49 protein-coding genes are annotated in these 45,815 nt (G+C 65.8%); 21 read left to right on the forward strand and 28 right to left on the reverse strand.

Annotation, left to right across the window (positions count from 1 at the left end):
• Positions 1–160: 160 nt before the first annotated feature.
• The 4 genes from ASD86_RS01730 to ASD86_RS01745 form a co-directional block, all read right to left on the reverse strand.
• A complete protein-coding gene (locus ASD86_RS01730) occupies positions 161–1,066 on the reverse strand; it encodes an aldo/keto reductase (protein ID WP_056106182.1) in 906 nt (301 codons plus the stop codon).
• 157 nt (positions 1,067–1,223) lie between these two features.
• Positions 1,224–1,778 carry an HD domain-containing protein gene (locus ASD86_RS01735; protein ID WP_056106184.1) on the reverse strand — a complete coding sequence of 185 codons (555 nt, stop codon included), beginning with the start codon at positions 1,776–1,778 and terminating at the stop codon, positions 1,224–1,226.
• Between the two features lie 199 nt (positions 1,779–1,977).
• Positions 1,978–2,403: a RidA family protein gene (locus tag ASD86_RS01740; protein WP_056106186.1), complete on the reverse strand. Its 426-nt coding sequence runs from the start codon at positions 2,401–2,403 to the stop codon at positions 1,978–1,980.
• 183 nt (positions 2,404–2,586) lie between these two features.
• Complete coding sequence (locus tag ASD86_RS01745; protein ID WP_056107042.1) at positions 2,587–3,000, reverse strand: rhodanese-like domain-containing protein; 414 nt, start codon at positions 2,998–3,000, stop codon at positions 2,587–2,589.
• Between the two features lie 89 nt (positions 3,001–3,089).
• Between ASD86_RS01745 and ftrA the strand changes: the two genes are divergently transcribed.
• On the forward strand, positions 3,090–4,091 hold the full coding sequence (ftrA, locus tag ASD86_RS01750; RefSeq protein WP_056107045.1) for a transcriptional regulator FtrA: 1,002 nt from the start codon (positions 3,090–3,092) through the stop codon (positions 4,089–4,091).
• 20 nt (positions 4,092–4,111) lie between these two features.
• Here ftrA and ASD86_RS01755 read toward each other — a convergent pair whose 3' ends face one another.
• The gene (locus ASD86_RS01755; protein ID WP_056106188.1) at positions 4,112–4,723 is read right to left on the reverse strand and encodes an HAD-IA family hydrolase; all 612 of its coding nucleotides are present in this window, start codon (positions 4,721–4,723) and stop codon (positions 4,112–4,114) included.
• Between the two features lie 102 nt (positions 4,724–4,825).
• A complete protein-coding gene (locus tag ASD86_RS01760) occupies positions 4,826–5,401 on the reverse strand; it encodes a GNAT family N-acetyltransferase (protein ID WP_056106190.1) in 576 nt (191 codons plus the stop codon).
• A 311-nt stretch (positions 5,402–5,712) separates the two neighbouring features.
• On the opposite strand from ASD86_RS01760, the gene ASD86_RS01765 reads away from it, so the two are divergent.
• The 3 genes from ASD86_RS01765 to ASD86_RS01775 all read left to right on the forward strand — a co-directional run bounded on the left by ASD86_RS01765 (position 5,713) and on the right by ASD86_RS01775 (position 8,210).
• On the forward strand, positions 5,713–6,537 hold the full coding sequence (locus ASD86_RS01765; protein WP_056106191.1) for an alpha/beta hydrolase: 825 nt from the start codon (positions 5,713–5,715) through the stop codon (positions 6,535–6,537).
• A gap of 80 nt (positions 6,538–6,617) precedes the next feature.
• Positions 6,618–7,151: a hypothetical protein gene (locus ASD86_RS01770; RefSeq protein ID WP_056106193.1), complete on the forward strand. Its 534-nt coding sequence runs from the start codon at positions 6,618–6,620 to the stop codon at positions 7,149–7,151.
• Positions 7,152–7,277: 126 nt separating this feature from the next.
• Positions 7,278–8,210, forward strand: coding sequence for a hypothetical protein (locus tag ASD86_RS01775; protein WP_056106195.1), 933 nt, complete (start codon positions 7,278–7,280; stop codon positions 8,208–8,210).
• Between the two features lie 7 nt (positions 8,211–8,217).
• Here the strand turns inward: ASD86_RS01775 and ASD86_RS01780 are convergent, their stop codons facing one another.
• Complete coding sequence (locus ASD86_RS01780; RefSeq protein ID WP_056106197.1) at positions 8,218–9,726, reverse strand: amidohydrolase family protein; 1,509 nt, start codon at positions 9,724–9,726, stop codon at positions 8,218–8,220.
• Between the two features lie 145 nt (positions 9,727–9,871).
• Between ASD86_RS01780 and ASD86_RS01785 the strand changes: the two genes are divergently transcribed.
• The 6 genes from ASD86_RS01785 (at position 9,872) to ASD86_RS01810 (ending at position 16,995) form a co-directional block, all read left to right on the forward strand.
• Complete coding sequence (locus ASD86_RS01785) at positions 9,872–10,312, forward strand: hypothetical protein (RefSeq protein WP_056106199.1); 441 nt, start codon at positions 9,872–9,874, stop codon at positions 10,310–10,312.
• Positions 10,309–10,995 carry a Sir2 family NAD-dependent protein deacetylase gene (locus tag ASD86_RS01790; RefSeq protein ID WP_056106202.1) on the forward strand — a complete coding sequence of 229 codons (687 nt, stop codon included), beginning with the start codon at positions 10,309–10,311 and terminating at the stop codon, positions 10,993–10,995. Before ASD86_RS01785 ends, ASD86_RS01790 begins: the two co-directional genes overlap by 4 nt.
• 463 nt (positions 10,996–11,458) lie before the next feature.
• A complete protein-coding gene (locus ASD86_RS28240; protein ID WP_157476000.1) occupies positions 11,459–14,149 on the forward strand; it encodes a CshA/CshB family fibrillar adhesin-related protein in 2,691 nt (896 codons plus the stop codon).
• Between the two features lie 157 nt (positions 14,150–14,306).
• Complete coding sequence (locus ASD86_RS01800) at positions 14,307–14,762, forward strand: hypothetical protein (RefSeq protein ID WP_056106209.1); 456 nt, start codon at positions 14,307–14,309, stop codon at positions 14,760–14,762.
• An 827-nt stretch (positions 14,763–15,589) separates the two neighbouring features.
• Positions 15,590–16,099, forward strand: coding sequence for an SRPBCC family protein (locus ASD86_RS01805; RefSeq protein ID WP_056106215.1), 510 nt, complete (start codon positions 15,590–15,592; stop codon positions 16,097–16,099).
• Complete coding sequence (locus ASD86_RS01810) at positions 16,099–16,995, forward strand: sterol desaturase family protein (protein ID WP_082577971.1); 897 nt, start codon at positions 16,099–16,101, stop codon at positions 16,993–16,995. The genes ASD86_RS01805 and ASD86_RS01810 overlap by 1 nt, the downstream gene beginning before the upstream one ends.
• Positions 16,996–17,043: 48 nt before the next feature.
• Here the strand turns inward: ASD86_RS01810 and ASD86_RS01815 are convergent, their stop codons facing one another.
• Both ASD86_RS01815 and ASD86_RS01820 read right to left on the reverse strand, forming a co-directional pair.
• On the reverse strand, positions 17,044–17,661 hold the full coding sequence (locus tag ASD86_RS01815; RefSeq protein WP_056106219.1) for a glutathione S-transferase: 618 nt from the start codon (positions 17,659–17,661) through the stop codon (positions 17,044–17,046).
• A 43-nt stretch (positions 17,662–17,704) separates the two neighbouring features.
• Complete coding sequence (locus ASD86_RS01820) at positions 17,705–19,126, reverse strand: M20/M25/M40 family metallo-hydrolase (protein ID WP_056106223.1); 1,422 nt, start codon at positions 19,124–19,126, stop codon at positions 17,705–17,707.
• A 112-nt stretch (positions 19,127–19,238) separates the two neighbouring features.
• Between ASD86_RS01820 and ASD86_RS01825 the strand changes: the two genes are divergently transcribed.
• A complete protein-coding gene (locus ASD86_RS01825) occupies positions 19,239–19,715 on the forward strand; it encodes an Lrp/AsnC family transcriptional regulator (protein WP_056106227.1) in 477 nt (158 codons plus the stop codon).
• Positions 19,716–19,841: 126 nt separating this feature from the next.
• Positions 19,842–20,891 (forward strand): pyridoxal-phosphate dependent enzyme, encoded by a 1,050-nt coding sequence (locus tag ASD86_RS01830; protein ID WP_056106230.1) that lies wholly within the window; start codon positions 19,842–19,844, stop codon positions 20,889–20,891.
• 36 nt (positions 20,892–20,927) lie between these two features.
• Here ASD86_RS01830 and ASD86_RS01835 read toward each other — a convergent pair whose 3' ends face one another.
• Entirely contained in the window at positions 20,928–21,857 is a 930-nt protein-coding gene (locus tag ASD86_RS01835; RefSeq protein ID WP_200957155.1) for a LysR substrate-binding domain-containing protein, read from the reverse strand.
• A 126-nt stretch (positions 21,858–21,983) separates the two neighbouring features.
• Between ASD86_RS01835 and ASD86_RS01840 the strand changes: the two genes are divergently transcribed.
• Positions 21,984–22,688 (forward strand): glutathione S-transferase family protein, encoded by a 705-nt coding sequence (locus ASD86_RS01840; RefSeq protein ID WP_056106235.1) that lies wholly within the window; start codon positions 21,984–21,986, stop codon positions 22,686–22,688.
• Positions 22,689–22,955: 267 nt separating this feature from the next.
• Here the strand turns inward: ASD86_RS01840 and ASD86_RS01845 are convergent, their stop codons facing one another.
• Complete coding sequence (locus ASD86_RS01845) at positions 22,956–24,101, reverse strand: acyl-CoA desaturase (protein WP_056106237.1); 1,146 nt, start codon at positions 24,099–24,101, stop codon at positions 22,956–22,958.
• Between the two features lie 7 nt (positions 24,102–24,108).
• Positions 24,109–25,230: a ferredoxin reductase gene (locus ASD86_RS01850; RefSeq protein ID WP_056106240.1), complete on the reverse strand. Its 1,122-nt coding sequence runs from the start codon at positions 25,228–25,230 to the stop codon at positions 24,109–24,111.
• 112 nt (positions 25,231–25,342) lie between these two features.
• On the opposite strand from ASD86_RS01850, the gene fabR reads away from it, so the two are divergent.
• The gene (gene fabR / locus ASD86_RS01855) at positions 25,343–25,981 is read left to right on the forward strand and encodes an HTH-type transcriptional repressor FabR (protein WP_056107048.1); all 639 of its coding nucleotides are present in this window, start codon (positions 25,343–25,345) and stop codon (positions 25,979–25,981) included.
• Between the two features lie 11 nt (positions 25,982–25,992).
• Here the strand turns inward: fabR and ASD86_RS01860 are convergent, their stop codons facing one another.
• From ASD86_RS01860 to ASD86_RS01870, 3 genes are all read right to left on the reverse strand, one after another.
• On the reverse strand, positions 25,993–26,499 hold the full coding sequence (locus ASD86_RS01860) for a hypothetical protein (protein WP_056106242.1): 507 nt from the start codon (positions 26,497–26,499) through the stop codon (positions 25,993–25,995).
• 119 nt (positions 26,500–26,618) lie between these two features.
• Complete coding sequence (locus tag ASD86_RS01865; protein ID WP_056106245.1) at positions 26,619–27,062, reverse strand: hypothetical protein; 444 nt, start codon at positions 27,060–27,062, stop codon at positions 26,619–26,621.
• Entirely contained in the window at positions 27,059–27,883 is an 825-nt protein-coding gene (locus tag ASD86_RS01870) for an ATP-grasp domain-containing protein (RefSeq protein ID WP_082577972.1), read from the reverse strand. The genes ASD86_RS01865 and ASD86_RS01870 overlap by 4 nt, the downstream gene beginning before the upstream one ends.
• Positions 27,884–28,078: 195 nt before the next feature.
• On the opposite strand from ASD86_RS01870, the gene ASD86_RS01875 reads away from it, so the two are divergent.
• The 3 genes from ASD86_RS01875 to ASD86_RS01885 are packed head-to-tail and all read left to right on the forward strand — an operon-like array spanning position 28,079 to position 29,624.
• Entirely contained in the window at positions 28,079–28,765 is a 687-nt protein-coding gene (locus ASD86_RS01875; protein ID WP_056106251.1) for a glutathione S-transferase family protein, read from the forward strand.
• Positions 28,762–29,139 carry a metalloregulator ArsR/SmtB family transcription factor gene (locus ASD86_RS01880; protein ID WP_056106253.1) on the forward strand — a complete coding sequence of 126 codons (378 nt, stop codon included), beginning with the start codon at positions 28,762–28,764 and terminating at the stop codon, positions 29,137–29,139. The genes ASD86_RS01875 and ASD86_RS01880 overlap by 4 nt, the downstream gene beginning before the upstream one ends.
• A complete protein-coding gene (locus ASD86_RS01885; RefSeq protein WP_056106256.1) occupies positions 29,136–29,624 on the forward strand; it encodes an SRPBCC family protein in 489 nt (162 codons plus the stop codon). The genes ASD86_RS01880 and ASD86_RS01885 overlap by 4 nt, the downstream gene beginning before the upstream one ends.
• Before the next feature lie 505 nt (positions 29,625–30,129).
• Here the strand turns inward: ASD86_RS01885 and ASD86_RS27635 are convergent.
• A complete protein-coding gene (locus ASD86_RS27635; protein WP_056106259.1) occupies positions 30,130–31,449 on the reverse strand; it encodes a peptidoglycan-binding protein in 1,320 nt (439 codons plus the stop codon).
• 122 nt (positions 31,450–31,571) lie between these two features.
• The gene (locus tag ASD86_RS01895; RefSeq protein WP_157476002.1) at positions 31,572–32,156 is read right to left on the reverse strand and encodes a hypothetical protein; all 585 of its coding nucleotides are present in this window, start codon (positions 32,154–32,156) and stop codon (positions 31,572–31,574) included.
• Positions 32,157–32,460: 304 nt separating this feature from the next.
• Between ASD86_RS01895 and ASD86_RS01900 the strand changes: the two genes are divergently transcribed.
• Positions 32,461–34,125 carry an alkaline phosphatase gene (locus tag ASD86_RS01900; RefSeq protein WP_082577974.1) on the forward strand — a complete coding sequence of 555 codons (1,665 nt, stop codon included), beginning with the start codon at positions 32,461–32,463 and terminating at the stop codon, positions 34,123–34,125.
• 227 nt (positions 34,126–34,352) lie between these two features.
• On the forward strand, positions 34,353–34,886 hold the full coding sequence (locus tag ASD86_RS01905; protein ID WP_235567634.1) for a hypothetical protein: 534 nt from the start codon (positions 34,353–34,355) through the stop codon (positions 34,884–34,886).
• Between the two features lie 397 nt (positions 34,887–35,283).
• Here the strand turns inward: ASD86_RS01905 and ASD86_RS01910 are convergent, their stop codons facing one another.
• From ASD86_RS01910 to ASD86_RS01930, 6 genes are all read right to left on the reverse strand, one after another.
• Positions 35,284–35,826 (reverse strand): hypothetical protein, encoded by a 543-nt coding sequence (locus ASD86_RS01910; RefSeq protein WP_056106267.1) that lies wholly within the window; start codon positions 35,824–35,826, stop codon positions 35,284–35,286.
• A 129-nt stretch (positions 35,827–35,955) separates the two neighbouring features.
• Positions 35,956–37,203 (reverse strand): YcaO-like family protein, encoded by a 1,248-nt coding sequence (locus ASD86_RS01915; protein WP_056106271.1) that lies wholly within the window; start codon positions 37,201–37,203, stop codon positions 35,956–35,958.
• Positions 37,204–37,283: 80 nt separating this feature from the next.
• Positions 37,284–37,421, reverse strand: coding sequence for a hypothetical protein (locus tag ASD86_RS26330; RefSeq protein ID WP_157476005.1), 138 nt, complete (start codon positions 37,419–37,421; stop codon positions 37,284–37,286).
• A 196-nt stretch (positions 37,422–37,617) separates the two neighbouring features.
• Positions 37,618–38,088 carry a hypothetical protein gene (locus ASD86_RS01920; protein ID WP_157476007.1) on the reverse strand — a complete coding sequence of 157 codons (471 nt, stop codon included), beginning with the start codon at positions 38,086–38,088 and terminating at the stop codon, positions 37,618–37,620.
• A 26-nt stretch (positions 38,089–38,114) separates the two neighbouring features.
• Positions 38,115–38,546, reverse strand: coding sequence for a hypothetical protein (locus ASD86_RS01925; protein WP_056106276.1), 432 nt, complete (start codon positions 38,544–38,546; stop codon positions 38,115–38,117).
• 27 nt (positions 38,547–38,573) lie between these two features.
• A complete protein-coding gene (locus tag ASD86_RS01930) occupies positions 38,574–39,248 on the reverse strand; it encodes an energy transducer TonB (protein WP_056106280.1) in 675 nt (224 codons plus the stop codon).
• Positions 39,249–39,344: 96 nt separating this feature from the next.
• Between ASD86_RS01930 and ASD86_RS01935 the strand changes: the two genes are divergently transcribed.
• Complete coding sequence (locus ASD86_RS01935) at positions 39,345–40,016, forward strand: hypothetical protein (RefSeq protein ID WP_056106283.1); 672 nt, start codon at positions 39,345–39,347, stop codon at positions 40,014–40,016.
• 37 nt (positions 40,017–40,053) lie between these two features.
• Here the strand turns inward: ASD86_RS01935 and ASD86_RS01940 are convergent, their stop codons facing one another.
• The 4 genes from ASD86_RS01940 to ASD86_RS26335 form a co-directional block, all read right to left on the reverse strand.
• Positions 40,054–40,740, reverse strand: coding sequence for a hypothetical protein (locus ASD86_RS01940; protein WP_157476009.1), 687 nt, complete (start codon positions 40,738–40,740; stop codon positions 40,054–40,056).
• A gap of 736 nt (positions 40,741–41,476) precedes the next feature.
• Positions 41,477–41,767, reverse strand: coding sequence for a hypothetical protein (locus ASD86_RS01950; protein ID WP_157476011.1), 291 nt, complete (start codon positions 41,765–41,767; stop codon positions 41,477–41,479).
• Positions 41,768–41,932: 165 nt separating this feature from the next.
• Complete coding sequence (locus tag ASD86_RS01955) at positions 41,933–42,175, reverse strand: helix-turn-helix transcriptional regulator (protein WP_056106295.1); 243 nt, start codon at positions 42,173–42,175, stop codon at positions 41,933–41,935.
• Between the two features lie 190 nt (positions 42,176–42,365).
• Positions 42,366–43,091 carry a hypothetical protein gene (locus tag ASD86_RS26335; protein WP_157476013.1) on the reverse strand — a complete coding sequence of 242 codons (726 nt, stop codon included), beginning with the start codon at positions 43,089–43,091 and terminating at the stop codon, positions 42,366–42,368.
• Positions 43,092–43,186: 95 nt separating this feature from the next.
• Here ASD86_RS26335 and ASD86_RS01960 point away from each other — a divergent pair, with 95 nt between their 5' ends.
• Complete coding sequence (locus ASD86_RS01960) at positions 43,187–43,567, forward strand: VOC family protein (protein WP_056106296.1); 381 nt, start codon at positions 43,187–43,189, stop codon at positions 43,565–43,567.
• A 238-nt stretch (positions 43,568–43,805) separates the two neighbouring features.
• On the opposite strand, the gene ASD86_RS01965 is transcribed toward ASD86_RS01960, so the two are convergent.
• Entirely contained in the window at positions 43,806–45,503 is a 1,698-nt protein-coding gene (locus ASD86_RS01965; protein ID WP_082577975.1) for a M28 family metallopeptidase, read from the reverse strand.
• Positions 45,504–45,815 lie beyond the last annotated feature (312 nt).

Here is a 45,815-nt window from a genome sequence, read left to right on the forward strand (position 1 = left end):
GAAACCAAAGGCAGGATCAAAAATCTTATTCACGAGCATGGAAAAATCGTCCGCGATCTCTTCGAGCACGGTAAGAAAGATTTAAAGAATCCAGGCAGAAACAAGCACGCTCTGAACCACACACGCGTCGCTCCGCCCTACCAATCCCAAATCCCGCCCCTCAAGCCACCTCTCTCTGCGCCCCGGCCTGCCAAATCTCATACCACTCCTCAGCACTAAGCCGAACCGACAACGCCGCCACCGCCTCCCGCAACCCCTGCACACGCCCACTACCGGTAATCGGCCAAGGCCGCGACGGATGCCGCAACAACCAAGCGTAAGCCACCGTCGCCACCGACACCCCACCGTGCCGTTCACCGATCGCAGCCAGACAATCGCGCACCCGCGCAGCGTGAGCGTCATCGCCGGCGAACAAACGCCCGCCGCCGAGCGGCGACCAGATCATCGGCCGCATCCCGAGCAACTGACACTGATCGAGCGTACCGTCGTCGAGCGGCGGCAAATGCAGCGGCGACAATTCGATCTGATGCGTGGCCAGCCGATGCCGCGCATGCAACAACTGCAGCTGCGAAGGCGTGTGATTCGACACCCCCACATGCAGCACCTTGCCGGCCGCCTTGAGCTGCTCGAACGTCAGTGCTAGCGCGTCGGCGTCCATCAACAGATCGGGACGATGGATCAGCAACAGATCAAGCCGGTCGGTGCGCAGCGCGCGCAGCGAATTCTCCACCGAAGTCCGCACGTGCCCGGCGGAGGTGTCATACGACTTGATACGGTGATCGGGCCGCTGCGCCGAAGTCAGCTTGATCCCGCATTTGCTGACGAGACGAATGCGATCGCGCAGACCTGGCTCGGCCGCCAGGGCTTCGCCGAACAGCGCCTCGACCCGGTAATCGCCGTAGATATCGGCGTGATCGAAGCTGTCGATACCCAGCGCCAGCGCCTCGTTGATCCATTGCAGGCGTTGGCCAACATCGAAGCCCCATTCGGCCATGCGCCAGGCGCCGGCGACGATCGGAGACAATTGCAATGAAGACGGGTCGGCGGACGTAGAGGTGATGGACATGGCGGACGCGGGCGGTGGGGGACGCTCAGTCTAGCCGCGACCGCCCCCTGCGCAGCATCCAGGCGATTCGATTGCCGCTTGCCGCCGAACCACATCGGCATAATCATATCGGCATGGAACGCAGCGCCGGCAGATGCGCGCGCGATATCGCCGCCGCTCAAGCCGCTTCGTAATCGGCCAGTTCCACCGCGCGCGCATACACGGAGTCGAACAGCGCTTCCAACCGTGGGTGCACGCCGCGCACGCCGTCGATCACCCGCGCCGACCAGTCGAAGTAATCCTGCTTGCGCTGGCGCGACCAGTTCGGCGGCGGCGCGGCGAGCAGATCGCGCAGATTGCAGATCTTGTCGGCGAGTTTGACCAGCTGCGCCTCGCGCGAGGCATGCGCGGCATGTTCGATCTGCAGACGCTTGCGTTCGGCCTTGGGCAGGGACTTGTCGTCGCTGACCTCCAGCACCACCGCGGCGATGCGGGCACCGAACATCGCTTCCAGTTCGTCCGCGCTGGTGTCGGTGTCTTCGATCGTGTCGTGCAGCAAGGCCGCGCACAGCGCGACGGTATCGTCGACGCCGCCTTCGTTGGCGAGCACGTCGGCCAGGGCGATGGGATGGTTGATGTAGGGTGAGGCGGCCTGGTCGAGGCGGCGTTGGTGGCGGTGACGCTCGGCGGCGAAGGCCGCGGCGCGGATCAGCAGGCGGTGATCGGTGCTCATAGGGTTCTCCTGGTCATGCGGGCCCGCGCCCAGCCGTCGGCGCCACGCGGCTCGGGCCGCGCGGCGACAATCGGAAGGGGGAGCGTGGCGGGACCGGTCGCAGAATGCGAGTCTGGTGCGGCCACGAACGCATTGTAGCGCGTCCGAGGCCGTCATAAGCAGCCGACTTATCGCGCTGCAAGCGCTTCGAGCGGCCGACCTATGGCGCTACGGCCGCTATCGCCTCGATCTCGAACAACATGCCGTCCAGGGCCAGTCGCGGCACCGGGATCAGGGTGCAGGTCGGCCGATGATCGGCGCCGAAGGCCGCGGCCAATTCCTCGCCGAACACGTGCAGACGCTCGTGGCTGTGGTCGACGATCAGCACGGTCAGCTTGACCACATCGCGGCCGCGCGCGCCGCCGGCCGCCAAGGCGGTCAGCAGATTGCGCATGGCCTGGCGCACTTGCTGGCGGAAATCGGGGTCGAGCGCGCCGTCGGCGGTCTCGCCGCCCTGTCCGGCGACGATGATCCAACGCGCGCCGGGCTCGATCCGGGCCAGATGCGAATAGCCATTGGGCGCCGGATCGTACAGGCCGGCTGGATTGCTGAGTGCGAACACGGGTTTGGAGATTGCAGCGTTCATCGTCGATCCTTGCAGGTGAGGTAAACGAAGTGCGGACGACGGCGCGACGTTCAATGCGCGCGCATTCGTTGCACTGTCGTGTGGATGACGATCCGATGCCGGCAACCGTGACATGGCGATGCGCGAGACCGCCGCGGGTATCGCCTCGTCATGCAACACGCGCCAACTCAGCAAAGCTCGGACTCAAGCCACCACGCCCTGCGCCGAACGCTGCAACTCGAAGCCTTCGTCCAGCCAGCCGGTGATGCCGCCGGCCATCAGCTTCACCGGATAACCCAGTTCGGCCAGGCGCAAGGCGCCGCGTGCGGCGCCGTTGCAATGCGGGCCGGCGCAGTAGGTCACGAACAAGGTATGCGGTGGATACGCGCTCATGCGCGACGCGATGATCTTGCGATGCGGCAGGTTGATCGCGCCGGCGATATGGCCGCGCGCGAACAACTGCGGGCTTCGCGTATCGACCAGCACGAAGCCGGGCTCGCCCGACTGCAGCGCCTCGCAGGTGTCCCAGCAGTCGGTCTCGAACGCGAACAGGGCCTGAAAATGCGCCAGCGCCTGTGCGGGCGCGGCGGCGGGGATCGCGGTGACGGCATTGGCCATGGCGGACTCCGAATGCGGGAAGGTGCGGCCATTGTCGGCAGCCGCGCGGCGGTTCACCATTGGCGGCAATGCCATCCATCGATCAAATCATGCCTAAGTCGAAAATCGCATCCAACGGCATCGGGCCGATCAACCCTCGGGTCGCCGTGCTGGTGTACGACGGCCTGTGCGCGTTCGAATTCTCGTGCGTGGCCGAAGTGTTCGGTTTGCCGCGGCCGGAGCTCGGCCGCGACTGGTACCGCTTCGAAACCTGCGCCGCGCAGCGCCGGCCGTTGCGCGGCCAGTACGGGTTGAAGCTGTCGGCCGACGCCGGCCTGGACCGGCTGGTGCGCGCCGGCACCGTGATCGTTCCGGGCTGGACTTCGCTGGACACGCCGGTGCCACCACGCATCGTCGCGGCGCTGCGCGAGGCGCATGCACGCGGCGCGCGTTTGCTGTCGATCTGTTCGGGGGCGTTCGTGCTCGCCGCGACCGGCCTGCTCGACGGCCGCCGCGCCACCACCCACTGGCGTTATGCCGATGCCTTGCGCGAGCGCTATCCGCGCATCGAGGTCGATCCCAATGCGCTGTACATCGACGAAGGCCGCCTGCTTACCTCGGCCGGCAGCGCCGCCGGCCTGGACCTGTGCCTGCATCTGGTGCGTCGCGATCGCGGCGCGAAGATCGCCAACCATGTCGCCCGCCGCCTGGTGATTCCGCCGCACCGCGACGGCGGCCAGACGCAATACATCGATCGACCGGTCGATCGAAACGAACGCGGCGCGCTCGCGCCGCTGCTCGACGCGCTGCGCCGGCGCCTGGCCGAACCGCTGCCGGTGGCCGAGCTGGCGCGCATGGCCTTGATGAGCGAACGCAGCTTCATGCGCCGCTTCAAGGCCGCCACCGGCACGACCCCCGGCGACTGGCTGATCCAGGCGCGGGTCGAACGCGCGCGCGAGCTGCTCGAAACCACCGCCGCGTCGATCGATCGGATCGCCGCGCAGACCGGCTTCGGCAGCGCGATCACCATGCGCCATCATTTCCGCCGCAAACTCGGGCTGAGCCCGCGCGATTACCGCGAACGCTTCGCCCGCGGCGCCACGACCGACTAAGCCCTCCGTCCAGCGCGACGTCATCCGTCCAGCGCGCCGGCTTCCTCCAGCCATTGCCGCATCGACGCGACGCCGCGGTAATGATGCGCGTTGACCCCGAGCGCGGCCGCCGCGGCCACGTTGCGCGCGTCGTCGTCAACGAACAGCAGGCGCTGCGGCGCGGCGTCGGCGCGATCGAACGCGGCCTGGAACAGCGCCGTGCCGGGCTTGGCCGCGCCGACCTCGCTGGAGTTGACGATCGCGTCGAAATGCCGCGACAGCCCCAGCGCGTCCAGATCGCGCGGCAGGCGCGAGGTCGCGTTGCTGACCAGAATGCGGCGCAGCCCCGGCCGGCAGGCTTCGAGCAAGGTCAGCACCGGCGCATCGACTTCGCCGCACGACAGCGACCATTGCCGCACTGCATCGTCCACCTGCGCACGCGGATGCGCCGCGCGCAGACGCGCCGCGACCTGCTCGCGCCATTGCCCGTCGTCGATGCGCCCGGTCACCGCCTGCGCCAACAGCTCCGGCGCGAACGCGGTCGCGCGCAGGCTGCCGCGCGGCAGGTCGTGGGCGGCTTCGATCGCCGCGTCGCGCTCGGGCCAGCGGCGCAGCACACCATCGAGATCGATCAGCAACGCGTGGTAGTTCATGGCATCGCCCGCGGGTCGGTGGTTGCATCGATTATCGGCCCAGATGCGGGCCCAGATCGCGTGACGTACGTAGGCGATCGTGAATACGCCGGGCGCGAGATCTCAGCCGGCCGTATCGCGCCTGCGTTCGAAACGCAGACCCTCGGCCGCCTGCGCGTTCCCGCTGCGCACGAAGCCCAGCTTACTCAGCACCCGCACCGAAGCCGGATTGGCCCATTCGGTTTCGGCGATCACCCGCTCCACCCGCGGCTGCGCCAGTGCCCAGTCGACCAGCGCGCCGGTCATTTCCGATGCGTAGCCGCGGCCTTCGAACTGCGGCAGCACCGCATAGCCGACCGCAACTTCGCCGTCGAGCGGCGGACCGATGAAACCGCCGCTGGCGACTAGCACCGATGCCGCGCCATCCTCTTGCCGCGCCAGCGCATACCAACTGAACCAGCCGCCACAAGCCGGCGCGGCCTGCAGCCATAGCGCGAACAGCGGCAGTGCGTCGGCCACCGTCTGCGGCGGCCATGCATCGGGAATCCGCGCATCGAGCAAGGCGGCGAACGCGTCGCGGTCTTCGAGTTCGGCGCGGGCCAGCGCGAGCGTGGCCGGCACCAGCAGCAGGCGTTCGGTCGCGATCGGCGAGGCGCCCGGCGGGACGATCGGGAGTACGGCATCGCGGGTGAAGCTCATGCTTGCGATCGCCTGACGAAACCAGAACCTGGGACTGCACCTTACCCCGCATGGCTGCACGCAGGCGACCGCGGCCGCGCCGTGCCCTTCACGATCCGCGCCATCGCGCGCTAACAAACGCGACGCACATCACTCATCAAGCATCTCGCTGTCCTGCGCTGCCCGGGTTCTACGTGGGCTTCGTTCAGGGCGCCGATGTCCGCGGTGATGTCCGCGCGCCCATTCGCTTGCGCATTCCGCCAGGACGGCACCGCGCGACCAGCTGCCTTGCTGCGTCCGCTCCCCACGCTTGCCCCCACCACGGAGTCCTCATGAGCACCTTCACCACCCGCGCCGGCGTCGACCTGTACTACAAAGACTGGGGCAGCGGTCCGATCGTGGTGTTCTGCCACGGCTGGCCGCTGAGCGCCGACAGCTGGGAAGCGCAGATGTTCTTCCTCGCCGGCAACGGCTATCGCTGCATCGCCCACGACCGTCGCGGCCACGGCCGTTCCAGTCAGCCGTGGGACGGCAACGACATGGATCACTACGCCGACGATCTGGCCGAATTGCTCGAACATCTGGATGTCGCCGACGCGGCCTTGTTCGGCTTCTCCACTGGCGGCGGCGAAGTGGCGCGCTACATCGGCCGCCACGGCACCGCGCGGGTCCGCAAGGCCGGACTGATCTCGGCGGTGCCGCCGTTGATGCTGAAAACCCCGGCCAATCCCGGTGGGCTGCCGATCGAGGTATTCGACGGTTTGCGCGCTGGTTCGCTCGCAGACCGTTCGCAGTTGTACAAGGACCTCGCCGCCGGCCCGTTCTTCGGCTACAACCGGCCCGGCGCCACGCCGTCGCAAGGCGCGATCGACTGGTTCTGGCTGCAGGGCATGGCCGGCGGCCACAAGAACACCTACGACTCGATCGCCGCCTTCTCGGCCACCGACTTCACCGAAGAGCTGAAGAAATTCGACGTGCCCACGCTGATCGTGCATGGCGACGACGACCAGGTCGTACCGATCGACGCCGCCGGCCGCGCCTCGGCCAAACTGATCGCCGACAACAAACTCATCGTCTACCCCGGCGCGCCACACGGCCTGACCGATACCCACAAGGACCGGCTCAACGCCGACCTGCTGGCGTTCCTGCAATCGTGAAACCATCGCGCTGACATACACCGCCGCCTTCGCCCGCTCGCGTCGGCGGTTTTCTCCCAGGCATCCCCAGGAGCTCAGGCATGTTTGGTATCACTGCATTTGGCATGTTCCACACCGTGCTCGGCCTGATCGCGGTCGCCGCGGGTTTCGTCGCGATCGCGCGTCACTACGAAATCGCGATGGCCTCGCGCAGCGGAAGGCTTTACGTCTGGATGACCGTGGCCACCTGCATCAGCGGTTTCTTCATCTTCCATCACGGCGGCTTCGGCAAGCCGCATGTGCTGGGCATCGTCACCCTGCTGGTGCTAGCGGTCGCGTGGCTGGCAGAGCGACGCAAGCTGTTCGGTCGCATTTCCCATTACATCGCCGCCATCAGCTACACCCTCACCCTGTTCTTCCACATGATCCCGGGTTTCACCGAAACCCTGACCCGCGTGCCCGAAGGCCGCCCCTGGGCCAGCGGCCCGGACGACCCGCAACTGGCGCAGCTCATTGGCGGCGTGTTCGTGGCCTACCTGGGCTTGATGGTGTGGCAGGGGTTGCGGATACGGCGCGAGCGCGGGCGGGTGAAGGTTGTGCATGACGTCGCCCCGGTAGATCGCGCGGGCGGTTGACCCGCATCGGCGTTGCGCCGGTTGCTCATGTCGATGCTTCGTCAGCGCGGTGGGTCGAGTCCACCGCGAATCCGCACGAACCGCGCTACCATCCGCGCTCAGCATGGAACCCCGCGCAAGCCCGTCATGAAGACCCTGCAACTGTGGCCGATCCTTACCCTCGAACCAAGCGAGGGCAAGCTGGTCGCCTTCGATATCGGTCCCGATCGCGCGGTGTACCTGTTACATGCGCTCAAGCCGCTGGACTATCGGCGCGAAGAAAAAGGCGCGAGTTTCGCCAAGGCCCGACCCGCGGCGCCGCAGCGCTATCGCGCGCAGGCCTGGCTGGATGGCGCGCGGTTGCTGGACCTGACCATCGACAACGAGCTTTACAACATCCATGCCCTGCAGCCGCTTGGCGAGGACCTGCTGCTGGTGTGCGTACGTTCCAGCCAACGCGGTGGTGACAGCGATCTGAACGGCCGAATCTACTCACGCGGCGGCCGGCTGCTGCATGAAATCGGGTTGGGCGACGGCATCGAGCAAGTGCAGACCACATCGCGTGGCGAGATCTGGACCGGTTATTTCGACGAAGGCGTGTTCGGCGACCACCCTGTGTCGGCGCATGGCCTGGCCGCCTGGGACCGGCAAGGTACGCCGGTGTTTCGCTACCGGCCCGAAGCGCCACTGGACACCATCGCCGATTGCTATGCGCTCAACGTCGCCAGCCACAACGAAGCATGGACCTGCTACTACACCGACTTCCCGCTGGTGCAGGTGCGCGACCATCGCATCGTTCGCCACTGGAACGTACCGGTGTACGGCGCGCATGCGTTCGCCGTTTATCGCGATCATGCGCTGTTCGCCGGCGGTTACGACGCGCGCCATACCTTCACGCTGTTGCGACTGGACGACGGCCCGAGCGCGTCGATCGTGGCGACGTTCGACCTGATCGATGAGCACGGCGAACCGCTCCGGGCCGAACTCGTCCGCGGTCGCGGCGACACCCTGTACCTGCACCGGGACAATCGCGTCTACGCCTGCGATATCCACCAGGCATTGAGCGCGTTCGCGAACTGATCGATGCTCAATGCGCCGGGTGCACCGCGCTCTTGATCCGCTCGATCTGCTCGCCCAATCCGCGTTCGAATGCCTGACCTTCGTCCAGACGACGATCGATCTCGATCATCGGCAACCAGCGCCCCTGTGCGAACACACCGGCGATCTTCGACACGTTCTGGATATCGGCCAGCGGATCGGCATCGAGCAGCACCAGATTCGCGCGTTCGCCTTCACGCACCGCGCCGCTGCCGGCGTCCGGATCGAACAAGCGATGGGCATTGATCGAGGCCGCGCGCAGCACGTCGAGCGGGCGCAACCCGACCTCGCGCAGTTCGATCATTTCCTGCTGCACCGACACGCCGAACGCGAGCCCCGGCAAGGCCGCATCGGTGCCGACGGTCAACCTCACGCCGCGCTTGTACAGCTCGCGCGTGAGCACTCGGGCGAAGTCATAACCGGCCGAGAACGTGTCGGCGCCGTCCTGATCGCGAAACGCTTGGCTCAGGTAGCGATTGGCCGGCGGTGTCCAGTCCAGGCGGGTGACCGGGTCAACGAGTTTGATCCAGTCGCCCGGAACCGACGCCACTTCGCGCTGCACGTACATGCCGACGATGGTCTTCAGCGTGATCAGGGTCGGCGTCACTGAAACGCCGCTGGCGTCGACCGCCTGCGCCAACACCTCGATGTCCTTGGGCGACAGGTCGCTGCCGATGCGGGCGAACCGCGCCAGTTCCTCACTGTGGGCGATGTTGGTCATGGGATGAGCGAACGCGAACGCACGATCGGCGCAGCTCGCGCAACCCAGCTCGGGCAAATGGCCGGTGGTGATGAAGCCCTGGCGCCTGGATTCCTCGACCACCGCCTGATAGGTCTCGCGATTGAGGAACTGATACGGCTTGATGAAGTCGTAGCCGCGTTCGCGCGCGCGGCGCACCGCGGCGATGCCGTCGGCGGCGGTATACGGCGCTTCGGGCCTGGACGCCGGTACCGTCGATTCGGGCTTGATCGCGACCGCCGCGCGCGGCCCATTGATGCGCTTGCCCACGTACAGCCGCGGGCCGTCGATGCGGCCTTGGTCGATCTGCCCGCGCAACCACAGCAGATCCTCGTCGCTGCCCGCGCTGCCGCCGAGATTGGCCGCGCCGGTGACCCCGGCCTTGAGAAACGACAGCATCACCTGCCGGTCGTAGGCATGATCGCGCCCCAGGTCGAGCGCGGCCATCGCCGGATCCTTGCTGTCGCGGATCGCGCCTTCGGTGGCGATGTGGACATGCGCGTCGACGAACCCGGGAATCAAAAACTTTCCGCGCCCGTCGACCACCGTCGCGCCCTCGACCCGCGTCCGCGCGCCTTGAACCGAGATTCGCGCGATCTTGCCGTCGCGGATCAGCACCGTGCGATTGCGCAGCACCTCATCGGTATCGACCGGGATCACGGTGACGTCGGTGATCACATAGTTACCAGCCGGTGCCGCCGCCGCGGTGGCCGACAGCGACGCAAGCCCGAGGCCCAGCGCCAGCGCATGAACGATCATTCCACTCTCCCGATACTTGCGAGCCGATGATAAACACGCAGGCGCCGCCGGCATGGGCCAAACCTCATGCCGCCGATCGCAATCCGCCCTCAACAGATGCCGCCGATGGCGCTATGGTTGAAACCCGCAATCGTTCGACAGGCTTATGAACCACGACGATGACGATCGGTACACCGACTGGCGATGGCTGGCCTGCGACGCGATCGGCCAGATCGCCGCGTTCACCACGGCCGGATCCGGCCCGATTCCGCGCTCGGCACGGGCCACTGTGGACGGGGTCGATGCCGGCGTGCACGCCTTGCCGATCCGCGGCGCTTACCGGCTGATTCCGCACGACGGCACCGCCGAGGATTGGATAAGCTGTGCCCAGCGCGGTCTGTTCGCCTACGATTGGAGTGACATCGCCGCGGACGATGGCGGTTACGCCTACGAATTGCTCGCCGTGCCGCTCGCTCCGATCCGGTTGTCGGAGTTGCCGTCGCCGCTGCGCGAGCTCGCCGCCGCGACCACGATCGCCCATATCGTATTCGGCGAAAACGATCTGCTGTCGCGTAGTCTGCTTCCCGATACCGAGTTCCCCGCATGAAAGACAAAATCGTCGTATTCACCGGCGCAGGCGTCAGCGCCGAAAGCGGCCTGAAGACCTTCCGCGACATGGGCGGGCTGTGGCACGAGCATCGCCTCGAAGACGTGGCCTCGCCGCAGGGCTGGCAGCGCGATCCGGCCACGGTGCTGCGCTTCTACAACGAACGCCGCCGCGGCGTGCTGGCCGCGCGCCCCAACGCCGCGCACGAGGCCATCGCCCGTTTGGAAGAGCGCTATGAGGTCGTGGTGATCACCCAGAACATCGACGACCTGCACGAGCGCGCCGGGTCTTCGAACGTGCTGCATGTGCATGGCGAAATCCTCAAGTCGCGCAGCACCGGGCTGACTCCGCCGCGCGTCTACACGCTCAAGAGCGCGACCATCGAGATCGGCGATCTGTGCGAGCGCGGCAGCCAATTGCGCCCGGACGTGGTGTGGTTCGGCGAGGCCGTGCGTCATATGGACGAGGCCGAAGCGCATTTCGCGGCCGCCGCGAAGGTGCTCGCGATCGGCACCTCGTTGACCGTGTATCCGGCCGCGGGCCTGGTCGATTGCGCGCCGCTGGCTGCCGAGCGCGTATTCGTCTCGCCCGAGCTGCAACAGGTGCCGCGTCATTACCATTTTCTGCAAGACACCGCGGTGGAAACCGTGCCGCCGTTGGTGCAACGGTGGCTCTCGCATTGAAAGTGCATTACAGCACTTTTTTAGCGCTTATTTTGGGGAATGCAGTGCGCTGGCGAGAACGCTAGCATGAGCATGTTCAATCATCGCCCGGGGGGGACCGATGTTCACTCTGAGCAGCCCATGCACCAGGGCTGCGCAAATGTTTGAAAGCAGAGCCTTGCGCGCCACATCCCGGGCATGCGCGTCGCGTCGTGCCTGCCGTCCTGATGCGTGTCGGCTTTCCCGGCGTTAGCGCGATACGGCAGGCGCCGTCGCGGCCGGACTCGCGACAGCGAAGACGATTGAGCAAGCAACCGGATCGCGCATCAGTACGCGCATTGAATGCATCGATACCGCGCCCGTCGCCGCGACAGGTATACGCAATGGATGGCCGATATCGGCGCGGCCCAAATCAACGCTCCCGCAACCCGGGGCACTCACTTTTCTCGATCGCCGATGGCGAAGCCGCAGTCTTGGAGAGCAGATGACCAGCACCACCTCCGTAGCGTCCCATCGACCGCGACGAAGCACACTTCGTCCGCCGTTGCGTTTGGCCGGACTGCGGTCGTGGGCGCTGGTGCTGGCGTTGTTCTGGCTGGCGTTGCCGCCGCCCGCGCAGGCGCAGTTCGCGACCGGCGGCACGGGCGTCTACCGCAACAACATCATCTGGTTCCGCTGGGGAAACGGCACTTGCCCCACCAACGGGGACAGCTGCGCGGAAATCGGCAACGGCACCGCCAATCAGACCATCACCAGCCAGCAGACCTATACCGTGGCGGGGCAACCGCTGGTGGTGACGTGCACGCTATCCGGGGTGGACAACGACGAGTTCCGCACCTATCGCTCCGGGTTGTGGCAGGGCGACGGACTCGACGACCTGTACAACATCGGCGGCGTCGGCGCGGCCAATACCTTGTACAACGGCCTGCTGAATTTTGGCCAGAACGCGACGGCGACGGCCACGTTCGCCTGCGCGGCCACGCTGGGCGGCAATAATTTTCCGCTGGAAGGACTGGTGGTCGCCGATGGAGAGCAGTCCCTGACCGGCGGCACCGGCCAGAACGAATCGATTTCCGCCAACGCACCGACCGCGACCAGCTGGCGCATCATCGACCGCTTCCGCACCGCCGGCTGTACGACCAACGCCACCGCCAACATCACCGGAAATACGCTGACCCTCAATGGCAGCACGCCGCTGTGCACGGCCGGTCCGATGGCCGTCGCCTTCATGGAAGGCGCCACCGGCGCGACCTTGACCCTGCGCGGCGGCGGGCGCTCGGCCATGGCACTGGGCGTCATGGTGTTCGTCGCCGACCGCAGCGATGCGCCGCTGAGTTACGGCGAGCCACAGCACTTGCCGAACTTCACCTGGAACGGCGGCAACCTGCCGAACGGCAACACCACCTACACCACCATGACCCTGGCGACGCTGAATCAGCCGGCAGTACGTCTGGGCACGCGGGTCGACATCGAAAACGTCAGTCTGGCCAGCGCCGCGGCGAACGGCGACGACGGCAACTTCACCACTCCGACGCCCACCGACGACGAAGACGCCTTCGCCGCGCTGGCGGCCATCGCATTGTCGCCGGGCGCCAGCCATAACCTGTCGGTGCCGTGCGCCGGCAACGGCGCCTTCGTGCGCGGCTTCATCGATTTCAACCGCGATGGCGATTTCGCCGACGCCGGCGAAACATCCGCCTCGGCGACCTGCAACGGCACCGCCGCCGCCGTGAGCTGGACGATGCCGACGGTCGCCGGGCTGAACCCGGGCGCCAGCTTTGCGCGCTTCCGCATCGCTTCGGCCGCCGCCGACGTGGCCAATCCCGTCGGCCTGGCGAGCAGCGGCGAAGTCGAGGATTACCCGGTCACCCTGACCTCGCAGACCTTGACGCTACGCAAGCAATGGACGGGTGCGACGGTCGGCGACGACGCGGCCATCACCGCCTCGCGCGCCGGCACCGTGATCGACACGCTCAACAGCAACGCCGATGCCGCGGGCGAACTCGAAACCGATCCCACCCCGATCAACGTGTTCGCGGGCGAGACCATCGTCCTGGCCGAAACCCTCGCCGCCACCAACGCCGGCAACTACGCCCCGGCACTCGCCTGCACCGGCGCCGCCGACACCGATCCCAGCGACGGCATCGCCATCGCCGCGACCGATACCAACATCGTCTGCACTTACACCAATACCCGGCTGGCCACGCTGCAACTGGCCAAGGCCTGGGCCGCCAACAGCAAGACCGGCGATACGGTGACGATCGGCGCGACCACCGGCGGCAACAACAACACGGTGTCGTTCGACGCCACCGCGCCGACCGCGGCCAACAGCGGCGCGCCAGTGAGCGTGCGCCTGGGCGATGTCGTCACTCTGCCCGCGGAAACCGGAACCGGTCTGGGCAAATACACCACCACCCTGGCCTGCACCGGCGGCCATACGCTGTCGGGAACCAACGGACAGGCCGCCAACACACTGACCATCACCAGCGGCAACGCGGCGGTCTGCACCTACACCAACACCCGCATCGCGCAGCAGATCAACCTGGCCAAGGTCTGGAGCGCGAACAGTCCCGCCGGCCACACCGCCAGTGCGACCACGACCGGCGGCAGCGCCAATCCGACCTTCAGCGCGACCGCGCCGACCAACAGCACCGGCCCGGCCGTAACCGTGTTCGCGGGCGATGTGCTGACCCTGCCGGCGGAAACCTTCGGCGGCGGCGCGACGACCGCCAGTTACACCACCGCGCTCGCCTGCACCGGCGGCAGCCCCTTGGCCAGCGGCGCGACCGGGCGGACGCTGACGATCACCGCCAGCACCGCGGCGACCACCTGCACCTACACCAACAATCCGGTGGTGGTGGATCTGTCGATCACCAAGACCAACACCTTCGGCGCGGGACCGCGCGATCAGGCCAACGACACGGTGGCATCCGGCGCCGCGACTTCCTATACGTTGGTCGCGACCAATAACGGACCTGGCGAAGTCACCGGTTCGATCGTGCGCGATACGCCTGTCGCCGGGCTGACCTGCCCATCCGCCAATGTGGTAACGATCAGCGGCAATGGCGTGCCCGCGGGCAGCTTCACCGTCGCCGACCTGAGCGCGGGCATCGCGCTCGGCACCCTCGGCGCGGGGCAGAGCACTACGCTCAGGTTTGATTGCCTGGTGAATTGACGGGGGTGCCGGGCCAAGCCAGCGAGTTGCCGATCTGCGGCATTTCGCTGGCCGTGTACCACCGAGCCGCCGGTGGCCGCAGCCGCGCCGGATGCGCTACCGTTCGATCCAGTAACCGTATGCACCATTGTCCCGGATCACACAGGAGCAAAAGCCGATGTTCACCTCCAAGGCGATCACGTTCTCCGCATTGGCCTTGACTCTGGCGGTTTTCATCGGCGCTCCGGTTTTCGTCCTGCATGCCAGTCCTTACATGCAGCCGGGACAAAACTGGTCGATCGGCTTGTTGGCGGGCGGAAACCTCCGTTTGCTCGAGTCCGGTCGCTATGTCCATCAATCGTGGTGCGACATTTGTCCCAACGAGATGATCGTGGATGGTACGTGGCAACAATCGGGCGATTGGTTGCTGTTGAAGCCCTCGGCTAGCGAACGTCCCGAAAGAAGGCTGCGCGCGGCCACGATCAAAGGTTGCCCGATGCTGATTCCTCTGCAGGACGGCGAGTTGCCCAAATGGATCAGTCACAGCACGGTTTATTCGCGCGAAGGAGATCACTGCGTGGTTGAGCTGGATATGGCGGGCCATACCGGAAAACTGCTGCGCGACCTGCGGTGAAGTTGCTGCCTGTGGGCTTGTTCAGCGCAGCGGCGCGCTCGCGCAAGATGCCCGATCCACAGTGGACACCGGGTTGTCGCGGACTGGACAGGAATAGCGTCGATCGAAATTCAGCGAACCCACCTCGCAGTAGTCGTCGGGTGTATTGCCGGGACGCGAACCCCAAGCGGCTAGCTGCGATTCCCCGGATTTTCCAAGGTCGCGTTAGGGGCCGTCGGATACTCCGCGGATCAATAGATGTATGGGTGGCGCCATGGGAACTGCTCTTTGCAAGATTTCCTTTCGCCAACCTTGACCATGTCATTGCGGTAAGTTCGGAGCAGGCGTCGTTTTCGCAGTCCCGCGGTCGCGGCTCGCGCCGCTCCTACAGTTAGGCCATGCGGCTTTGGTCTCATTTCAGGCGCCGCTACCAGCGCTGCGAGGCCTGTAACTCGCGAGAACAAAAGCACACCCGAAGGGCGGCGCACATGGATGTGTGGCGCGTGCCCGCGTCAGCAACGCACGCGCGAGCCGTTGATTCACAACAAGGCATTTTTCTTTGGTTACCTTTTGACCGAAGGGAATCCAGGCGGACTTTTGTTGCTTTAGACAAAAGAAAGTAACCCGCCCGCTTGCGGGCGGAAGCTCTTGGCTTTCTATCTTGATCGGTGAATTGAAAGTCGCAGGATCGTCAATTCAAAAGGTCCGGGACGAACGGTCGTTTTACGCCACATGGCGGCATCGGGCACCCCCAACATCGCAGCCCAAATCGCCCATAACGACCAGGCCCCACGCAAAACATACGCCCGCGTGTGGACAGCCCCGCACCGCCCTCCTAGACTCCGCTCATGCACCTGACCTTCACCGCCGAACGCAGCATCGCCGCCGCGCCCGAGGCGGTGTTCGCGCTGGCGCTGGACCACGAACGCTTCCCGGCCCTGTTCGAAGGCTACGGCCCGATTCCCGGACTCAAGCGCATCACCCCGCTGTCGCCGCCCGCGCCCGGCAGCCTGCGCGCGCTGGAGAACCGCGACGGTTCCAAGCTGCGCGAACGCATCACCGCGCTGCAACCTCCGCACCACCACGCCTACGTGCTCGACGGCTTCCGCGCGCCGCTGTCGTGGCTGGCGCGCGAGGGTCAGGCCGATTGGCGCTTTCACGCCGAACCCGACGCCGACGATCCGCGCGCGGCGAACATCACCCGGGTGGTGTGGACCTACCGATTCGAACTTACCTCGTTCCTGGCCTGGCCATTGGCCGCGCCGCTGCTGCAAGGCTGCATGCGCGCGGCCATGCGGCGCTGCCTGGAACGCATGGCGCAAACCCTGGAAACCGCGTGGCGCGAGGAGCGGCGCTGATGGAAGAGTGGATCCTGATGGCGCTGGCGCCGGTGTTCCTTCTGCTGATCGCGCTGGAAGCCTGGTACTGGCGCAAGCGCCGACCCGATCAGTACAGCCTGCGCGACACCTTGTCGAACGCGGCGCTGGCGTTGATGCACCAGGCCAGCGACGCGGTCGCCTGGCTGATCGTGATCGGGCTGTACTACGCCGTCTACGCACATCGATTGTTCGAACTGCCGGCCTCGGCCTGGACCATCGCCGGCCTGTTCCTGGCCCAGGATTTCTTTTACTACTGGTTTCACCGCGCCAGCCATCGCATCCGCTGGATGTGGGCCTCGCACGTCACCCACCATTCCTCCGAGCGGCTCAACCTGTCGACCGCGTTCCGGCAGAGCCTGACCTATCCGATTTCCGGCATGTGGCTGTTCTGGCTGCCGCTGGCGTGGATCGGCTTCGAACCCAAGCACATCGTCGCGGTGGTCGCGATCAATCTGGCGTTCCAGTTCTTCGTGCACACCCAGGCGGTCGGCAAGCTCAGCTGGCTGGAGAAAGTGTTCAACACGCCGTCGCACCATCGCGTGCATCACGCGCGCAACGCGAAGTACATCGACCGCAATTACGCCGGTGTGCTGATCGTCTGGGACAAGTTGTTCGGCACCTATGTCGAGGAAGACGACGCGGTGCCGTGCGAGTACGGCATCATCGGCCAGATCCACAGCCACAATCCGATCAAGCTGACCTTCCACGAGTGGATCGCGATGTTCGGCGACGCCTGGCGCGCGCGCGGCCTGCGCGGCATGTTCGGGCAGTTATTCGGACCGCCCGAGCGCGCGTTGGCGCATACCACCCCAGTGGTTATTCCGACGGCGCCGACGTCGACGTCGACAACCCTTCTGGCCGACAGCCGCGATTGAAGCGGGCGTCGGCCGAGGTAGACGCGTTTTACTGATGAAGCGCGCGGCTCAATCGTGGGTCTCGCCCGACAACGGCGTGGCCCGCATCGAATCGCGCCGTTCGAACGCATCCAACCAACCGCTGAGTTTCGGCCGGCCCTCGCGAAAATCCGGCAATTCGCGAAATGCCAGCCAGCTCAGCGCGGTGGCGATGGAAATATGGCCGACGTGCAGCGGAGCGTAGGCATCGAGTTCGCGTTCCAGCCAGTCGTAGCTCTCGATCAGCTTGAGCGTGTAGGCCTCGCGCAACGCGTCGTAGCGCAAGGCCTCGGGCCGACGCACGGTTTCCCAACGCACCTTGATCCCGGCATCGGCCAGGCCCTGCGCGATCGCCTGCAGGCGCAAGGCCTGCCAACGCGCTTCGCCGTCGCGCGGAATCAGCGGCGCGCGCTCGTGCAAGGTGTCGAGGTAGGCGCAGATGATGTCGGAGTCGAACAGTGCCGACTGGCCGGGACGAATCAACACCGGCACCTTGCCGAGCGGGTTCTGCGCGTACACCGCGTCGTTGCGCAGAGTCGGGCTGGTTTCGTGATGCACCACCTCGATCCGATCGGCCAGCCCGGCCTCGTGCGCGAACACCAACGCCTTGCGCGCGTACGGCGAGTGGGTTTGATAGAGCAATTGCATGGGGCGGGTTCCTGAGAAGCAGATAGGGATCAAAGCACTAACGTCATCGCGGATCGACATCGCCGCGCGCATCATGCAGCAAGCACGCCAGCGCCGCGGTGATGCGGCGCGCGGTCGGCAGATGCAGGAACTCGTTCGGTCCGTGCGCGTTGGATTGCGGCCCGAGCACGCCGGTAACCACGAACTGCGCCTGTGGAAAACGTTCGCCGAGCATGGCCAGAAACGGAATGCCGCCACCGCCGCCGATCAAGGCGCCGTCGCGGCCGAACGCATCGTGCGATGCGCGTTGCAGGCTGTCCGCCAACCACGGCGCGACCGGCGGCGCGTGCCAGCCTTCGCTGACCGAATCGATGGTAAACCCGACCTGGCTACGATACGGCGGGTCGGCTTCGAGCAGTTCTTTCAACCGCTGCGATGCGACCTGCGGGTCGAGGGTCGGCGGCAAACGCAGGCTCAGCTTGAGCGCGGTATGCGGCTGCATCACCGCGGCGGCATCGGCCACCGCCGGCAGGCCGTCGATACCGGTGATCGCCAGTTGCGCGCGCCAGGCGCGGTTGAGCGCCAGTTCGCCGGGCGCCTCGTTGACCGGACGGGTGTCGGCATGAAACGGAAACCCGCGCACCAGTCCTTCGCCCAAGGCATTCGCCGCGAGCCAGGCCTGCTCGCGCCGCGCCGCGGGGATCTCGACCTGGAAGTCGGCGATCACGTCGCCGCTGATCGGATCTTCCAGCCGCGACAACAATTGACGGACGATGCGGAAACTCGACGGCACGATCCCCGACGCATCGCCCGAATGCACGCCTTCATCGAGCACCCGCACGCTCAGGGTTCCGGCGACCTGTCCGCGCAGCGAGGTCGTGGTCCACAACTGATCGTAATCGCCGCAGCCGGCGTCGAGCGCGATGATCAGGCGCGGCTCGCCGAGCCGCGGCGCCAGCAGTTCGATGTACGCCGGCAAATCGACGCTGCCCGATTCTTCGCTGGCCTCGATCACGATCAGACAACGCGGATGCGCCAGCCCCTGATCGCGCAAGGCGCGCAGCGCGGCGATCGCGGCGAAGATCGCGTAGCCGTCGTCGGCGCCGCCGCGTCCGTACAGACGCTCGCCTTCGAGCACCGGCGTCCAGGCCGCGCGGCCCGGTGCCCAGCCCGGCATCGGCGGCTGTTTGTCGAGGTGGCCGTAGATCAGGCTCGGCGGGCCCGCTTCGCCGGGCACATCGATGTATATCAGCGGCGTGCGCCCGGGCAAACGCAGTACCTCGACCGTGGCGCCGGCCAGATCTCGCAGTTGTTCGCGCGCCCATTGCGTCATCAATTCGATCGCGCGGTCCATGTGGCCGTTGCCGGCCCAGTCGGGATCGAACGCCGGCGATTGGCACGGGATGGCTATGTAATCGCACAGCGCCGGCAGGATCCGGTCCTGCCAGGCGTGGTCGATATGGAGCGAAAGCGCGGGGAAATCCATGCATTGACCTCTCGATGAGGCGAAAATGCTAACGGCGCGGCCCCGCGCTTTCGCCGCGAACCGATACCGGCCCGCGCGGTTTTCCGGCGCGTTCGCGCTCTAAGATGCGGCCATGAAACTCGATCGATTCGACCGTCAGCTGCTGAACCTGGTGCAGGAAGACGCCGGCCAGACCGCCGACCGTCTCGCCGAACAAGTCGCGCTGTCGCCCTCGGCGATCCAGCGCCGGCTGCGACGCATGCGCGAGGCCGGGGTGATCGTGCGCGAAACCGCGGTGGTCGATCCCAAGCAGGTCGGCAAACCGACCTTCTTCGTCGTCTCGCTGCAGGTCGAGCGCGAGCGCCCGGAACTGCTCGCGCAACTGCGCCGCTGGCTGGGCGCGCAGGATCAGGTGCAGCAGGTGTTCTACGTCACCGGCGAGGCCGATTTCGTATTAGTGGTGACCGCGCCGGACACCGAGGACTTCGACGCACTGATGATCCGCATGGTCGGCGAGAATCCGAACATCCGCCGTTTCACCACCAATGTCGCGCTGAGTCTGGTCAAGCGCGGGCTGACCATTCCGGTGGCGCTCGACGAGGACGACTGAGCCGCGCTCACAAGCGCGCGCGAGTACGCGGGCCCGCTGCAAGCGCAAGCGCGAACGCGCCGAAATCCCGCGCCACGCCGCCGATCTCGCCGCCAACCGGCGCGCGTCGCCGCCCACACTGGCGACATGAGCGAACATTGGCTGAGCGACCCGAACCGGCTGTGGCCGGATTACCGACCCACGCGGTTGATCGAACTGCCCGCGCTCGCGCGTCGCGCCGGCGTCGCGCGCGTGCTGGCCAAGGCCGAGAACGAACGGCCGCTGGGCAATTTCAAGGCGCTCGGCGGCATGGTCGCCGGCTTGCGCGGACTGGCGAGGATCACCGGTGCGCAGTCCCTCGATGAACTTCGCCATCGTTGCCGCGCATGGCCCTCGCCGCTGCGTCTGGTCTGCGCGAGCGACGGCAACCATGGCTTGGCCGTGGCCGCGGCGGCGCAGCACGCGGGTGTGGTCGCTACTGTGTTTCTGCCCGCAGCGGTCGGGGCGGTGCGCGCGGCGCGCATCCGAGCGCTCGGCGGCGAAGTGGTGATGGTGGACGGCAGTTACGACGACGCGGTCCTGGCCGCGCGCGCTGTGGAGACGCGCGGCGATGGCTTGTTGATCGCCGACACCAGCGACGATGCCACCGATCCGGCGGTGATCGACGTGATGGCGGGTTACGGTCTGATCGCGCGCGAACTCGCGTCGCAGTTGCGCGCGTACGCGGCGACCAGCGTCAGCCATCTGTTCGTGCAGGCCGGGGTCGGCGGACTGGCGGCCGCGCTCGCCGGTGGCCTGCATGCACAGGCGCTGGCGCCGCGGCGCTTGATCGTGGTCGAACCCGACGCCGCTGCGTGCGTGGCGCGCGCGCTGGCGCATGGCAAGCCGATACAGATCGAAGGCGACCTGGACACCTCGGCGCAGATGCTGTCGTGCGGACTCGCCTCGGCCTCCGCGCTGGCCTTGTTGCTGTGGCATCGCGCGCAGGCGCTGTGTGTCGACGAGCCGGCCTTGCGACGTGCGCCGCGCGAACTGTCGGAATGCGGCGGCCCGCGCAGCACGCCATCGGGCGCGGCCGGCGTGGCCGGTTTGTTGCATGCGGCCCACGGTCGCGCGCGGCGCGAGCTGCATGGGTTGGATTCGGCTAGCACGGTGCTGCTGATCGTTACCGAAGGCGCGATCGAGGACGCCGACTGAAACATTCGAAGCCGGTTGAAACGTGGGCGACGTAGCTCAGGAGAGCGCGAGACTGTCGAGCAGGAACTCCACCGTCGCGCGCACGCTCGGCAACTGGCCGCGCCGATGCGGCACCAGTAAGGTCGTGGTCACGCGGCCGGCGGTCCACTCGGGCAACACGCGCAGCAGTTGGCCGTTGCTCAGTTCGGCGCGGCACATGCGTTCGGGCAGCACGGTGATGCCCAGGCCGGCCACGGCGCCTGCGCGCAACACCCGGCCCTCGTTCGCGGTCATCCGCGCGCGCGGCTCGACCTGCGCCTGCGCGCCGTCGATCCGGGTCAGATGCCAGGCATCGCCGCCGGCCTGGCCGGTCAACAAGGCATCGTGTTCGCTCAGTTCCGGCGGCCCGCTCGGCAGACCGTGTTCGGCCAGATACATCGGCGCGGCCACCAGCACGATGTCCTCGACCAGGGCCTGACGCTGGATCAATCCCGAATCCGGCAACGGCGCGAAATGGCTGCGCACCGCGATGTCGTAGCCCTCCTGGACCAGATCGACGCGGCGATCGCTGACGTCGACCAGCACGTGCATGCGCGGATACCGACGAGCGAGCACCGGCAGATGTTCGGCCAGATAGTCCTGCGCGGTCGGCACGCCGCAGCTGATCCGGACCTTGCCGGTTGGCTCGGCGACGCGGCGGCGCACGCTGTCCTCGGCCGCTTCGGTTTCGATCAGCGCGGCGCGCGCGTGTTCGTAGAAATCGCGACCGGTGTCGGTCAAGGTGAAACTGCGCGAGGTGCGGTGGATCAGGCGCACGCCCAGATCGTCCTCAAGCGCGGCCACGCGTTTGCTCAGCGTGGACTTGGGCACGCCGAGCCGGCGCGAGGCCGCGGCGAAGCCGCCGTGCTCGACCGAGGCGGCGAACAGGACCAGATCGTTGAGATTGAGCATCGCCGCAAAGTACACACAGGCAGACTTTGCGTCCACTTTTCGCCGACTACCCGGAGCAAGTTCACATACCTACAGTGATCGGCACGCAGGCGGCGGACCTGCATGCGAGCTTGGTCTCGCCCGGCCCCGCCGCTGCCAACCCTCATCACTCAAGGAATTCCGATGTCCCCGATCCTCTACTACGGCGTCCCGTCCGGCTGCTCGTTCGGCTCCATCGTCGCGTTGGAATGGTCCGGCCTGCCCTACCGGCTGGTGCGGGTCGACATGCCCGAGAAGATCCATACCGCGGCCTACCGCGCGATCAATCCGGTCGGCGAAACCCCGGCGCTGCTGACCGCGCGCGGCGACGTGCTGGCCGAAAGCCTGGCGATCCTCAATCACATCGGCGCCGACGCCATCGCCAGCGGCATCGCCTTCGCTCAGGGCACGCGCGAGTTCGACGAGCTCAACCGCATGCTCGCCTTCCTCAACACCACTTTCTTCAATGCGTTCGCGCCGCTGTGGCATCTGCTCGAACACGAGAGCGACGAGCACGAGAAGGTCGCGTTGACCGCGTACGGCCGCGGCAAGGTCGAGCGCGCACACGCGCAACTCGAACGCATGCTGGGCGACCGGCCGTGGCTGCTCGGCGAGCATCGCACTTTGGCCGACGCCTACTTCATCGGCGTCGCGCGCTGGACGAAGTATCACGCCGTGGTCGATCGCCGCGACTATCCGAACCTGCAACGCCTGTACGACAAGCTGGAAGCCGATCCGGCGGTGATCTTCGCCCATGCGATCGAGCAGCAGACGGCCGCGATCAGCGCGGGTGGGTTCGCGGGTGAGATCGGGTTGGAAGAGGCGTTGGGGTTCAAGCGGGCGGCTTGATGCGTGGCGTTTTGGATTCGCCATGAGCGATGGCGGATCGGCGGAGCAAAAGCAAATCCCCCCTAGCCCCCCTTTTTCAAAGGGGGGAATCCAACGGGTGAATCGATACGCGTCGAAAAACGCGATCACTCAAGGGGAAGCAGCTTTTGCCGTTGCCCACTTTAGAAAAAGGGGGCGGCGTCCGCGCAGCGGACGCGGGGGATTTGAGCTGTTGCTGTTGCTGTTGCTGTTGAGGCTACTGCTTTCGCCGTCGTAGCCCCAACCCCATCAACCCTGCGCCTCAACCGCCTCAGCCCGCACCAACGGTCTCCGCGCACGCGGCCGGCTCGGCCACGCATGCCGCACGATCCGCCACATCACTTGGCCGAACTGCCGGGGCAGCGAGCCGGTGTCGTAATGCTGACCATAACGCCCGCAGATCTCGCGCACCTCCACCGCCAGCGCCGCATAACGACGCGCCGGCAGATCGGGGTAAAAGTGATGCTCGATCTGATGGCTCAGATTGCCGGTCATCAGGTCCATCCACTTGCCGCCGCTGAGGTTGGCCGAACCGCGCAGCTGACGCAGATACCAATGCCCGCGCGATTCGTTGCGCACCGATTCCTTCGGGAACACTTCCGCGTCGGCGGTGAAGTGGCCGCAGAAGATCACCGTGTAGGTCCACAGGTTGCGGATCACGTTGGCGACGACGTTGCCGAGCAGCACCGGCAGGAAGAACGGGCCGGCCAACGCGGGAAACAGCACGTAGTCCTTGAGCATCTGCTTGCCCATCTTGCGGCCGACCGGCACGAACTTGCGCCACATCGCGCGGTGCTTGGTCTTGCCGGTGAACCAGCGGCCCACGCGCAGTTCCTGGATCGCCACGCCCCACTCGAACAGCAGCGCGAACACCACCGCGATGAACGGCTGCAGCAGATAGAACGGACGCCAGCGCTGCTCCGGAAACAGACGCAGCAGGCCGTAGCCGATGTCGTCGTCCATGCCGCGCACGTTGGTCCAGGTGTGGTGCATGTAGTTGTGGGTTTTGCGCCAGTTGTCGCCGGTGGCGACGATGTCCCATTCGTAGGTCTTGCCGTCCAGATGCGGATCGCGCATCCAGTCGTACTGGCCGTGCATGACGTTGTGGCCGACTTCCATGTTCTCCAGGATCTTCGACAGCGCCAGCAACGCGGTGCCGAGGATCACGCCGGGCCAGAACAGCCACGACACGAACGCGCCGCCGATCGCGCCGACCATCAGCAGCAAGCGGCCGAGCAAACCGGTATAGCGCACCACCGCGACCACGCGGCGAATGTAGTCGGCGTCGACCCGGCCGATCTGGGCGACGGTGCGCGCGCGCAGCGCGTCGAGTTCGGCGCCGAAGCGGTCGAGTTCGGTCGGGGTCAGCGCGCGATTGCGTTTGGATGCGGTCATGAGCGGATCACAGGTCGAGGACGAGGTCGCTGGTCGCGCTGTTCACGCACAGACGCAGCGAGGACACCGGTTCGGCGTGCACGTCGCCGGTATGCAGATGACGGGTGGCGCCCGAGGATTTGCCGCAGGAGCAGGTGTTGCACAGACCCATGCGGCAACCGGAATTCAACTTCAGGCCCTGCGCTTCCAGCGCGGTCAGCAGCGATTCGCCGCGCGCCAGTTCCAGGGTGCGGCCGCTGCGCGCGAGGGTGACCGCGACCGTGCCGGTGTCTTCGACCGCGCGCGGCGGCGGCGTGAACGCCTCGGCCGCGAATGCCTGCGCGCGCGTTTCGATCAGGCCGCGCGCGCTGGCGACGAAACCGCCGGGGCCGCAGGCATAGACCTGACGCGCGGCGAGATCGTCGACGTGCGCATCCAGCAACGAGGCGTCGATACGGCCGGCGTCTTCGTCGGCGGCGCGCGGCTCTTGCCGCGTGAGCAGGAAGCGCACGCGGAAATTCGGATGCGCCGCGGCGAGCGCGCGCAATTCCTCGACGAAACACAGTTCTTCGCGGCGACGCGCCCAGTACAGCAGGGTCAGCGGCGCCGGCATGCCCTGCGCGGCGAGTTGGCGGGTCATCGCCATCAACGGGGTGATACCGCTGCCGGCGGCGACGAACAGCCAGCGGCCGTCGACACGCGCGGGCAAGGTCATCTCGCCGAACGCCAGACCGAGTTCGAGCACATCGCCGACGCGCGCATCGCGGTGCAGATGGCGACTGAGCTTGCCGCCCTCGATCGCCTTGACCGTGATCGCGATGCGGCCGTCGGCGCGTCCGGCTTCCGACAGGCTGTAGCTGCGCGACACCAGCGCGCCGTCGATGCGGGCGCCGATCATCAGGTGCTGGCCGGCGCGGGCCGGCTCGTGGCGGCGGCCGGCCCAGTTGCGGTTCGGCGCCAGCAACAGGGTCACCGCATCGGCCGAAGCCTCGCTGCGGCCGACGATGCGCGCGAGCGGACGCTCCCAGCTCCAGGTCGGATGCAGGCGCGAGGCCCAGAAATCAAAGACTTGCGGAACGATCAGCGGCGCGATCAGGCGTCGCAGGCGGCTGCGCGGACGGTGGCTGGCGGGATGAAGGGCAGCGTTCATGGGAGCACTATACACATATCCGCACAGATGTGTGCACAACCGTATATTAATACTGGGACGGGAGTATGATGTCGGCTGCCCGTCTTAGCGCCAGCCACTCGTGAGCCAACGCATCACCGACATCGACGTCGACATCCACCCGGGCCGCAAGGCGACGATCTCGCGTGAAGACCTGATCGCCGCCGCGCTCAAGCTGATCGGCCCGCACCGCAGCGTGTCGAGCCTGAGCCTGCGCGAGGTGGCGCGCGAAGCCGGCATCGCGCCCAACAGCTTCTACCGCCAGTTCCGCGACACCGACGAACTCGCCGTCGCGCTGATCGATCTGGCCGGGCAATCCCTGCGCAAGATCGTCGGCGAGGCGCGCCATCGCGCCGCGACCCGGCGCAGCATCGTGCGCAGCTCGCTCGAGGCTTTCATGGAACAGTTACGCGCCGACGACAAACTGCTGCACGTGTTGTTGCGCGAAGGCACGGTCGGCTCGGACGCGTTCAAGCGCGCGGTCGATCGCGAACTGTCGTTCTTCGAGGAAGAACTGCGCGTCGACCTGATCCGGCTGGCCGCGCAGGACCAGATGCCGTTGTACGAACCGGCCGTGGTCGCGCGCTCGATCACCCGCCTGGTGTTCGCGATGGGCGCCAGCGCGATGGACATGCCGCGCGCGCGCGATCCGGAACTGATCGAGGAAATGAGCACGATGATCCGGATCATCCTGGCCGGTTCGCGCGCCCTGGCTCAGACCGCCAACCGCTGACGCGGCGCCGCTCAGGCGAGCTGCATCTCGACGAACGACAACGGCCGCGCATCGGCATCGCTCAACAGCGCGCCCAGCGACTCGACGAAATCGCGAACGTCCGCGGCGCTGCCCGGGCCCCAGTTGTAACGACCCTCGGGCGCGAGTTCGGCGAGCACGGTCGTCGCCGAACCATCGGTCGCCGACAGCGAAGATTCCAGGCAGAAGAACCGCAGCTTCCCCGGTAGCAAGGCCGCGGCCAGGTAATAAGCTTCGTTGCGCTTGCGCGGCGCCGGCAAGGTCAGCACCAGCAGCTTCGGGCCCTCGGCGCCCAGGCGAACGCGATCGACCTGCAAACCTTCAGCCTCAACCCGATCCTCGACCGGCATGTCTTCGCCGAGCAAGCGCCAATACTTGCGCAAGGCTTCCTCGCCGCTGTCGGCGGCGAAGGTGTTGACGAACCACACCGGGTCTTGCAGCGCGCTGCTTGCCAGCATGTATTTGGCTTTCAGGTGATGCGGGCGGGCGGTGTCGGTCATGGCGAATGCGGTCGGGTTCGGGTCGGATGGGATGAGTTCAAGCGATCGCGGGTCGCATCGTTTGAACTCAGTTGGTTGGAAATCGGTTGTTTCAAACCGCGCGGGTCGGGATCGATTCGCTAGGGGCCGCCGTACAACCGCGACGCACCATTGCAGATATCCGGCATCCCCACCGGCGTCAGCGCCGGCAACGCCAGCCGCGACGACACCTGCGCGTACTGTGCGGCAGACAACGGCCCGATGACAATCGAAGCCGTATCGGCCATCGGTTGGTAGCGCCGCTTGGGCAGGATGACGAAACGCTCGACGGCGCCCACCACGCGCAGGCGCTGACGGACCGCGATGTAATCCGCGTTCTCGGCGACCGCGGACACGCAGGTATTCACGACCGGCGTGCTGGCGGTCGCCGTCAGGCGATAGGCCAGATGCGCATCGGCCGGTTCGTCGATCCACAGTACTTCGTACGGTCCGGACGCCCACTCCACCCGCGAGTCGAATACGCCGCAGCCGCTCAGCCAGACGGCGGCGATGCAACTCACTGCGATGCGCAGGCGACGGATCATGCCGCTCCCGTTTGCAGGGATTCGATAATCGTCGACCAGATCGCGCGCGGCGCGGCCGCCGCATAGCCGGATTCCTGCGCGTCGTTGCACTCGATCACGATCCAGCGCCCGTCGGCGGTCTTGGCGATATCGACCACCAGAAACGGCACCCGCAGCCTGCGCGCCGCTTCGGCGGCCAGCGCCAGACCGTCGTCGATATCGTCGCAGGCGTACTGGGCCGCCTGATACCAATAGCGGCCCCAGCCCACGCATGCGCCTTGCCACCAGAAACTGCGGAACTCCATCGATGCCGGCACCTTGCCGGCGATGCCGCCGGCCACCGCCTGCAGCGGCACGAACTCGCGCACCACCGGCCGCTGCCAATGCAGCACCGGATCGCGACGATAGCGTTCGCTGGCCCACGCGTAGTGGTCGCGATCGCCGATCACCGACAGCTTGGCGTTGTGCTTGCTGGTCTGGCGCGAGCCCTTGAGGAAGATCGGCCACTCGAATTCGCGCTCGATCTGCGTCGTCTCGGGCAGCGATTCGAATATCCGCGTGCGCGGGGTCATGTCGGTCAGCAGCGGATACCACACCGCCAGTTCGCTGGCGCGTTCGTGCTGTTCGGGCGTGTTGACCGGCCGCAGGCCCCACTCGCGCAATTCCTGGTAGCGCGCGCGATAGTCCTCGACCGCGCCGACCCGCAACACGCACGGCGTGGCTTCGTCGAAGAAGGTCGGATGGCGGCAACGGAAATACAGCTCGAAATCGAAGTCGTACACCGCCACGCCGATGCGGGTGCTGACCACGGCGAGCACGTCTTCCAGCAAAGCCACGTGCATCAACGAATCCTTTCCGAAAAGCGGCGATGCGCCAGATCGTGCGAGCGCGAACTTTAACCGGCCGCGGGCATGGCGCGCTTCGCTGAGCCGCCGGGCGGCCAGGACACTAAGCCATTCAGGAAACTTTTCTTGTCATCCCCAGGCGCCAGAGCAATACTTAGCCAACACGGAAACCTTAGCGCACGCGAGCCCTCCATGTCCCTGAGCCTATACTCCCACCCGCTGGCATCGTTCTGCCACAAGGTCTTGATCGCCCTGTACGAGCAGGGCACGCCGTTCCAGGCCCATCTGCTCGACCTGGGCAACCCCGACGCCAAGGCCGGTTTCCTCGACCTGTGGCCGGTCGGCAAGATGCCGGTGCTGCGCGACGACGCGCGCGACCGGACCGTGCCGGAAACCTCGGTCATCATCGAATACCTCGATCGCCACTACCCCGGCCCGCATCCGCTGCTGCCGGCCGATGACGACGCGCGTCTGGACGTCCGGCTGTGGGATCGCTTCTTCGATCTGTACGTGCATGCGCCGATGCAGAAGTTCGTCAGCGATCACCTGCACGCGGCCGGCGACAAGGACCCGCGCGGCCTCGCCGACGCTCAGGCCACGTTGGCGACCGCCTACGCGATGATCGAACGCCAGGCTGCGGGCCGCGTCTGGATCTGCGGCGACGATTTCAGTCTCGCCGATTGCGCGGCCGCGCCGGCGCTGTTCTACGCCGCCATCGTCGCACCGCTGCCATCGCAGCATCCAAACCTGCACGCCTACTACGAGCGCTTGATGGATCGTCCGTCGGTGCGCCGCACGATCGCCGAAGCGCGGCCGTATTTCCCGATGTATCCGTTCAATCATCTGATCCCCGCGCGCTTCCTGCGCGACGACGCATGAGCCCGCGCGCGAACACGCCGCGGCCGCCCGACCCCGCGCGCCTGGACCGCATGTTCCATGCGCTCGCCGACGCCAGCCGTCGCGGCATGGTCGACCGGCTCAGCGAAGGCCCGGCCTCGGTGTCCGAACTCGCGCGCCCACTGGCGATGGCGCTGCCTTCGGTGGTCAAGCACTTGGCGGTGCTCGAATCGGGCGGCATCGTGATCTCGGAAAAAACCGGGCGCGTGCGCACCTATCGCATCGCGCCGGATGCCTTGGGCGTGGTCGAGTCCTGGGTGGCCGAACGCAAGGCCAAGTGGAACCGTCAATTCGACGCACTCGAACGCTATCTGCTCGCACAGGCCGACGATCCGGCCGAAGGAAACGCACCGTGACCGCACCGCCCGCGCCATCCTCGTCGGTCGCGCACAGCAGCTTCGTGATCGAACGCGAATTCGCGGCGCCGCCGCATCGCGTGTTCCGCGCTTGGTCGGATGCGCAGGCCAAGCGGCGTTGGTTCGTATGCCACGACGACATGGTCAACACCGGCTACCGACTGGATTTCCGCATCGGCGGCAGCGAAACCAACCAAGTCGTCGGCCCGTCGGGACAAACCCATCGCTTCGACGCCCACTTCTACGACATCGTCGACGACGAGCGCATCGTCTACGCCTACGACATGCATGTCGGCGCGACTCGGCTGTCGGTGTCGCTGGTCACCGTGCAGTTCGTCGCCGCCGAACACGGCACGCGCATGATCTTCACCGAGCAAGTCGCGTTCCTCGACGGCCATCAACGGGCCGAGGAGCGCATCCACGGCACCGAGGAAGGTTTCGAGCGTCTGTTGCTGGAAGTACATGAGACGTCGACGGCGCAGTGATCGTCGCCGCGTAGCCGAGTGCGGCTGAGAGAAACCGCGCCGCGAACCGCCACCGCCCACAGGGAGGACAGCGACGGTCGCGGCGTGGCCTTGCCCGGATCGACGGCCCGGTGCGCGCTGCACTGGCTGGGATGCACGTCGTGCCGATTTACCTTAGCCATCGCGGCGCGGCCGATCCAGGAACAATCCGGGAACGAATCGGGACATGCGCGGTGGCTTCGCGGAGGACGCGGCTCGCGCGCCATCGGAAGTGCGACGACAATCGCGTGCGTTCGCACTGGCGCCGAGATTTTCTCTTCGATGCGTTGCATAGCGACCGGCCGCGAATTCAGATCGAAATCGGCAACAACGCAATACGAAACACAGCTCCGCGGATCACCGCGCGGCAATCGTCACGCAACGTGTCGGAAGTTTGCGCGGCGGTCGTCGTAAAGGACGCGCATGTGCACCGCGGATGCCTCAACGGCCCGCCCCATGCATGAGGCGGGCCGCGATCGCGATGGGCTCAGGCCATCATCGTCTTGGGCTGCTGACGTTCCTGCGCCGGTTCCTGCGTCTGGTTCTGCGTCGGCGCGTCCTGCTTGAGCTGCTGAGTCGACTGCTCGATGCTCTGGCTGCTGGCCTGCGCCTTGTCCACCACCACGCGCTGGCTGGCCGGATCGCGCAGTTCGCCCTGCACCGCGAACAGACCGGTGCCGCTGGCGTTGGGCACGACGTGGTCGATCTTGGTCATGCCGCTGACGCGCGCTTCGTAGGTCATCGTTCCGGCCGCGCGCTCGAGCGCGGCGTGGTCCTTGAACCCGGCCTGCGGTCCGAGCTTCTCCAGACCGGCGACGGCCTGCTTGTACATGGCGTTGTCCGGATGCGCCGGATTGGACAGTTGCACCTCACCGGGTTTCGTCGTCGCCGGCTGCTCGGCCTGCGGACCGGCCGGCTGCGCGTTCTTCAGCGCTTCCAGGGTCTTGGGCCCGGCCTTGCCGTCCACTTCCAGATTATTGGCGCGCTGGAACGCTTCGACCGCTTCCTTGGTGTGCTTGCCGTAGTGGCCGTCGGGCTTGAGCTCATTGCCCTGCGCATCGCGGAAACCGGCCTTATTCAATTGCTCCTGCAACGAAGTCACCGCCGGGCCGCGTTCGTCGGGCTTGAGCACACCGTCGGCCATCGCATCGCGCGGCGCGCGCTGCGACGAACCCGGGGTGGTGATTGACGCGGGCAGGGTGCGGTTAGGATCGTCACCGGTGGTCGCCTTCCACGCGTCATCCGGCTTCATGCCCTTGTCGATGTTGGCCTTGTACTCGGTGCGCATCTGGTTGAGCGCGTCGGCCGACTGCTGCAGGCTGATGCTGGCGTGGTTCGCGCCGCCGTAATGGCTGGCACCGTTCTTGTTCGGATCGCCGAAGCTCGCCCATTCCTTGGACAGGCCGTGCTGCGCCTCGGCCAGGGTCGCACCGGGCTTGCCGGTGATGTAAGCGGCCACTTCGGGACGCTTGTCGACGATCAGGTATTCGGAGAACACCTTGTCCTGCAGGGCCGGGGTGAACGGCTGATTGCGGTCCAGGCCCATCTCGGCCACCGCGCCGCGCATCGTCTGCGGAATGATCTGGTACTTGCCGACCGCGAACACGCGATCGTCGTTGCCGTTGGGCAACGCCTGCCGGTCCATGACCTGGCCTAGCGTCATCTGCGAAAAATCGATCGGACCATTGGGACCGCGGATGCGCTCCCTGCCCGCGTCGTCGGTGTAGGTGCCGCGGTTGTACGCGTTGTAGCCGGCCGCGCCGGATTCGCCGCGGTACATCAGTTCCAGCAATGGATTGTTGCTCATGAGAATCTCCCTTTCCTGTCGTATGAATCGGCGCATGCGCGGCGGCGTCCTCTTTGCCGCTCACGCGCACACACCCCGATGCTTCCTGTTTAACGCCGTTTGCGGCCGGCGGCGGCCCGCGATCAGTCGGCCTTGGCGGCCAATTCCCAACCGGTGACCTTGAAACCCGAATCCTTGCCGCTGTCCTTCCAGTACTGCGCTTCGCCGTAACCGGTGGCCTGCAGCACGCCGGTCACGCCGGCATGGGTGAACTGCACCAGGCAATGCGCGTCGCCGCTGCACGAATTGAGTTCGGGCAGGTCGTCGCAGACCTGGCACAGGCCGGGATCGGCCTTGCAGATTTTTTCGTACTTGCCGCCGACCACGTTGGCCTTGCACTGCGGATCGACCAGCGGCTGCCAGCCTTGCGCCAGCACGGCTTTGCGGAAGTCGCCGTAGGCCATGCCCTTGCTGAGCGCGGCTTCGGTGTTCTTGACGATCGTCGCCGAATCCGCAGGCGCAGGCGCCGCGCTCGGCGCGGCGGCCGGCATCGCAGCGGCTTGCGCATTCGCGTCGGGCGCGGGTGCAGGCGCGGCCTCGGCCGGCGCGGTGGCGGCGGGCGGCGGAGCGGACGTGGCCGCCGCGGCTTCGGACGCCGCATTACCGGAATTGCATGCGGCCATGACGGCGCACAACGCCAACGCACTCAGACTGTGAACAAGTTTCACGCAACCTCCCGATTCGAATCCATGGACTGCTGTGTCGTCCCGTCGTGCCGTCGGCGGCGCGGGGCTTCCAAGCCGTGTCTGGCAATGCGCCAGTGTTCCTGCCGGAACCTGCAGATAATAGCGACAGCGTACCCATTCCGGCGAAACCGCCGGTGACGTGCTAGCTGAACAGCGGCGGCGATCTGCGAAGAACACCCGCAGACGCGACCCGCGCCCGCTTTCCGGCCGACCCGGGCCGGCGCGTCATTTGCATGCAATGCACGTTCGGCACAGTGCAGCCTCCCCTGATTTACCCGAGCCCCGCATGCGCCAGATTCCGCATTCTTTCGCCGCCACCGTCCTCGGCGCGGCCGTCCTCACCGCGCTCGTCGCCCTGCCCCTGCTGTCCACCGACGCCTTCGCCGCGCCCAAACAAGCCGCGCGCAAGGCCCCGCCGCGCGCCGAGAGCGCGCAGCGCTGGTTCGAGGAAGGCGCGCAGACCGCGCGCGACGGCGCCAACCTGCGTCCGACCCCGGGCAAGGCCAAGAACGTCATCCTGTTCGTCGGCGACGGCATGGGCATTTCCACCATCGCCGCCGCGCGCATCCGCGAAGGCCAGCTCAAGGGCGGCAGCGGCGAAGAGAATTCGCTGTCGTTCGAACGCCTGCCGTACGTGAGCCTGTCCAAGACCTACTCGGTCGACGGCCAGACCCCGGACTCGGCGCCGACCATGACCGCGATGGTCACCGGCATCAAGACCAACCAGGGCGTGCTCAGCGTCACCCAGAAGGCCAAGTACGGCGACTGCGCCTCCGCGCGCGGCCAGGGCGTGGTCAGCATGCTGGAACTGTCCGAGGCGCTCGGGCTGGCCACCGGCATCGTCAGCACCGCGCGCATCACCCACGCCACCCCGGCCGCGACCTACTCGCACACGCCGAACCGCGACTGGGAAAGCGACGCCGAACTGTCCGCCGAAGCCAAGGCCAACGGCTGCAAGGACATCGCCCGCCAGCTGATCGAATTCCCCTACGGTGACGGCCTGGAAGTCGCGCTCGGCGGCGGCCGCAGCTACTTCCTGCCGGCCACCGTGAGCGACCCGGAAGACGCCGGCGCCGCCGGCCGCCGCAAGGACGGCCGTAACCTGCCGACCGAATGGGCCGCGCGCCCGGGTTCGTCGTATGTGTGGAACAAGGCCCAGTTCGACGCGATCGACCCGCGCCGCACGCGTCACCTGCTCGGCCTGTTCGAACGCTCGCACATGGAATACGAACAAGACCGCGGCAGCGACGCCGGCAAGGAACCCAGCCTCGCCGACATGACCGCGAAAGCCATCGACGTGCTGGAAAACAGCAGCCGCAAGGGCTACTTCCTGATGGTCGAAGGCGGCCGCGTCGATCACGCCCACCACGCCGGCAACGCCAGCCGCGCGCTGACCGACGCCATCGCGCTGTCGGACGCGGTGCGCAAGGCGCTGGAGAAAACCTCCGAGCGCGACACCCTGATCATCGTCACCGCCGACCACAGCCACACCTTCACCGTCGCCGGCTATCCCGATCGCGGCAACGACATCCTCGGCAAGGTCGTCACCAACGGCCAGCTCGCGCTCGACAAGAACGGCAAGCCCTACACCACGCTGGGCTACGTCAACGGCCCCGGCTACCGCGGCCCGAACGCGCGCCCGGACCTGACCGCGATCGACACCGCGCACCCGAATTACCTGCAGGAAGCCACCGTGCCGCTCGGCGATGAAACCCACGCCGCCGAAGACGTCGCCATCTACGCCCGCGGCCCCGGCGCGCATGCGTTCCAGGGCGTGGTCGAGCAGAACACGATCTTCCACGTGATGGCGCAGTCGCAGCGCAACACCAGCATCTTCCTGTGCACCTTGCTGGGCCAGTGCGGCAACGGCCGCGGCCGCTCGGCGATCAATGCGCCGCTGATGGAAGAAGACCTGCGCGCGGGCATGGCGAAGCAGTCGGCCTCGCTGTAATGCGCGGCCGAAATTTCCTGGGTACGGCGACGTTGTGCGTCGCCGTTTCGCTCGCGTTCGCCGGTCCGGTGTGGGCCGGCGATGCGGCGCGATCCGAAGCGAGTGCTGGTGTCGGGCTCGCCGGCGATCGCGGCGATGGGCCGGTTGCCGCGAATGCGGCCTTGCTGCCGGTGTTGGTCGCCGAGTATCAAGTCCGCGATGCGCGCGGCGAACGCAGTCTGGTGTTGGTGCGCTCGGCCGATCGCATCGAGTACCGCATGCAGGGCGAGCCGGTCGAAGTCTGGCGCAGGACGCCCGATGGCATCGCGCGCCTGGAGTTGTTCGCGAAGGAGCAGCGCAGCGTGTCGTGGTCGCCCGGCGATCTGCGCACAATCGGGGAGGTCCCGCAGTGGGAGCAGTTGGCCAGTCCGATCAATCCGGAGTTGCGTGCTCGGTTGCAGCGTCATGGTGAGGCCAAGGCGTTCGGCGGTGTTGCTTTGCGGTATCGCGGTGAGAGCGCCGAGGGGCAGGCGATTGCGTTGGAGTGGATCGAGGCCGATGGGTTGCCTGCGTTCTATCGCGCTGGCAAAGGTAAGGCTTCGTCTGGCGCGGCCGGGGCTTACGAATTGCGGTTGCGTAAGCTCGAACGGGTCAGCGCCGAGGGGGCGTTTACCGCGACTTTGGATTATCGCGAGACGGATTATGCGGACCTGGGCGATATGGAACTCGATCCGTTTGCGGCGAGTTATTTGAAGCATCGTGGCGATGCGCACGTGCATTGACGTTCGCGGCGCTGGGATTGCGTTCGTCTTTTTATGTAGCTCAAGGCCTTGAGGTTGTTCAGATCCTATGGCGTTGAAGCTAAAGCAGGATCAATAGCTTCCGCCCGCAAGCGGGCGGGTTACTTTCTTTTGTCATAAGCAACAAAAGAAAGGTAACCAAAGAAAAATGCTTTTCTTTGAATCAAAGGCCCGCAAGTGCGGTGCTGACGCAGGCACGCGCCACACGGGACATCCTTGTCCCGGTGGCGCGCGACGCGCATCCATGCGCNTTACAAGCCTCGCAGCGCTGGCAATGAAATCTGACCTCAGACGAAAGCCGCATGGCCTTCCTGTAGGAGCGGCGCAAGCCGCGACCACGAAACTGCGACAACGACGCCAGTCGCAATAGTCACCGCGCTCAACGCTCCCCGCCGCCGGTCAGCTCGACAAGCTCATAAGCCACCACGACCACGAACGGCTGCATTAGCCCCGCCTCGCTCAACGCGGCCCGGGCCGGCGTCAGGTCCTGGTCGCGCAACGAGACTTTCAGGCTTGGTCGCCTCGGATCGGTGGACACGGTGCAGTCCAGCCCCTTCGCCCGCAATACCTGTTTGACGGTCTCGCCGATCCGATCCAGATCGCGCAGCGAATGCGCCACGGTGACGGCTTCGAAGGTCGGGTCCGCGGTCAACTGGCGCAGGCTGGCGTTCGCATCGCGGCTGAAATTGACGACCACCCGATAACGCGGCTGGTGCTCGATATACAAGCCGCCAAACGTGTCCGGGAACCTGGCGCTTGCCAGTGCCTGCACTCGCCCCGGATCGGCCGGTGTCTGGTCGTCGTGCTGCATCTGTTGCACACGCTCGCCGTCCATGCCGGCGGCCTGCGCTTTGGCGGACTGGAAACCAATTGCAGACAGCAGAGCGAGCGTCGCGATCGCCGTCAGGGTGATGGTCTTCATGAAGATGTCCTCTCGCGGATCAGGGCCCCGCGCCGGCCACCCGGCCCGTTCCAGGCATCAAGACCCAACGCACGAGACTCATGCGCGGGGTGACAGGTAGGGCGAACTCCTGCGAGCCGTGCCCAGGGATCAGGCGAACTCAGCCGTCCGGCCCGCCAACGCCCCCGCCAACAACGCCATCCCGCGCCGTCCCGGCGCCATCACCATGCCGGTGGTGACCAACAGGAACCGCTCGAGCTCCAGCGCCACGCAGCTGACCACGCAGAACGCGTCGCCTTCGCGGTGATGGATCAGGTGATGCAGCTCGATGCCGCGCTCGGCCAAGGTGTCGATCAATTCGCGCAGCAACGTCGCCGGCGGCTGGCGTTCGCGCTGCGGATGCGACCAGGCCGCATGTCGCATCCGCTCACGGTCCACCTGGAAATACGCACAGGCGCGCAGCTTGGGATATTCGGCCAAGGCCTGCAGCACCTGCCGACTGTAATCGCCGACGCTGGTCAGACGTTGCCCGACCACCACGGTCTGCACCAGTTCGGTCAAGGCGCGGATCGCCGCGTGCTCGGCGTATAGCGACGCGCCGTAACCGGTGGGGAATACCGCTTCGCTATCGACAATGCGGTCGGTGGTGGCGATGAAGGCCGGCACGCCCAGGTCGCTGGTCGTATCGATCAGCAGCACCTCGCGGCCGAGCTGCGCGCTCGCGGCCCTGTGCACGGCCGCGACCGATTCGGGCAACGAGGCCGGGTCGATCCAGGCGCCGAAGCGCGAGGGCTCGCCCAGGTAATGCGCGGCCAGAAACAGCGACCACGAATCGCGCTCGATCAATTCGCCGATCGCGTGCACCGCGGCTTCTTCCAGGCTGGCGCCGATCGCCGTGCCGCTGTTGGAGCCGTAGCGGATCACGCTGCTGTAATCGAAGTCGTCGCCGGGCAACAGATCCGCCAGCGCATTCGGCCGGCACAGGAACGCCGGCACCGCGAAATCGTCGCCGTCGCCGAAGAACGGGCGATAACGCAGGCAACTCAGCTGCCGCGTCGCCTGCCGTCCCAACTCGGCGAAAAACGGCAGCGCGGCGTAACGCGGATCGGCGAACAGCATTGACGCCGCGCGCAACTCGGCGCGTTCCTGCGGCGCCGAGGTATTCGCATAGACGTGTTCGACCGCTTCGTACAGCGCGCCGACCCGCGCCGCGTCGCGCTCGCCCTTGCCGAAGCCGCTGCCGATGGCCTCGCCGTCGGCGTCGTGCAGCATGCACACCGCGCCTTGCAGGCCCGTGTCGCTGCTGTCGATCTGCGCGCGCCACCCTTGGCGCGCGAGAAAAGCGTCGATCGCCCGCTGCGCATCGGCCAGCGACCGCTCGCGTTCCAACGGAATCATGCCCGCGCTCCTTGCCTCATGGCCTCGCAAAAACGAAGCGGCCCGGCCGGAGCCGCGCCGCTTCGGTCGTACCCCGCCGCTTACTTGGCGAGCAGATCCAGGATCGCCTTCTCTTCCGGCGTCGGCGCCGGCGCCTGGTTCTGGCTGACCTGCTGCTGCGCGGCGATGGCCAGGGTGATGGCATTCTTGACGATGGTCGTTCCGATCAACTTCTTCATACAGTCCCTCGTAAGTGTCGATGCGTGCGATAAGTCCCCGCAGCGCCGGCGCAAGGCGGCTGTGATACGCACCCGCGGCGGCCTGCCGGTCAGCAATACGCCCGCCGTGGCCGGCGCGTCAATCGTCGCCCGGCACCGGGCGATGCGGTTGTGCGACTGCAACCACAGATTCGCGGGTTCCCACGCGCCCAGGGCGTTACGGCGCGGGCCGCGCCGACAGCGCCGCATACGCCTTGCGGCCGACCGAGGCCGACAGGCTGTTGAGGCCTTGAATGATGTTGGACGAGGTGTCCTTGACCTCATCGTCGCGATCGCGATAACGGATGCGCAGCGCGAGACGGTCGCGCCCCGCCATGACCCCGAACATCACCCGCACGCCGGGCGGACGCTGACGGATATCGGTGATCGTCACTTCGGCGACCTCGGTCTCGGACACGGTGGCGGAATGCTCCTGCGCTTCTTCGGCGTAGGCCTGCTCGATCAGCGGCGGCACCTTATCGTTGTGCTCGCACTCGCCGCAGTCCCAGACGATGTGCAGCTTGGGCACGGTCGCCGGTGCCGACGCGGCGGCCGGCGAGGCGGACGGTTCGGGCGCGTCCTGCGCGAATGCGGACGCGCAGACGAGCGAACAAAGCAACAGCGCCGACGACAAACCACGTGTAATCACACATCCCTCCTGGAGTGTTTCCGGTTCTAATTTTTGATCGATTTAGCGTCAGCATAAACGGCAGCATCAGGGCCGCAATCGCATTGCGACGGCCGCTCCCAGCTCCAACAATCCGTCCGCGCCTTTATCGCCTGACGTGCGCTGTCGGCGCAGAAGCCCGGCAGATGCTCGGACATAGCCTTGAGCAAGCGCGCACGAAGCGAAACCTCGGTGGCCTCATCGATTAAGAACAAGCCGCTGGTCGTGCGCAGCACCCAATCGTAGTCGCCGCCTTCGCGATACAAACGCGCACTACGGATATCCTCCCATCGCACCGACCCGGGGTTGTCCTGGTCTTGTGAGACGAGGCCCTCGGCGTTGATCTTGAAAGACAAACGCGGCCTGATCACCCAAAAGTAGAACATCGCCAAAAACTGCGGCGCCACGTATACCAGCGCATAAATCGCGAAGTTCTCCATCGTCGACCCTATGGCTAAACCCAGCCGTCAGCCGCGTGCGCTGCCGGTCGGCAACACGAATTCGATCGGCACCCGCGCGACCGCTTCGACCGCCTCGCCGTCGCGCACCCGCGGTTGGAAACGCCAACCGCTCAGCACCGCGGCCAACGCCGCCTCGTCGAGCGCGCGATGGCCGCTGCTGCGCGCGATCCTCGCCGACAGCGGCACGCCGTCGACGCCGACGACCACCTCGATCTCGACCGAACCGCTGAGCCCGGCATGCAACGCTTTACGCGGGTACACCGGTGCGGGCGAGACGATGGCCTGCAGCGGCAGATCGACACTCGCGCGGTAATGCGCTGGTGGCAGCCGCAACGTGTCCAGTAGGCTCGGCACCGACAGCGGCAACGTCGGCGTGGGATCGATCGATACGCGCACGTGTTGCGCGACGGCCGTAAGATTCGGCGGCGGATCGGGGAGACGCAGGCCGCAGCCGGGCCGTTCGGGTAGCTGCGAATACGGAATCTCGACAACCAACGAATCGCCGGCCGGCAGGTAAGACGATCGCTCGAACGGATTGACCGGCAACGTCACCGCCAGCAGCAACCACGCATGCAACGCCAATGCCCCGGCTATGGCCGACACCCGCAGCACATTGGGCCGTTCGCCACGCCGCGGCGCCGCACTCGCCCGCAGACCCCCGCCTTCGCCTGCCGCATCCATATCAGCCCCCAAGACCAGCGTGATGTAGGTCACACGAATATGCGCATGCGCCGCTAAGATCGCAAGCCCGAACAGGACCGTCCGTCCAAGGAACCCATGAGCCCGTCATCGCCCCGCATCGTCGCCCTGGCCGACCTCGCCGACGCCTACCGCGTCCCCGACTACATGCCGGCCGACTGGCGCATCCTGGTCGTCCCCGGCGACCTCAGCGTCGACGGCGACCTGCAACTGGAATGGGACCGCCCCGACGGCAACGCCAACCCGTCGCGGCACGACTGGCGCGACGCCGCCGGCTGCCCGCCCGGCGAAGGCATCGACGGCGTCGCCATCGAAGGCAGCCTGCACGTCGGCGGCGCGATCATCAGCCAGTGGGCCGGCCCGGTCCTGCTGGTGCGCGAGCACCTGCGCGCGCGCAGCCTGATCGCCGGCGGCGCGTTCATCCGCATCCGCGGCGACGCCGACGTGACCGACACCGTGCTCGGCCACACCAACCACGGCGAGCTGTACATCGACGGCACCGCGACCGCGCCGCTGCTGATCTGGGACGACCACTTCTTCAACGCGGCCACCATCAACGCGCCTTACACCTTCGACACCCGCGCCGCCGCGTGGGACGACTGGCAATACGACGACGACCTGGACGGTTATCCGCTGCCCGAGCAGTTGAAGCCGGTGCTGAGGGAAGAGTTCGGGTGCTGGGATGAGGTGATGGATGCGTTGCGGGCGGGGAAGGAAGTGGTCAAACCAAACTTCAGTCGCCAGGCATGATCGACCTGACTAGCCGCTCACCACAAATCGGGCGACGTCAGTTGGACGGGCCTTCGTATTCGCGCAACTTCCGGCACTCGTCCGGCCATTTGCATAAAGCCAGGGGCTCGGACTCCCAATGCTGGGCGAAGTACCAGCAGTCGGATTTCTTCTCATAACTGTCGGTCACGCCCGCATCGACCACGACGTCGTACCGGGTCGCGGAAACACGCTTGATCTTGAACGCCGCGAGCGGCGCAGGCGGACGCTTACGCTGGGTATCGCGTGGCTTCATCCAGCGCTCGGATGCCGCCAACACCTCAGTGTCGTACACATACACGTCTCGCGTCGCATCGTAGCGATACTTGATGCCAGGTACGTCGCCCCGCTCCTCGACCTGCCAACGCGGGAATTTCGGATCGCCCGGCTGAGTGTTGTGTTCCCAGTAATAGGGAAACTTGGCCTTGTACGGCCATAGCGAATAGGCCGACTGCACCGCGCCACGGTTGGCGAATGCCTTCAAGAATTCCTTGAAGTCGGCGGATGGGCAGGCCACCGATTGCCCCACCGGCTCGGTGACGACCGACGGCGCTTGTGCAGGCGCCCCCTCATCCGATACAGAACCTCCCACCGCACTACCGGCGCTGCCCAACACACAGAGCGCGGCGAGCGCACTGACAAGTCGAAGCCCTCTCCAACGCCCGACCGGCTTGGATCGCGGCGAACGTCCCTGTAGACAGATCATGCGTTTTCTCCTGTTACGCGTGGACAACCTTACGCGGCCGGCGGCTCAGGCGTCACGCCCTCTCGGCCTCTCAGCGTCGGCGCTTTTGCCTGGTAGTTGCACCCACTGTGTACCAACAGGCTGCGCGCGACGCTCCTGGCAGAGTTCAGTTGCACCGCAAGGCTGCATCGCAGAACCCGGGCTGCATTGCCAAGCATGGGCAATGCGCTTGCGAAGCCGGGACAGGCATCAGGGAAGACCGGCGAGGTAGTCGCATGAAGCTATTTCGGATTCCGTAGCGCTGGCGAGGCAATCGCTCAAGCGAATTTTGCATTCCCGAATGCCGATTCGGTGTTCGCGTGAAGCTCTTTGGGACTGCGCAATCCAAATCTGCTGCTCGCGAAGGACGTTTTCGTACTCCGGAGTCCTAATTTGGGACTCGCGTGAAGCTTTTTCGGACTCCGCAGTCCCGATTCCGGACTCGCGAATGACTGTTTCGCTCTCGCGAATCCCGATCTACTGCTCGCATGCAGCAATTTCGGATTCCGAAGCAGCAATTTGCGATTCGCATGGAGCTTTTTTGGATTCCGGAATCAATCGCCGGGCTTTCGATGAAGCTTTTTCGCACTACGGAATGGAAAAAATACATATCGATGGTGCATGTCGGGTCGGACGAAGCGCGCGCAGTGTCTGGAGTCGTCCTTTACCGTGCCGGCGTCGGCAGCTTCACTTTGGCTACGACGCGACCAGACCCGGCTTAGCCCGTGCGCGGCCTCGCCCGCGCCTTGTGGGCTGGGCGGGTACGCGTGGCCGGTGGGCTGACGCGTGCCTTCAGCTCAAGCGCGAGGCGGCGTTGCTCGGATTCGGGCAGTAGGCCGAAGGCGAGGATCACCTCGGCTAAGTCGGCGTTGTCGGCGTAGAGGTAGGCCACTGGAACCCCAAGGGAATCAGCCCAATCGCGGGCGATCGCCAAATTAACTTCCCCTGAGGCGACCTCGCGATGCTGAGGCGAAATAGCAAAAGGTGCGTGTGACGTGGTAACGGGCATGCGCGACTCCTTCCGAACATTGCTGCGGCTATTCGTGATGAACAATCCAGAGATCACCAACACCCTTATATCCCGTTTTGGGGTAATTTCAACCCATTTTGGGATATGCAATGCAACGAAAAGCTCGCGATCCACAACAAAGATGCAGCACGGGCATGCGGATGGTTACTTACGGGATTTAGCGACCTGCCGGATGACATCGCCTGGATCAACGCCTAGGCAGGCGCACACGTGCATGAAGTCGATGACATCGAGCCTGCGCTCGCCTAGCTCGTACTTGGACACGAACGATTGCGCGCGGTGCAGCTTGTCAGCTACCTGCGTCTGTGTAAGCCCAGCGCGCTCACGCGCCTCTACCAACAACTGGCGTAGGCGCAGGTACTCGGGCTTGTTGAGGACTGTAGGCACCCAAGAAGACTAAAGCCCAAGTCAAAATAACCCATTTCGGGGTTAGCCAAATCACATTTGAGTTATCAAGTCCATCCAAGAGTCTGAGTCATCCAGATGAGTTAGCGCCCGTCTAGTGGAACCATGACCACACCAATCCAACTAAAATCGCTGATGCGTCAGATGAAAATGAAAGCGAGCCGCCCTAAATTCATTCGCCATCCAGACGATAAACGGCGCCAACCCCAGGTTCGCTCTGCACGACTGGCACGAAGCCTAGTTTCTCTGCAAGACGGAGACCATCCTGAGTAACGGGCCTCGTAAAAACGACTGGACCACCCTCATCAAAGAATTGAGATATACGCGCCTGAATGTGCTGCACAAGCCAGCCTCGGGCTCTAAACCCGCGCGCGCCCATACCACCTATATACAGCCCCGCCACCTTTCGACGCGGACCAGCAATATGCGAACGATCCAGCCTAAGGCCATTAATATTATTGCCGACCAATAGAGAAACAGCGCCTTCGGTTAAGCTAATAATTGAAAAAAAACCAACACGTCTTGAAGTGTTTTCACCACGCAAACCAGACACCCTCTCAACAAACCATATGCAACATCGACTCGCATCGTGTATCGCCAACAATCTATCTAGAGGTGGAACTTGCGGAACAAAGCTTGCTGAAAAATCCAGCACCTCACTCAGTTCTCGTCTTTTAACATGCCGAGCTCTAAAGGATCCTTCAAACGTACCCCGCTTCATCACAAAGTTCACTACTGAAAGCGACAATGCAATCAGCATGAAAAAAATACCGGCTACAACCAGCCCTCTCATCACATCAGAATTTACATACCCCTTCAAGACTCCATCAAGGCCAGCAAACGCCCAAGCCAGCCCGCCCCCTGCATAAAATATTTTAGCGTACCCGTGCAGTTCCATCCGCCCCCCTACCGATTGAAGTAAAAATATAGATACTACGCTCCGCCCCCTAACGCCTCACAATAATCGCACAACACTCTCTCTCCGAATCGTTCATGACCGAGATTAATTTGCAATCCATCGAAGCCAAAGCCTTTGTTCCGGCGCGCAATTTCGATTTGTCAAAGCGCTTCTACGAAGCAATCGGCTTCACCATCCCCTGGTCCGACGACACCCTCGCCTACGTCCACCACGGCCATTGCAGCTTCCTGCTGCAGAACTTCTACGTCCCCGAGCATGCGCAGAATTTCCAGATGCATCTGCTGGTGGAGAGCGCGGACGATTGGTGGCGGCATCTGGACGAGCAGAAGATCGCGAAGACGTTCGGGGTGGAGATCGGGACGCCGGAGGATCGGCCGTGGATGCTTCGCGATTTCACGCTGGTCGATCCGAGCGGGGTGTTGTGGCGGATCGGGCATAACTTGCCGCTGGGGTGAGGGGCGGTGGGGCCCCGGGGTTCGGTCAGGTGCGTTGATGGTTGATGTGGCGCGGTCGCGGCTTGCGCCGCTCCTATAGGGGATACGAGGCTGGCGTCAGGTTTGGTTTGCGGGTGATGCGGGGTTGGGGGAACGGGTTGTGGGGCAGCCAGAAACGAAACGGCCGCGAGGAGCGATGCGGGCTCCGACGCGGCCGTTTGGTTTTTAGCGCCGGGTTGGACCCGGCGCGGTTGCAGGCTTACTTGCTCGGACGCTGATCCGCCGTCTCGTCGCGCGCGGCGCGGAACTCGGAGTCTTCGCTCCAGTTCGGCCACTTGTTGGAGTTGGCGAGTTCATTGCCCAGGGTGTAGAGGATCTGCATGTCGCGGGCCATGCCGGCGAAGGTCCAGGTGGACTCCCACTGGTCGGCGGGCTGGTGGTAGCGGTCGCGGGTGTAGGCGTCGCTCTCGGCCTTGCCGGCCGCGACGCCGCCGTCGACCTTGTCTTCGCCCGAGCCGAACGAGATCGCCGGCACGCCGCGCTTGGCGAACGGGAAGTGATCGGAGCGGAAGAAGTGGCCGGCTTCGGGCTTCGGGTCGTCGACGTAGCTCAGGTTCCAGCGCTGGGCGGTGCTGATCAGATCGGTCAGCAGGTCCTGCTTGGCGCTGCCGGAGGTGGTGAAGTCGCGCGAGGGGCCGGTCGGGTCGAGGGCGTCCATGTTGATGACGGCGACGGTCTTGGCCAGCGGGTACAGCGGACGCGCGGAGTAGTACTCCGACCCCAGCAGGCCCTTTTCCTCGGCGGTGACGTTGAGCAGCACGATCGAGCGCTGCGGCTTCTTGCCCTTGGCGAAGGCGCGGCCGATTTCGATCAGCGCGGCGGTGCCGGTGGCGTTGTCGACGGCGCCGTTGTAGATCTTGTCGCCCTTCGCATCGGGCTGGCCGACGCCCAGGTGATCCCAGTGCGCGCTGTAGATGACGGTTTCGTCGGGCTTCTTGCTGCCGTCGATGCGGCCGACGATGTTCTGCGAGGTGATGACCTGGCTGTCGACGGCGTAGTTGGCCGACAGGGTCACGTTCTTGAGCACGACCGGCTTGAACTCGCGGGTCTGCGCCTGCTTCTTGAGTTTTTCGAAGTCCAGGCCGGCGCTCTTGAACAGGCTGACGGCGAGGTCGCGCTGGATCCAGCCTTCCATGGTCGGGTGGGTGGCGCTGGGATTGTCGCGCACCACGTCGAACATGGTGTTGGTGTTGGAGTTCTTGACCGTGGCCCAGCCGTACGACGCCGGGTCGGTTTCGTGGACGATCAGCAGGCCGAGCGCGCCGCGGCGGGCGGCCTCTTCGAACTTGTAGGTCCAGCGGCCGTAGTAGGTCATGGCCTTGCCGCCGAAGTCGCCGTTACCCGATTCGAAGTCCGGGTCGTTGATCAGCACGACCGCGATCTTGCCTTTCAGGTCGACGCCCTTGAAGTCGTCCCACTGGCGCTCGGGCGCGGCGACGCCGTAACCGGCGAACACCAACGGGGCGTTCTTGAAGCTCACGGTCTTGGAGCCGTCGAGCGCGGCGCGCACGGCGATCTCGTTGCCCTGGGTGAGGGCGCGGGCTTTCTTCTTGACCGCGACCGACAGGGTCGGGGCGCCGGCGATTTCGGTGCGCAGCAGCGGCACGGCCTGGGTCCACAGGCGCTTGCCGTCCTTGAGGTCGCCGCCGGGCTGGATGCCGGCCGCTTTCATCTGGGCGACGACGTAGTCGATGGTCTTGGTCTCGCCGGCGGTGGCCGGGCCGCGGCCTTCGAACTCGTCGGAGGACAGGGTCTTGACCTCGTCGGACAGGCGCTTGGTGTCGAAGGTCGGGGCTTTGGGCGCCTTCGGGGCTTTGGCGGGCTTGGCGGCGTAGGCCGGCAGCGACAGGACGGCGGCGCAGAGCACCGCCAGGGGCGTGGCGATTGGCAACTTCATTGGGGAGGCCCTCGGTAGGTCGGCCGATGGTAGCTAGGTGGGGGTGAAGGGTCTATCGGGCTTTGGCGGGGGATGGGGGTGGTGGGGTTTGTTTGTGGTGAGGATGGGATCGATGTTGTTGGTGGGTGATGGTGGACGGGCTAAAAGCGAATCCCCCCTGCCCCCCTTTTGCAAAGGGGGGAAAAGCAGGGGCGCGGGGGGTTGGGAGATGGTCGGCCTGCTGGTTGATCGGGCTGTCGTTATGTATGAGCGCGCGAGTCAATTCGCCCACTTTGAAAAAGGGGGCTGCGCCCTGCGCTGCGTGAGGTCGGG

It is taken from the genome of Lysobacter sp. Root690, assembly GCF_001427785.1.
In the GTDB taxonomy this organism is placed as follows: Bacteria; Pseudomonadota; Gammaproteobacteria; order Xanthomonadales; family Xanthomonadaceae; genus Lysobacter.

Bases quoted from the DNA above. Each gene is read 5' to 3' on its own strand.
- ASD86_RS01730 (WP_056106182.1), bottom strand. From the start codon at position 1,066: ATGTCCATCACCTCTACGTCCGCCGACCCGTCTTCATTGCAATTGTCT.
- ASD86_RS01735 (WP_056106184.1), bottom strand. From the start codon at position 1,778: ATGAGCACCGATCACCGCCTGCTGATCCGCGCCGCGGCCTTCGCCGCC.
- ASD86_RS01740 (WP_056106186.1), bottom strand. From the start codon at position 2,403: ATGAACGCTGCAATCTCCAAACCCGTGTTCGCACTCAGCAATCCAGCC.
- ASD86_RS01745 (WP_056107042.1), bottom strand. From the start codon at position 3,000: ATGGCCAATGCCGTCACCGCGATCCCCGCCGCCGCGCCCGCACAGGCG.
- ftrA (WP_056107045.1), top strand. From the start codon at position 3,090: ATGCCTAAGTCGAAAATCGCATCCAACGGCATCGGGCCGATCAACCCT.
- ASD86_RS01755 (WP_056106188.1), bottom strand. From the start codon at position 4,723: ATGAACTACCACGCGTTGCTGATCGATCTCGATGGTGTGCTGCGCCGC.
- ASD86_RS01760 (WP_056106190.1), bottom strand. From the start codon at position 5,401: ATGAGCTTCACCCGCGATGCCGTACTCCCGATCGTCCCGCCGGGCGCC.
- ASD86_RS01765 (WP_056106191.1), top strand. From the start codon at position 5,713: ATGAGCACCTTCACCACCCGCGCCGGCGTCGACCTGTACTACAAAGAC.
- ASD86_RS01770 (WP_056106193.1), top strand. From the start codon at position 6,618: ATGTTTGGTATCACTGCATTTGGCATGTTCCACACCGTGCTCGGCCTG.
- ASD86_RS01775 (WP_056106195.1), top strand. From the start codon at position 7,278: ATGAAGACCCTGCAACTGTGGCCGATCCTTACCCTCGAACCAAGCGAG.
- ASD86_RS01780 (WP_056106197.1), bottom strand. From the start codon at position 9,726: ATGATCGTTCATGCGCTGGCGCTGGGCCTCGGGCTTGCGTCGCTGTCG.
- ASD86_RS01785 (WP_056106199.1), top strand. From the start codon at position 9,872: ATGAACCACGACGATGACGATCGGTACACCGACTGGCGATGGCTGGCC.
- ASD86_RS01790 (WP_056106202.1), top strand. From the start codon at position 10,309: ATGAAAGACAAAATCGTCGTATTCACCGGCGCAGGCGTCAGCGCCGAA.
- ASD86_RS28240 (WP_157476000.1), top strand. From the start codon at position 11,459: ATGACCAGCACCACCTCCGTAGCGTCCCATCGACCGCGACGAAGCACA.
- ASD86_RS01800 (WP_056106209.1), top strand. From the start codon at position 14,307: ATGTTCACCTCCAAGGCGATCACGTTCTCCGCATTGGCCTTGACTCTG.
- ASD86_RS01805 (WP_056106215.1), top strand. From the start codon at position 15,590: ATGCACCTGACCTTCACCGCCGAACGCAGCATCGCCGCCGCGCCCGAG.
- ASD86_RS01810 (WP_082577971.1), top strand. From the start codon at position 16,099: ATGGAAGAGTGGATCCTGATGGCGCTGGCGCCGGTGTTCCTTCTGCTG.
- ASD86_RS01815 (WP_056106219.1), bottom strand. From the start codon at position 17,661: ATGCAATTGCTCTATCAAACCCACTCGCCGTACGCGCGCAAGGCGTTG.
- ASD86_RS01820 (WP_056106223.1), bottom strand. From the start codon at position 19,126: ATGGATTTCCCCGCGCTTTCGCTCCATATCGACCACGCCTGGCAGGAC.
- ASD86_RS01825 (WP_056106227.1), top strand. From the start codon at position 19,239: ATGAAACTCGATCGATTCGACCGTCAGCTGCTGAACCTGGTGCAGGAA.
- ASD86_RS01830 (WP_056106230.1), top strand. From the start codon at position 19,842: ATGAGCGAACATTGGCTGAGCGACCCGAACCGGCTGTGGCCGGATTAC.
- ASD86_RS01840 (WP_056106235.1), top strand. From the start codon at position 21,984: ATGTCCCCGATCCTCTACTACGGCGTCCCGTCCGGCTGCTCGTTCGGC.
- ASD86_RS01845 (WP_056106237.1), bottom strand. From the start codon at position 24,101: ATGACCGCATCCAAACGCAATCGCGCGCTGACCCCGACCGAACTCGAC.
- ASD86_RS01850 (WP_056106240.1), bottom strand. From the start codon at position 25,230: ATGAACGCTGCCCTTCATCCCGCCAGCCACCGTCCGCGCAGCCGCCTG.
- ASD86_RS01860 (WP_056106242.1), bottom strand. From the start codon at position 26,499: ATGACCGACACCGCCCGCCCGCATCACCTGAAAGCCAAATACATGCTG.
- ASD86_RS01865 (WP_056106245.1), bottom strand. From the start codon at position 27,062: ATGATCCGTCGCCTGCGCATCGCAGTGAGTTGCATCGCCGCCGTCTGG.
- ASD86_RS01870 (WP_082577972.1), bottom strand. From the start codon at position 27,883: ATGCACGTGGCTTTGCTGGAAGACGTGCTCGCCGTGGTCAGCACCCGC.
- ASD86_RS01875 (WP_056106251.1), top strand. From the start codon at position 28,079: ATGTCCCTGAGCCTATACTCCCACCCGCTGGCATCGTTCTGCCACAAG.
- ASD86_RS01880 (WP_056106253.1), top strand. From the start codon at position 28,762: ATGAGCCCGCGCGCGAACACGCCGCGGCCGCCCGACCCCGCGCGCCTG.
- ASD86_RS27635 (WP_056106259.1), bottom strand. From the start codon at position 31,449: ATGAGCAACAATCCATTGCTGGAACTGATGTACCGCGGCGAATCCGGC.
- ASD86_RS01900 (WP_082577974.1), top strand. From the start codon at position 32,461: ATGCGCCAGATTCCGCATTCTTTCGCCGCCACCGTCCTCGGCGCGGCC.
- ASD86_RS01910 (WP_056106267.1), bottom strand. From the start codon at position 35,826: ATGAAGACCATCACCCTGACGGCGATCGCGACGCTCGCTCTGCTGTCT.
- ASD86_RS01915 (WP_056106271.1), bottom strand. From the start codon at position 37,203: ATGATTCCGTTGGAACGCGAGCGGTCGCTGGCCGATGCGCAGCGGGCG.
- ASD86_RS26330 (WP_157476005.1), bottom strand. From the start codon at position 37,421: ATGAAGAAGTTGATCGGAACGACCATCGTCAAGAATGCCATCACCCTG.
- ASD86_RS01925 (WP_056106276.1), bottom strand. From the start codon at position 38,546: ATGGAGAACTTCGCGATTTATGCGCTGGTATACGTGGCGCCGCAGTTT.
- ASD86_RS01930 (WP_056106280.1), bottom strand. From the start codon at position 39,248: ATGGATGCGGCAGGCGAAGGCGGGGGTCTGCGGGCGAGTGCGGCGCCG.
- ASD86_RS01935 (WP_056106283.1), top strand. From the start codon at position 39,345: ATGAGCCCGTCATCGCCCCGCATCGTCGCCCTGGCCGACCTCGCCGAC.
- ASD86_RS01940 (WP_157476009.1), bottom strand. From the start codon at position 40,740: ATGATCTGTCTACAGGGACGTTCGCCGCGATCCAAGCCGGTCGGGCGT.
- ASD86_RS01950 (WP_157476011.1), bottom strand. From the start codon at position 41,767: ATGCCCGTTACCACGTCACACGCACCTTTTGCTATTTCGCCTCAGCAT.
- ASD86_RS26335 (WP_157476013.1), bottom strand. From the start codon at position 43,091: ATGGAACTGCACGGGTACGCTAAAATATTTTATGCAGGGGGCGGGCTG.
- ASD86_RS01960 (WP_056106296.1), top strand. From the start codon at position 43,187: ATGACCGAGATTAATTTGCAATCCATCGAAGCCAAAGCCTTTGTTCCG.
- ASD86_RS01965 (WP_082577975.1), bottom strand. From the start codon at position 45,503: ATGAAGTTGCCAATCGCCACGCCCCTGGCGGTGCTCTGCGCCGCCGTC.